Below are 46815 nucleotides of genomic sequence, written 5' to 3' on the forward strand. Positions count from 1 at the left end.
ATTAGCTTTGTACATATCGATTAAATTGCGGCAAGAAGCTTTGTCCAAAACATTAGGAATTACCAACACCGGGGCGTGGCGAGTGGCTGTTCGGGCTTCCTCAATAGGGGGCAAAGTTTTGATAAAATCTAATACTTGCTGGGCGTGTTGGTGCGGTTCGCCCATCGGCAAAATATTAATTACCTGAAGGTTTTCGTTGAGAATAAAAGTTTGTGGTGCATAGTGAACTCCGGCAACTCCATTTTCTTCGACATTTCGGAAAACACCGTACTGCTGACTGACTTTTTTGTCTAAGTCCCAGAAAAATATGAGTGACGGAGCAATTGTTGTCGGTCTGTTTTGTTCTTTGTCTGCGGGGTCAACGCTCACTCCGAACCTCGGTACTTGCAAGATTTGGAATTCTTCTGAAAGCTCTTGAAAGCTTTTGAGGATAACTTGGATTTGTTCAAAAGCTGCGCTGGCCAAGAAAAAGAGTACGACTCGCCTGCCGCCAACTGTCTGGAAATGAAATAAGGGATTATTTGTAGAAGGAATGGAAAACCAGGGAGCCGGGTCTCCTATTTCAAGTAATGGCATCTTGCTGATTTAAGATTTGGGATTTTATATTTAGATTATTATTTTGTCGATTAGTTCCACAGATTGGGTATGTCAAAATAATAAAAAAAATAGCTTTTATTTGTGTATATTTGCGTTTGTCTGGGGTTTCACACTCGCAATTTACAGTTTTTTTAATCACTTTAATATCTGAGAATAAGTAGATGGGCATCAATAAACGCAAATTATTTTTTTTGCCGGCGGGTACGAGAAATGTTTAGTTTCACCCATCTACTTAGTATTTGCCTATTTGTCGAAACTGGGGGAATTATCCGGTTGGTCTTCCGGGTATTCTACAGGTCGATACTCCACGTAGTCTGACGGCGGTGCTTCCACGTCGCGGTTGCTGGGGCGAGACCTCGATGATTCCGTAGGACGGGGTTTTTTGGTTCTCGGCGGCGTATCCGAACTGCGGTTTTCCGAAGCAGGGGGGCGACTGCTGCGGCTGCGGGTCGGTCTTTCTTCGGGGTTGTCTGAAACGTCCCAGTTGTCAGACTCTTGGGCAGGCGGGGCTTCTGGGCGAGAGGGACGTTTGCGCGAGGAGCGATCGGGCGAGTCGGGCCTGGAGGTGTTAACGCTGCCGTTGCGATTCGACGAGGGGCGGCGGCGGGGTTCGTCGTCGTAGGCTTCCCGAGAGGAACGGTAGTCTTGGCTGCCTCTGATCCGGGGACGCGGCGGATAGTCTTCCTCTGGTTCTAGCTGCTCCATTTCGGCATCGTAGCCGTCGTAACCGTAAGCGTTGCTGACCGGTCGCTCTTCATCTACATATTGGGCGCGAGTTTTGGCTTGGGCTGTGGTCGCTCCTCGCAGCTTAATGCTTTCTGCTGCAAAAAATATGGCGGAACCGGTGAGCAGAAATTGACCGAAGGCCAGAATTGGGTCAAGCCGCCACCCTTGAAATAACAAAATACCGCCGCACAGCAAGCCGACTGCTGCAAAAAAAATATCGTGGTCTCGGGCTAGTTTGGGACGCCACGATCGCAGAAAATACAGTCCTGCCCCTGCTACTGCTAGGATAATCCCTAACAGGCTGCTCCAGTTCAATCCTAAATTGACCATTAGCCTATCTCCTATGTCTTTCCTATGTTAGCGAGTTAGATTTTACATCTATCATTAAGTCTGTCAGCCCGACTGTGCTTTCTGGGGCAGCGTCCGGTCAGGGTTTCAGCTTGGGAAGTGAGTATAATAATGAGTTTAACGGGAAAAAACCTCAGCTTGGCAGTCAACTGAAGGTTTTGCCTTGACAGTTGCTGGTAGCCGAGGTTTCTAGGATCGGGGAAATGCCCGACGTGTAGCCGAAAATTGACTTTCACGCCGGACTTAGAGACCTGCAGAGTTTTTAGTAGGTGCGCTTGATTTTGTCTTTTTGGCTGATGAAGATCAGGGCGATCGTTGCTGGAAGCACTACTACCACCACGCCCACCAGCAGGCTGTACAAAAAGTTCGCGAGAGAAGGAGTCATAGATTCCAAGCCTTTGTTACAACAATTTGATTTTTATTAATTTTATACTTTCGATCGCACCTGTGAAACGGTTAAAATTATGAATAGCAGACTTAACAAAACTTAAAATTTCGAGATAAGACCCATGACTGGTATTACCGTTGCAAGTTGGATTCTGGGATCTATCCTAGTCGTGATGACCTTGCTGTTTATTTTTCGGATCGTCCTGACTTGGTATCCCGAGGTGAACCTGAGCAAGTTGCCGTTGAGTCTGATTGCTTGGCCGACGGAACCTTTTTTAGCCGTAACTAGAAAGATTGTACCGCCGATCGGCGGAGTGGACATTACGCCGATTATTTGGGTGGGTATCTGTAGCTTGCTGCGAGAAATGATTCTCGGCCAGCAAGGGCTGCTGACGATGATGATGTAAGAGTCAGTTGGCGGGCATCGGGCATCGGGCATCGGGCATCGGGCATCGGGCATGGATTAGTCGCCACCCACTGCTAACTGCCAACTGACTACTGACTAATGACTGTTTTGGTTCAAGAACTGTTCGACGAAATTCGTGTAAACTTCGCCGTTGAGAAACTCGGGGGAATCGAGAATTTTTTGGTGGAAGCTGAGGGTGGTAGGAACGCCAGTGATAGCGCATTCCCGCAATGCCCGTTTCATCCTGCGGATGGCTGTCGGTCGATCGCGCCCCCATACAATTACTTTACCGATTAAAGAATCGTAGTAAGCGGGTATTTCGTAATCGGTGTAAACGTGAGAGTCCATCCGCACGCCGGGGCCACCGGGAGGCAAATAACCGCTGATTATGCCGGGGTGGGGTCGGAAATTGCGATCGGGGTCTTCGGCATTGATGCGGCACTCAATGGCGTGGCCGTTGAGAATTACTTGGTTTTGCTTGATTTGCAGTTTTTCGCCTTGGGCGATGCGAATTTGTTCGGCTATCAAGTCGAGGCCTGTAATCATCTCGGTGACGGGATGTTCTACTTGGATGCGGGTGTTCATTTCCATGAAGTAGAACTTGCCCGATTTGTCAAGCAGAAATTCGACTGTGCCGGCACCCGTGTAGTTGATGGATTTGGCGGCGGCAATGGCGGCGTGACCCATTTGATCTCGCAGTTTTTGGCTGAGGGCGGGGCTGGGGGCTTCTTCGAGGAGTTTTTGGTGCCGCCGCTGAATCGAACAATCTCTCTCGCCGAGGTGGATGACGTTACCGTAGTTGTCGGCGAGGATTTGGATTTCGATGTGCCGGGGTTTTTCGATGAATTTTTCGAGGTAAAGTCCGGGGTTGCCGAAGGCTGCGTCGGCTTCGCCTTGGGCTGCTGAGAATAGTTTGGGGAGTTCGGATGCTTCTCTCACTAGCCTCATCCCGCGGCCTCCACCGCCGGCAGTGGCTTTGATCATCACAGGATAGCCGATGTCGCGGGCGATCGACAAAGCTTCGCGATCGTCTGCCAGCAATCCGTCGCTACCGGGAACGGTGGGGACTTTCACCCGCTGCATCGTTTCTTTGGCGGTGGATTTGTCGCCCATCGCCCGCATCGCTGCCGGAGATGGCCCGATGAAGGTAATTTGATGGTCGGCGCAGATTTCGGCAAATCGGGCGTTTTCGGCGAGGAAGCCGTAACCGGGGTGAATGGCTGCTGCGTTGCGCGTCAGGGCGGCCGCGATGATATTGGGGATGTTTAAATAGCTTTTGCTGCTGGTGGGGGGGCCGATGCAAACGGCTTCGTCTGCCAACTGGACGTGCAAGGCGTGTTTATCTACGGTGGAGTGTACGGCGACCGTGGCAATCCCCATTTCCTCGCAGGTCCGCAATATGCGGAGAGCTATTTCTCCCCGATTAGCGATTAAAATTTTCGAGAACCCCATCTTCGCTGCTTAATTCACTCAATATTCTGTACAATAATGCCTTTCGGTATGTTCTGGATAATCGTTTTCCAGAAATTGTTCACAAAAATTTATTTTACATTTGGCGGGTAGTGGTGCTATGATTGTAAATCGGCGGTGTCAAAGGGCAAGTTACAAGTTAAATGTCAGGAACCTCAACCTGTAAATCTTTAACTGGTAACGCAAAAATCCCGGAGATTGCCAGAAAGAGCGGATGTGGCGGAATTGGTATACGCGCACGCTTGAGGTGCGTGTGGCAATATGTCCTTGCGAGTTCGAGTCTCGCCATCCGCATTGAATGTATAAAACAACTGTTGACGGTTTTGGCTGTCGGCAGTTGTTTTGTATTGAGTGGTTTTTCTAGAAAGTCGATCGAGTACCGTAGGGTGCAGATTCATCAGATATCTTTAAGTGCGATCGAACTTCAGACAGATCCGCACCCTACAAAATACTGTTTAAGTGTCGATCGACAATTGTGTTTGAATTAAAAACATAGATACTTATCGTTTGTCAAGTAGAATGGGGTTAGTTAGGCTCCGAATCCCAGAGTTGGCTGAGGAAAAAGGATGGACGCTAAAGGATGTTGCCGATCGATTGGAGGTTCCGTACAGCACAGTCAGGCACTATGCTCGATCGGAAGGACTAGCAACGGTTGACATCACATCCATTCAAAAGATAGCTCGCACCCTCGATGTTTTGATTGAGGAGTTGATGGAAGTTGTTAAAGAATGAACCGATGAAATTATATTAGCAAACGGAAGTTAGATCGATGACATCCTACGCCTTAAACTTACCCGTTCAGTTACAGCAAGAAGCTGAAAAATTGGCAACACTCCAAGGCATTTCGTTCGATCAGTTTATCCTCTGGGCTGTAGCCGAAAAAGTCGCTACCCTCAACCAGCGGAATGACGATCCGGCTTTTCCTGAAATCACCTATGTGCGCGGCGCTAGCGGCGAACTCGTTCCCGTTTTGCGCGGCACTCGGTTGCGGGTGCAAACAGTAGTCATCGCAGCGCAGAAATGGGGTTTTTCTCCAAGCCAAATTGCCACTGAGTATGACTTAAGTGAAGATCAAGTGAAGGATGTTCTCGCTTTTTATGCGGCTCACCATCAAGAAATAGACGCATCTATTGCCGCTGAGCAAATTATCGAAGCTGCTAATGTCTAAACCGCTATTGCATCTAGATGCCGATACCTCTATTAAAGCTTTGCAAGCCGCCCTTTTATCTCGCAGTCACGATGTCACTCGGACACCGACTGAGTGGATGGCTTTAGATGCTAGCGATGAGGCTCAATTGCTAGAAGCAACAGCGCGAGGGCGGTGTATTTTTACGTTTAATATCCGGGATTTTCAGGTTTTAGCTCAGCGTTATCCCGAACATGGTGGCATCATTTTGGCTGCTCAAAACAGTTGGACATTATCTAGTCTAATTGCTGCGCTCGATCGCCTGCTTTCAGAAACACAAGCTGCTGACTGGAAAGGGCAAGTCCGCTGGCTTAATCAGTGGCGAACCTAATCAGGACTTACGCCAGCACACTATATACATTTATCAACCCAAACGCGAAATAGTTCGACAATAATGCGCCACTTGCCATCAATTTCCCAAACTACATCGTGACGTATCAAAGAGTTAAGTGCTGGCTGTAAATTTGTCTCGTTCATGCCAGTAATTTCAGCTAGCGTGTTGATATCGAGTCCTTCTGGGTGAGGTGCGATCGCTCTTAATACCTCTTGCTGTCCGGGAGCACCCCGCGCCGCCTGACCCCAAACGCCATCGAAGTAGTAGCTTCCCCGCTGAAAGAATTCAGGGTTATTAATGACTTCCCTCACATCTTCTACTGTAAAGACCGGATCGCGAGAATTTCCCATGTCAAAAACTTGCTCATTGTAGCGGCGAACTAGCTGAAATCCCACTAGCTGAACTAAATAAGGCTGTCCAGTAGTCAACATAGAGATTGCAGATAACGCTTCTGGCGCGTAGTCAAGAAGGAAATCTTCATGGGGATTAGCCAGAATCTGGCGGGTAGCTGCCCTTTCCATGAAGCTAACCTTGATATTAATAAAGCTAGCGAAGAAAGGGTGGGAGTAATCCCCAGTCATCTCGTCTAAAGTATGCAAACCAGCCAAGGCAAAAGCTATTTTAGGACTCATTTGTACCATCCCGCGCAGAACCTCCATAAAGTCACTGTCAATCTTTCCCTTCTCAATCAGTTTTTCAATCTTCTCAAACTCATCTAAAGCAATAATTAAACCCGTTTCACTCAGATTTGCCTCTACTTGTTTCAAATAGCGCTCAAAAGTACGGTAAGGAAGATTCAGCAAATCCTCATCGGCAGGAGGTGGAATTTTGACAACCTCAGAAATTTCATCACTAATTGCCATCAACACCTCTCCAACTCCTTGAGGAGTATTTCCCACTCGCAATAGATTGATATAGGCTACTTTTACCTGTGACCCTAGGGACTCAGCCGCGTTAAGCAGAATAGAAGTTTTGCCCATGCGTCGATGACCGTAGATAACCACAGACTGGAGTTGGTGACTCAATATCCACACTTCTTTGAGCTGTTTGAGTATATCCTCTCGTCCAACAAACAGGTTGCCCTCAACAGGGTCGCCAACCACGTAGGGATTACGCACTCGCTCAGTAATAGAAACGTTGCCAACCTCACTAGCTACATCTAATATCGCTTTCGACCAATTCCAGGCTATTTTTCTAACTATTTCTCGCTCTGGTTGAGGTACAGCATCAGGTTGATCCCGCAAGTTTTTAAGTTCTCCTAAAGCATGGCTCAGAGCGAAGGCTCTGGCAGAACGAGACGAACTATTCTGAATAATTTGAATATCCCTTATAATGTCATACAAACTCTTGAGTGCTCTCCAAGTATTCAAACGCCTCCAAGGTTTTTTAGGCAAATCTATCGATAGCGTAGCAATATCGTTCAACTTTTTAGCCTGGTTATAGTAATACATATTTAGGCTGATATTCCACATTTCGTCTCCATAAGGTAGAGAGCGCAATGTCTCAAATGCTTTCATTGCATGGTATGGCGACCGCTCATACAAACACAAAAAACCACGGGCAAAAGCGCGAGCATGAGGATCAAATTGAATAAAGTCTGTATACATAAAATCTGAAATTAAACGCACCCATTCCCATTGGTAAGGGGGAGCTGTTAAATGTGCTATACGAGAGACAAGTTGCTCTGGTTTCTCAGCAAGAACTTGCTTTAAAGCTTGAATTACAGGAATGAACTGGAGAGTATAAGTATAAATTTGATAAGCATTATGTATTCCTGTCTCCCAATCTTGTCGCAGCCATTCTGTTAATTGCTCGGTGAGATAGGGATTAGGCAGGACAGTTACACGAGGAAAAAGCAAGTCTAAATTATTTCTATAAGGCTTACGCATTTCAAAGACACAATCAGATGGCAATTCTTGAGACAGTGGAAGATGGGGAGATGAAGAAATTAGAAAATCAGGAAATCGAGAACTAAACTCATTACTTAAAACCCTTGGGCTGGTGTTTTCTTTAACTCTTTGCATAAGTCCTGTTTTAAATAATGTTTTGGTTATAGGTAATTTAATAAACCAGTTATCTGGGCGCAGCAATCCTAGAAATGAACCAATTACACAACCAACCAAAAAAACGGCGCGAACTAACAGGCTTTTTAGAACTACAAAAATATCTGTAACTTTGAACTCAATTGGCAGACTCAAGCAAAGCATTAATGACATTAATAAGACTCCACCAGTAACTAATATAATAGCTAAGTCGTCCACCTCTAAAATGGCTAGTGTCGCAATACCTCCTACACCCAACCATATACCTGCTAATATACCTGAAATTAAGATAACTCCCAGGTGAGTATATCCTTCGTTTATAGCACTCACTGTAAAAAATGCCATATTTAAATTCAAGCTCAAAAGAATCATTATAGTTAGAGGTTTTGTTGTTTGTGAAAGGTTAAATTTAGATATATTTGTTTGAATTATTAGTAGTAGATAACCCAAGACCATGACACAGAAAAAATTACTCAAGAAAAAAATGGCTAATATATGTTCAATTTTTACTGAAAAATTCATTAATTTAAGAATTACACTCCAAGTTAATAATGTCATAAATATGACTACCATTACTTGTGTCAGTAACCGAGATAGGGAATTAAGCACTAATCCAAAATATTTTTTAGAATTTTTGTTTTTCTCTAGAAGAGATCCTCTATTTTGGACATACCAACGCAAGGCTTGGGGAAAGAAAAACATCCAGTATAATAACCGCAAGTAATCGATTGGCTTTGATAATGAAAGAGATATCTTGAATTTAGGAGCTAAGTCTAAACGGGGAACGTCGGTATTACGATCGCTCATTTTACATCCTCCACATATCGCGCATAATTTTGATAGCACAACTGCATCAACCGTCGCGGATGACCGCCACTTAATTGTAGTAGCTGGCTGATTTCCTCTTCAGTAAAACGCACGGAAGTCCTAGTAAGACGAGCTTGAATAAAGGCACAGGCAATTGCTTCATCCCAAGGCTTGATATTCTCTTCTTGGCAAATACCCGCCAGCGGAGATGTGTTCCCTTCATCCTGACTGTCATTAAAGAGTTTATCGAGGGGTTGGGTAGCAGCTAAAATCAGTTGTAAAGCTGCATTTTGCCCCTCAGCTAAACCCCGCAAGTGATCTCTCACTTGACGGGTAAAACCTTCCCAAGTCATCTTTCCTACATTATCTATAGCCAACAGCACTCTATGCTTTTTCAACGCACGAGTGAGCATATATCCCTCGCTTTTAGGAATGCCAACTTCTTCGCACAAAGCTGTGTAGAAGTCATCTTCATCTCGGATTCCATTTAGGTCTAAGTAAATTGGCTTGCGTGCCGATAATAGGAGATTTTCAGCCTGTTGACAAATAGCCGATAGCAGAGAAGATTTCCCGATGCCTTCTTCTCCTATTAAAGCTACACTGTCATTGCTGTTAAGAACCTCGAATACTCGCCTAATTTCCCGTTCTCTGCCGAAAAACAGTTGCGGGTCGTCAACTTTACCAGTCTGAGGAATAAAAGGGTTAGAGGAAATAGCAGGGGTACGATCGCCTGTACTGAATGCACTCCTTTGATTTGGCTGCCATTTTTCATACTGTGATTTCAGCCAATCTAGAAATGCAGCATCTTTCTGCTCACTACCCCTGTCGTTATAACCCGAAAAACCTTCCCGCTTTCCTTTTGGACAGAAACGCTCGTTGTATATCGTCCACATTTGCCGCCGAACATTCTCAGGGTCGATCAGAATGTCAGAATTTTCTTCTGTGATTCCTCCATCTGCAACCTCTCTGTTACTCTTGAACGTATTTTCATCGGGAAACTTAGCCAGAAAAATAGCTGTCTCTGTCGGAGTCAAGCCATAAACAGTAACTATCTCTAATCTTAAAAAGCTTTGCCATAAGTTCACAGTCCCAGTCACCTCAACCCCTCTCAGAACTTGGTGTCTCTCTTGTTGACTTTATCATAACTAGCGCGCAACTTGAAAATTTTTCCGCTTTTTTGAACAAGCGGAAAAATTTTTCCGGTTATTTTTATGATACCGGAAAGAATTTTCTGGGACTTTTTTGAAACTAGCTTATAAGCTGTTATTTAGTGGTAAGCCTTCCACCGCAAACTTTGAAAAAGTCAGGAGATAAACATGACACAACTAATTGACTACATCCAGACAGCTAAAGAATTTGCTGATACTTATGGCATAGCACATCTAGATCGCCTGCTGGCATTAGCTGAAACTGTCCCCGATTCTCTCAAAACTCAATCATCGACTTTTAAAGTTATGTCTAATACAATTTTGGAGGAAGTGGAAATGGCTGGATTTCATCTTAACCCTTGGCTAAAGACTTTGATCCTAAGTAGCAATGTAGAAGTAGTTAGAGATGCGATCGCTGTAGTTGAGGAAAATCGCCGCCGGGGAATAGTGCGGAACGGCGAAGGGCTGTTAGTACAAGCTATCCGCAACCAATGGAAACCCCATATTTCAGCTTAAATAGTTGAATATTAGTCTCAATTACTGCTCAAGGGAAGAAGCAAGCTTGAAACTTGGGGGCGATCGCTATAAAGATTTGTGCGAAAAAACAACGGCTATTGATTTTGAACCGCAGATGTCGGCGGATGTACGCGGATGCACGCGGATGAAAATCCGGTTTCTTCTAATTTTTCGCTAATTCCGGCGGCCGGCCCATTAAACCGGTCATCAAGCGCAAGGCTAAAAACCTCACTGGGGGAATTGTCCGCAAACACCACAATCCAAAGCGGCGAAATGCTACAATTGGCAGCCAAGTATTGGAAAACAATCTGTCTAGAAAATCGGTAAATCCTAACACGATTAAATTCTCTTTTTTGCGCCAGTTGTGATACCGTTTCAATACTCGCAAGTCGCCGATGTCTTCGCCTTTTTGGTGCGCTTGCTGCAAGATTTGGGCGATCGCCCCTGCGTCTCGAATGCCCATATTTAATCCCTGGCCGCCGACGGGATGGCAGCAGTGGGCGGCGTCGCCAATTAGTGCTAATCTGGGCAAAACGTAGCGATCGCTCTGCATTAACTGCACCGGAAACAAAAAGCGATCGCTCTCCAATTCCAAACGCCCCAAAAGCCCGCCCGTGCGCTGTTCCAACAAAGTCAAAAACTCTGTTTCATCCATTTGTTGCAAAGCTTTTGCTTCCGCGTGGGGTGCTGTCCAAACTACTTGACAGCGGTTCCCCGGTAATGGTAAAACTCCCATCGGGCCGCTCGGCCAAAAGCGCTCAAAAGCGATATCATTGTGCGGTTTTTCTGCTTTAATAGTGATAGCAACGCAGGATTGCCAATATTTCCAGCCGCGAGTGCTGATGTTGGCTTCGGTGCGGATGCGCGATCGCGAACCGTCGGCGGCGACTAATAATTTGGTGCGAATAGTCCGAGTTTCGCCGTGTTGTTTGACTTCTATTTCCGCGCAATCGGTTAAATATTTTACCTCGACTACTTCCGCCGGACAAACCCAACTAAAATTCGGGTTTTTTGTCAAAGATTCTTGCAAAGCTGACAGCATGACTCCGTGCTCGCCAACGTAACCTAAAGCTGCTTTTGGTACGGGCAATTTGCCAGTATTTCCCAAATCCGGGCGGTGGAATTCGACGACACCGGGATAGTCGCCGTCGCAGAGGCTAATTTGCTCGAAGGTGGTGATTTGCGGCAAGATTTGCTGCCACACGCCGATACCTTCTAAGATCATTCCTGATAGCAGGGTGATTGCATAGGCTTGTTTTTTCGCTGCGGCGGCCGCGGGGAGTTGGGTTTCAATTATAGCGATTTTCAATCCAGAGTCTTTTAAGGCGCTGGCTAAGGTGGCCCCGACTATGCCGCCTCCGACGATGGCTATGTCAAAGTCGAGTGTCGGTGTTTGCGTGGAGGCTGTGGTTAGAAAAAGTTGGTTTACAAGCATTTTCAAGGGATTTTGTCAAAGTTAATTGGATTGTTACTTTTTTATTGTAAAGAATTATTTCGATTTAGGGCGATCGAGAAAGGGAGACGGGAGATGGGGAGACGTTGAGAAATTTATGATTAATGACAATCATCAACGATCAACTTCCCGCTATCAACAGCCAACTGCCAACTGCCAACTGTCTAATGACTGCTGACCATTTCCTTTGTGTTTTCTGCAGCCAGCCCTGATACTTTCTGCGAAATGGGAATTTCTATGACAAATTCTGCACCTTCGCCAGGGGCAGAAATACACTGCAATTTGCCTCGGTGCTTTTCAACTATAATCTGATAGCTGATTGAGAGTCCCAAGCCTGTGCCTTTGCCAACGGGTTTAGTAGTAAAAAATGGGTCGAACAACTTGCCAATAACTTCTTGATTGATTCCCATCCCGTTATCTGCAATGCGAATTGTTACTGTGTCTGAATTCGCACTGGTGCTAATCCGAATTCGGTTGTGACGAGAATATATTTCTTGTGAATAATGAGTGCTGTTGTAGTCTTCGAGGGCGTCGATCGCATTTCCTAAAAGATTCATAAATACTTGATTGAGCTGACCTACATAGCACTCGACTTTTGGAAAATTGCCGTATTCTTTGATAATCTCAATAGCGGGACGAAGTACATTAGCTTTGATGCGGTGCTGCAAAATCAGCAAAGTGCTTTCGATTCCTTCGTGAATATCTACTCGCTTCATCTGCGATTCGTCGAGTCTGGAAAAGTTGCGTAAGGATACAACTAAGTCGCGGATGCGATCGGCTCCAACTTTCATTGATTCCAAAATCTTCGTAAAGTCTTCCATTAAGTAATCAACTTCAATATCTTCGGCTGCTTCTACAATTTCTGGGACGGGATTTGGGTATTTTTCCTGGTAAAGATGGAGCAAACCGAGCAAGTCTGTGGCGTATTGGCTGGCGTGGGTGATGTTGCCGTAAATGAAGTTAATGGGATTGTTAATTTCGTGGGCGACGCCAGCGACTAGCTGCCCGAGAGAAGAGATTTTTTCGGTTTGAATTAGTTGAGTTTGCGCTTGGTGCAACTCGCGGACAGCTTTTTCGAGCTCGGCTGCTTGCGATCGATACTGTCCCTCTGACTGTTTGAGTGCTTCCAAAACTTGTACTCGATCGCTAATGTCGGTGTGAGTTCCCACCCACTCGCGAACGCTGCCGTCTGCTGCCAAAAGAGGGACACCCCGCACCCAGAAGTGTCTGTAGCTGCCGTCTGCGGCTCGCAAGCGGTGCTCGACTTCGTAGAGACTTTTTGTTTCTATTGCCCGCATCCAAGCTTGTATTGTGCGATCGCGGTCTTCTGGGTGCACTGCTTCTATCCAGTTGTCCTTCTCTTTCCAACTCATGCCCGTATAAGCTATCCAATCAGGCTGAGGCCTGTCGAAGATTCCGTTAGCGTCTGTCATCCAAACCATCTGTGCGGTGGCCATTGCCAGCGATCGGTATCTTTCCTCGCTCAGACGTACAAATTCTTCGGCTTGCCGGCTGGCTGTCACGTCGCGCAAAATAGCTGTGAATATGATTTCGCCTGCAACTTCGAGTTTGGAAATAGAAGCTTCGGCGGGAAATTCCGTACCGTCTCGGCGGCGGGCGAAAATTTCTTTGCGGTTGCCCATGTTTCGGGCTTGTTTAACGCCACCGCCGAAATTGCTGACGAGGAGACTGTGAAGGGTGGCAAAAGCTTCGGGCAACAGCAGGCTCAGGGATTGCCCGATCGCCTCAGCAGCCGTCCACCCAAAAATCCTTTCTGCACCTTGGTTGAACAAGATAATTTTTTGCTCAGCATCCACGGAAATAATCGCGTCGTCTGCAATTTCTACAATGCCGGCGAAACGAGCTTGAGACAGTTGCAGGGCTTTTTCAGCGTGTTTGCGATCGCTAATGTCGCGGGCGATCGTCGAAATGTATGTGAGTTTGTCGTCCGGTGCGGAGTGGGAGATGAGGACTTGGCTGACGGGAATTTCGAGTCCCGATGCTGACACAAAGGCCGTTTCTCCGCTCCAAAAGCCCTCGGAAACAGCGGTGGCGATCGCTTGTTTCAAAGTGCTGTAGTCTGACGCTGCGGTGAATTCTAGAACTTGTCGCTTGGATATATCTTCGTTTTCGCCTATACCCACCATTTTTCTGCCGGCTTTGTTAATGTAAATGGCGCGTCCTTCGAGGTTGTAAGTACCTACAAAATCGGGGGTTGCTTCCAGAATTGCTGCCAGACTTCTGTTGGCGATTTCGGCTTTTTTGCTTTCAGTAATATCCCGCGCGATGGTAACTATACCGCTAATATTTCCTAGTCCGTCCCGGTAAGCACTTTTTGTAGAAAGAAATGTCCGCAAATTTCCTTTGACTGGCAGCTCTTCTTCGATTGCTTGTGTTGTTCCCGTTGTCATAATTTGGCGATCGGTTTTTCTGATTTTACCAGCAATTTCTGGGTGAAATAACTCGCTGTCATCTCTGCCGATAATGTGGTCTACAGACTTGCCAATTATACTGGATCCTGCAGCATTCAGCATCAGATAACGGCCCTGAATATCTTTGACAAATAGGGCTGCTGGCGTACTATTGATGACGGCAAGCAACAGGTTGTAGTTTTTTTGAAGTGCCTGTTTAGTTGTTTTAGTGTCGAAAATTTGCTCCTGCAATTGCTCGTTGGCGAGTTGCAGTTGGATAGTCCGTTTCTCAACTTGATTTTCTAAGTCTGATTTCGCTTTCCTAAGTCCCAGTTCCGCTCGATAGCGCTTGCGGTCGGCGCTGCAAAGAGTTTTGGCATTCTGCCAAATCAAAACTGTAAAAATAATCACGTTCAATACGCTTAACAGCGATATGCCTACCTCCGATGTGTAGGCTTGTAACCGTTCTCCCGATATGATGAAATAACCGACTAAAGGCGGGATAATGATTGCCCGTGGTAACAAGCGCCGCGCCATGATGCCGCCGGCTCGATCGCTCGTCATTACTGCTATCAATCCTCGCTCTGGACTGGCAAATAAAATGCCGAAGCTCAGCAACATAAATCCTGCGGAAGTGTGCAAAGCCATTCCTGTATTATTGCCAATTTGGTAAAATAAAGCTTTGTCGTAGAGGTAGCCTATCAAACCCATATATGCAATTAAAAATACAGAACAGCTTAAGATTTGAATCCGCAGGTATTTAGGCCGACGTTCTGACCGCAGCAGCAGCGCTGTTCCCAGCAATAAAAAAGCACCAGCAGTATTCGGTGCCATTCGTCCTGGTGTTCCGGTGATTGTCAATGTGTAACTTTCTTTAAAGAATAGTTGGTCGATGCCTAAATCTAAATTAAAGCTATATTGAACTAGGGTTACTATGCTAATTAATATAATTAAAAATGAGGAAATAAAAATTAATTTTTTGTATTTATTTTGATACTTTCTTGCTGTTAATTTGGGGCGCCGGATCTGTTGGATGAATAGACAAAAGCCCCCCAAAATAAAGCAGACAGCAGTATTGGCTTTCATGGTAACGAGTCCGGGCAGAATGCTTTTTAACATTTGCAGATCGAATATCCAACCCAAAAGGACTGTACAGCCGATCGCCATTACTCCAATACTCGCTTTTTTGGAAAAAGACTGGACAGCAGCCATTCGGGTTGAGGGCGTTTGCAGTTGTTGTGCTCGTTCAAAAACTTCCAATTTCTCGCTCCCTCAAATTATTTGGGTTTCTACGTATCTAAGGTAACAATAAACACTCTAGTGAGATTGTTGCCCGCTATACAAAGCTGCTTAAGATTTTCTCAAAGCTGCTTAACCATAAAATATGAATTATTTTATCTAACTTTAGAGAGATAGTCAAATGAACGTTGAAGGCTCTTATGTAGAAGGCATACGGCAGAATTCAATAATTTTTATTTGTGGAAAATTTTAAAAAAAAGTCCTTGTTCCTTGTTCCCTGTCCCTTGGATCTCGGAAATTGACCCCCGATTCACCGGCAAGACAGAGTGTTTTTACTCAGTACATCGAGGAATAATGGTAGCGGATGAATCACTCTGCAACAAGATCGCTCACATTGTAAACCGGCTGTTGTGGCTGTGGGGACATTGGTAACAAGTTAAGCTAAGAAAGCATTTGTCAGTCAGCAATTATGCTCAACATTTACTCGGATTTTGGGCCCAAAACTGAGATTTGGGCGATCGTGCGATCGTGCCGAGGGTGATATTTATACCTACTCCCTCTTAAATCGTGAATTTTCCACTCCTAAAAAAGCAGTTTTTTTGAGTAATATTACTGATTGACAAATGCAATTAAGTCTTAACTTGTCACCAATGCTGTGGGGAATGCGGCAGAACATATAAGACTCGGCGGTTGAAACCGCTACTACAAAAACAAAGTCCCAGCAGAGAGGGACTAAAGAGGGGATATTAAAGTCAGATTTGGTAACTGTCAACTGTTAACAGTCAAGAGTCAACTGACTCCCAACTTTTGAAGTGCTTCCAAAGCTTCGGTTGCTGACGGGTAACGCTGGGGGAAAGCGTACAACACCATCTGGTCTAAAACGCGAGCCAACTCCGGGGTGACAGTTGCATTTTTGTGCCAGATGAGATTGCCTAAATTATCGACTCTGAGTTGTTTCGGCTGCATCCCGGTCAAGGCTTGAATCCCGATGATGCCGACAGCATAAATGTCGCTGCACTGTTTCGGTGAACCGATGGCTTGTTCGGGGGGAATATAGTCTTGCTGAGTACCGCCGCGCGATTTAGTTTGACCGATGTTATTTTGTGAAGTGTTGATTTCTTTAACTGCCCCAAAGTCAATTAATACAATCTTGCCATCTGATGTCCGCCTGATTAAGTTTTGAGGATGAACGTCGCGGTGAATTACATCTTGTTTGTGAACAAATACCAGCACTTCCAAGATGTCTTGCAATAAAGCAATAACTTGAGGTTCTTTCCAAGGTTGACCTTCAATTAGTTCTTGATACAAGGGTTGCCCTTCGATGAATTGATAGACTAAATAAAAATATCCCTCTTCTTCAAAGCGAGCTAACAATTCTGGTATCCGATCGTGTTGGCCCAATCGATATAAAACGCGCGTTTCTCGATCGAATAGCTGGCTGCTTCTCTCAGACTGGCTTTTCAGGCGCTTGACGAGGCACAAAGGTCGATCGGGCAAATTTTCATCTTCAGCCAGATAGGTATCGCTGTACTCCGTATTCACCAAATGTTCTCTAATTCGGTAACGCATCCGCAGCAGCTTTTGCAACATGGGATCGACAGAATTAGCTGGTTGTGTGCCTTTTTGTACAGATCTCATGATGCAGTCCCAAAGATTTGCTCCGACGACTCTTTCTTCTTGTCCAATAATTTCTGCTTGCTTCAGTACCTTGGTGAGGTCTTTCCACAAGTTGTAACCGACATACCGCCCCAGGTAGCCCACTGTATACCCGCGGGCGATCTGATCGTTTTGCTGAATTTCTTGATAGGTCAAACCCCCTACAACGCCTCGAATTATCGACTGTTGCAACCGACTTAGGTGTTTTTCTGTTTGTTCGTATACCAAATTGTCCAAAAACAATATTGCTTCTTCTACTGTCATAGTTTCATGTGTTAAGTTACTTGTACACGATCTGCACATCTTTTTTATAAAATAGCAACTTCCCAGGGATCGGCTACAGCTTTCCATTCACCAATTACCCAGTACCCATTGCATTGCGATCGGGCAACAGAAAACTGCTGTATTTAGCTTATACATGATTTAACTTTACTTTAATAGCTTGTCTACTTATTGAAATATAATTTTACAACTATGATTTTTATGACTTGAAGTTCTGAATTTTATGAATTGACATTATAAGGAGTTTGGAGTATTATCCTAATTAAGGTTTTAAGTGAAGTAAATCTATGATGCTGTTAAAAATATAACAGTTATAATCGCTCCGCTTAAGGGGTGACAATACATTACAAAGCGTTACTTGGTCGATCGCCAATCTAACGCCAGGAATTCCAACGCTATCTGAGGCTTGGTGGAAGATATAACGCCGGCTCAACTTCCAAATCGCAGGATATCAGTTCTGGAATTTTCATCATTTTTCATAGGTTTGTAGTGACGGCGCAGAGTCTTCTTCAATGTAGATTAAGGACTAAATTCATTACTACAAACAACGTCACATTTCGGAAAAATGACAATTTTTTTAACTTATGTTAGGCATCTACACGAATCCTACCGATCGCCCTTTTGTCATTCAACAGCCCAAGGATATCGCCACATCAGCATTTCCGGTTAACAACGACTTGCTCAACCGAGCAAGCGATCCATTTAATGTTTCTAGTTATAGTGCTGAATCTAGCTTGACTCATCTCCCAGCATTCAGCACCGACCAACAGACACAAACTGCGGATTTTATTGTACCTAATGCCAGCCCTGGCTTCACTTACTCTGTGAGCGATGCTCAACTCAAACCGCAGTCACAGTCAGCGAGCGCAAACACAGATCCGCTAACAGGAACGATATCTGCTTCTGGGTTGAATTTCGCCGATCCAGGTAACTCTCTTTTGACAGCTCGTAATGTTGTTGGCGTTCAGAACGGTAGCATCAGCTTAACTGATTTTGTCGGCATAGGCGATCGCGACGATTTCTACCGATTCGATATCAACACTAATAGCAATTTTAGCCTGCATCTCGACGGTTTGGCGGCGGATGCTGACGTAGATCTAATTCAAGATAGAAACAGCAACGGTGTAGTGGAAGATGGTGAATTAATTGGCTACTCTCAAGAGAGTGGCACCGCCCCCGATGGGATTAATTTATCCAATCTGGATCGAGGGACATACTATGTCCGAGTCTTTAGCTACTCAGGCGACTCTACCAATTACAACCTGACTATTTCTGCAACACCTGTTCCTGTATTGCCCGATATTCCTACACCTAACGGTGTTTTTAATGGCAATTACGGCTACGGTTTAGTGAATGCAAATGCAGCAGTTACCCGCACGCTGAACCGCTCAACTCTCTTCCCTGATGTTCCTAATTTGATCGAAAATAATTGGGGGGTAGACGCTATAAATGCGCCCGATGTTTGGGAGCAGAACATTACAGGAAACAGGATTGTTGTAGCGGTCGTGGATAGTGGTGTTGACTACTACCATAGCGACTTGGATAGTAATATTTGGGAGAACGCTGGTGAAATTGCGGAAAATGGCATCGATGACGATCTCAACGGATTTATTGATGATATTCGGGGTTGGGATTTTGTGTCTAATGACAACAACCCAATGGATCAAAATTTCAACGGTCACGGCACTCACGTAGCAGGTTTGATCGCGGCGGAACGAAATGATTTTGGCATCACAGGAGTTGCCTACAGTGCAAAGATTATGCCTGTCAGAGTGTCCGCCTTTGGTGAGGGCGACTGGAATAATCTTGCTGCTGGAATCCGCTATGCTGCTGATAATGGAGCAAATGTAATTAACCTCAGCCGGGGAAGTGAGTTTTCCTCCTCTACCCAGGTGAATGACGCAATTCAGTATGCAAATAACAAAGGCTCTGTTGTGGTTATGGCAGCCGGAAATTCGGGTGACATCCAACCAGCTTATCCAGCTCGTAATGCCGATCGCTTGGGAATTGCAGTGGGCAGCATTGATGTAAGAGGCCGCATGGCTGATAGCTCTAACCGGGCGGGTCCCAGACCTTTAGATTACTTAGTGGCTCCGGGAGTAGAGATAGTTTCTACCACTCCTGATGACGATTATGAAATCGAAACTGGCACGTCTTTTGCAACGCCACACGTAGCGGGTGTAGCGGCTTTAGTTTTGAATGCCAATCCGACTTTAACTCCGGCTCAAGTTGAGTACATTTTGACGACAACAGCTAATCGGAATGGGGTGGCAGTATAGCATCGATCGGGTAAATGAAGTACACCTGGGTATCGATGCACCTATGCACCGATGCACTTGCGGTTCCTTCCCCTTCCCTGAATTGGGAATTGGTAAGCGCGTACCTCACGAGTCTTGAGAACCGCTATAGTGGAGGCAATTTACCTGTGGCATCGGTGTCAACCAAAACGAATCATTTGCTAAATCGCTTTTACTCAGAGGAGCATCATGTTTAAACTTGGAAAAACAACCCTCGCATTAATCACCGTATCGGTTGCAGTTTTGCAGCCAGCTTTTCGGGTTCGCGCACAAGAAACCAGCAGCGAATTCAGGCAACTGCAAACCTTATTAGAAGCTAAGAAATGGGACGACGCCGATCGCGAAACCGTCTCTTTACTCCGCAACAACCCCACGTCTTGTCCGAACCTCCGCGCGATCGACCAATTGTGGATGCAACATAGCAATAATAAATACGGCTTCACTCCGCAGTTAGAGATTTGGCAACAGACGGGGAAGGGTTTAAATTGTCAAACTTGCGAAGAAGAAATTAAAGAATTTAGCAAAAAGGTAGGATGGAAACTTGACTCGCGAGAAACTCCTCTGCTAGGGGATTTTCCCGCTCAGTACCCAACTGTTGCTGCATTAGGTTGGCAAAGCTACGTTGGTAGAGATACAAGTTTTTTTGGCGATCGGCGTAATACATGGCAAGCGTCGAAAGTTCAAGGTTATAACTTGTTCTCTACTTTTGCTAATTGCGGCAAGTAAGTAGACAAACCTAAAAAAACAGAATACTCAGATACGCGACTTCTTTAAGAAGTCGCGTATCTAAAGCGCGAGGTCGTTTTACGTTCTTTTGCTTTCATACTTCTGCTTCTTTTAAAAATCTGGTTTTGCTGAATACAGGTATGAATTAAAATTTTCCCAATTGCTATGGGCCAAGTATGGTGAGTTTTGTAACGTTGGAGAAAAGTTTATTCATACCGTAAATCAGCAACGCCATTTATAGAACACAGGCAAGATGTCTGTTCCACAAATATAGAATAAGAAATAACAATCAACAGTCAACTACTTAATCTTATTTACATAGCCCCACAAACTATAATCGCGACTCAACCAACCCCGGAAAAAAGCCATCTGAGTTGGATCTTCTTGCACCCGTTTGTAGCGGTAAATAATTCGTTCGTTAATCATTTGCAGGGCGGTATTTCTATTATTTGCCCCTTTCAGCGCTTCCTTGGTGCGCGAGTCAAAAACTCCCGTTTGTGGCAATCCTAATGCTTGCTGAAGAAAGGTAATTGAGTTATTAATACCGAAATTAACGGCGGTGTCAAACATGACGATCGCCAAAGCCGGCTGCATCGTGCCGGAGAGGCTCGAATCCCAGTAATATTTATAAATTTCTAGGAGCTCTGCTTCCGACATCTGCGTCACGTCGAGTGGCGGAAGCCCACGACTGTAGCGGTAGGCGTTGTATTCCGTTTGCAAGACGCCTCGATAAGTTCTGCCGCCCTTATCGGCTGGGTGATTGCTGAATCCACCCTCAAAATATAGGGTGAAATAAAGAGCCGTTTGAAATAATTTCTGCCGAAAGCTGGCTGTCTGCTGCTGCTGTGCGAAAGTCTTTTGGGCAAAGGGTAAGGGGATTGCTAAGGTTAACAAGAGTATCCCCAGCAGGAGGTTTGGTTTCCACTTGATGTTATGTTGGCGCTGTGTCGCTTGCTTGTCGCTCATAAATTCTGTGTGACGATCGCCCGTAATTCCGTTAAAACTGCTACTCTTCAAAATAATATAGATTCAACCTTTAACTTGATAGCACAGATAGGCCGCCAAATGAATTCCGATTTTCCCAACCAATCCGAAACACCCCAATTTGAAGATGCTGCATCGCTGACAGTCGTTGCAGAAACCTATTACTCTCAAGGCAATTTAGCAGCAGCAGTCGCTGCTTGCCGCCGAGCTCTGGAATTGCAACCGGATTGGGCGGCGGCTTACGTGACAATGGGCAATGTGCAGCAAGCAAGCGGCCAAATTGAGGAAGCGATGCGGTTTTATTCGGAGGCGATCGCTCTGAATCCCGATTTTGCTGAGGCTTATGCTAATTTGGGCAGTATGCTCTACAAACAAGGGCATTTGGTGGAGGCTGTTGTCAATTACGAAAAGGCGATCGAACTTAAACCGAATTTGGCTGCTGCTTACTGGAATTTGGCAGGGGCACTGAAGCAGCAGGGGCAGCAGGATGCAGCGGTAGCATACGAGCAAAAAGCTCTCGAACTCAATCCCCATCTTGCTCAGGTAGATTTTCACTTAAATTTAGGAGATAAATTAGCGCGGCAAGGGAAATTAGATGAGGCGGTGGCTGCATGGCAGCAGGCGATCGCATTCAAACCCGATTTAGCCGAAGCATACTGTCAAATTGGCCGAGTTTTGCGCCACCAGGGTCAATTTAAAGACGCAATACCCAACCTTCAAAAAGCCCTAGAAATTAAACCAGATTTTATTTCTGCCCACCAACATTTGTGCGGCATCCTCAGAGATACTAGCAATTTAGCTGCCGCGCGGCAAGCCGTGCACCAATACAGCCAAATGTGTGCCGAAACCGATCCAATTATGACCGCGATTTACTTCATCAGCACCTATCAAGTGTCGGGATTGAATCAAATTGCGGGCGATAGATTTTTAGAGCTAGAGTCGTACTTGCAGCAAAACTTAGAAACTGCTAGCCCGGTGGAAATTAAATCGCTTTATGCAAATTTGTTATTCAGCACGCCCTATTTGCGAGATGACTTGGCGGCTAACTCAAAACTTTACAGATTAATTTCCCAAAAGTATATCGAGCAATGTATTAAACCTAATTTTTCTCAACCCGCAAATTACAGTTTCAAACCAAATGTTCCATCCAGCAAGTTAAAAATCGGCTTTTTGTCCAATCACTTTAGCCGCCATTCTGTAGGTTGGTGCAGCGCTGACATCATTCGCGAATTGTCCGACATCACACCCCATGTGTATTTGTACGCTTCCGAAAGAATTGTTCCTGACGATCGCACTCAGCAATTTGAAACTTGGGGCAAACTAACTTTTCCGACAACCTACCCGAACGGACTTGCCAATTCCGCAGAAATAATCGACAAAATTCAGCAAGATGAATTGGACGTTTTAGTTGATTTAGATTCTCTCAGCGTACCAGTTCACGCTGACATTCTCTACCAAAAACCCGCACCAGTTTGTGTTTCTTGGCTGGGATTTGACGCCCCTTACCTATCGCCGGAAAATTACTTTCTTACAGACTGGCACTCGCACCCGGCCGGGCGGGAAAAATATTATGACGAACAGCTAATTAGGATGCCAGATTCCTTTGTAGCGGTGTCCGGTTTTCAGAGATATGGAGTCGATCCAGTTGCATTGAGAAGGTCAAATCGGATCGGTTTGGATCAGATAGTTTACCTGTGCGTCGCACCCGGCAGAAAATTCAATCACGAGTTGGTACAAGCCCAAGTTGCGATTCTCAAACAAGTGCCCAACAGTATTTTAATTCACAAAGCTTTAGGCGATGCTGCGGTGTTTGAGGCTGCATATCACCAAGCTTGCGAAGCTGAGAAAGTGAGCAAGCACCGCATTAAGTTTTTGCCAAGGTTTGCTACTGAAGAAGAACACAGAACTATCTATTTGCTAGCCGATGTTTTGTTAGATTCTTATCCTTACAACGGAGGAACTCACACTTTAGAGGCTTTGTGGTTTAATTTGCCAGTGGTGACTCGCACGGGAGAGCAATTTTTGTCGAGAATGGGTTATTCGTTCTTGCAGGCTTTGGGAATTGAAACTGGTGTGGCTTTGTCTTGGTCGGAATATGTGGAAGTTGGTGTAAAATTGGGTAAAGAACGTGAATTGAGAAATGCAATTAAAGCACAGTTGGTGAAATCTAAACTTCCAGCCAATTTGTCCCCGCTGTGGAATCCGAAAAAGTTTGCTGGTGATATGTATGCGGTGTTTGAAAAATTAGGTAAAATAGGATAAATCCTGACTAATGACTGATGACTTCAACACTGCCAACTATTAAGTTTTTAAAACAGCCGACTTCGGAAGCTTGGGTAGAACAGGCGATCGCCCATTTGGATACAATCTTATTAGACCATTCTCACTGCGAGCGGAAAGCGGCGGGAGTAGCGTTAAATTTAATGTTTCGCTACCCAGCCAGGGAAAAATTGGTGAGGATGCTAACGGCGATCGCCCGCGAAGAATTAGAGCATTTCGAGCAAGTCAACCAGCGGTTAGAAAAGCGCAGCATTGCTTTAGGCCCTTTGGCTGCACCTCCCTACGGTGCCGGCTTGTCCGCCCAAATTCGCAAGCAGGAACCCGAAAGACTTTTGGATTCTTTGTTGGTTTCTGGTTTAATAGAAGCGCGGAGTCACGAACGGTTGGGGCTGCTGGGCGATCGCTGTCCAGACGCAGAATTAGCTAAATTTTACCGCAGTTTGATGGCTTCGGAAGCGCGTCATTACGGTGTATATTGGATTTTGGCAACAACTTATTTCGAGCGGGATATTGTGATGCAGAGGTTGGAGGAATTATCATTAGTAGAGAGCGAGCTGCTGGCAAGTCTTCATCCCGAACCGAGAATTCACAGTTAAAATTTAGGTGCATTTAAAGACGGTAAAATACAAAAAATAACTAATTTTACATTGGCTCAGCTCAAAAAATAAATATACGTTGCAACCACCCATGAAAACCCAACATTTGGATTTTTTAATTCGTTCCTGGGAAACGCGCGATCGCGCTGAGGCGTTCTATTTAATTAGGGATGTTTTAGCAGAGTACGGTTTAAGATGCGAACCTCACGGGGCCGATCGAGATGTCTATGATGTAGAACTACATTATCACAATCAAGGCGGCGAATTTTGGGTAGTTGAACGCCAGGGTCAAATAGTGGGTACGGCAGCTTATTATCCGATTGAGCGCGGTAAGAATGCTGTGGAAATTCGCAAAATGTATATTTTGCCAGCAGCAAGGGGACAGGGTTTGGGGAAATTTTTACTGCAAGAATTGGAAAGTAAAATTATCGCTCGCGGTTTTGATGAAATCTGGATTGAAACTGCTAGCATTCTCAAAGAAGCTGTGAAAATGTACGAAAGTAGCGGATATCTACCGACAACAGGTGTGGAGACGCCAAGGTGCGATCGGGTTTACGTAAAATCTGTCGGTATAAAAAAACTATAATCACTAAAAATTACACCCTAAGTTTAATTTTTTTTCTGCCAGAGAGGAATCTCAATGACAAATTCCGAACCTTCTCCTAATACAGAATGGCAAGAAAGCTTGCCGCCGTGTTTTTCTACTATAATAGAGTGCGAAATCGCCAATCCTAAGCCAGTTCCTTTGCCAATGGGTTTAGTAGTGAAAAACGGGTCAAACAAGCGCTTTTGCACATCTTCGCTCATCCCGGAGCCACTGTCAGCTATCCATATGGCAACGCTGTTATTGTCGGTTACTTGGGTGCGAATCGTAATTGCGAGATTTTTGGCGGTTCTATTGGATGTCTTCATCTCCATTTCCAATGCGTCTAGCGCATTGCTCAACAAATTCATAAATACTTGATTTAACTGACCGGGATAACATTCAACTAAAGGCAAATTACCGTATTCTTTAATCACATTAATTGTCGGATGATCGGCTTTATGTTTCAGGCGGTTTTGCAAAATCAGCAGCGTGCTTTCGATGCCTTCGTGAATGTCAACTTGTTTCTTTTCGGCTTCGTCAAGTCTTGAGAAAGTCCGCAGGCTCAAAACTATGTCGCGGATGCGATCGGCTCCGACTTTCATAGATGCTAAAATTTTCGGTAAATCTTCAATAAGATAATCAATTTCAAAGTCTTCCCTTGCATCTACAATTCTTGCGCTAGGCTGCGGGTATTCCTTCTGGTAAAGTTTCAGCATTTTTAGCAAGTTTTGAGTGTATTCGCTGGTGTAGCTGAGATTGCCATAAATAAAATTAACCGGGTTGTTAATTTCGTGGGCGACACCTGCTACTAACTGGCCCAAACTAGACATTTTTTCACTTTGAATTAATTGAGTTTGGGTGCGCTGGAGTTCGTGTAAAGTTTGTTCTAGCTGTTGAGTTTGAGCTTGAGCTAATCGTGCCGCTGTGCGGGTTTGGGTGTAGAGTTCGGCGTGGTCGATCGCGATCGCAATTTGAGCGACCACCGCTTGCATCAGTTCGACTTCCGATTCGCTCCAATTTCGCACGGACATAGCCTGATAGCAGGTAATCACCCCAATATCGCCGGAAGCTGTATGAATTGGCAGCGACAGCACTGAGTTAAAATTTGAAGCCTGCAAAACTTCGCACAATTCTACATCTTCAAAAGTGCTAACATCATCAATTCGCAGAATTTCTCGCCGCAAAATCTGTCGCACTGCGAGACGAGATTTGTCGTCTACAGGATAAGTGCCGAGACTACTCGGCAAATCTGCATTCTTCGCTTCGCAAGTTACGTCCCAAACCGGAGGATTGCTGTTGGGGCGATACCAAGTGAAGATGCACAAATCTAGGTGCATCAGATTGCGAATTTCTTGAACGGCGGTTTCTAAAATAGTGTCTAAATCCAAAGAAGTGCGGATTTGGTTGGCAATTTGATTGAGCAGCAGTTCTCGCTGAGCTTGCTGTATGAGCGCTTGTTCCGATCGCACTAGCGTTTCTTCTGCAAGTTTGCGATCGGTTAAATCTTGGATCACTGCTTGGATAATTTTTTCATTTCCCACCTCAATGATTGTCAGCACAACTTCTGCGGGAAAATCAGTACCGTCTAAGCGCCGGTGAACCAAATCAAAACGGTGGTTTCCCCGCTCAAAGGCGATATCCATCATTTCGTTAATAAAGCTCAAAGAATCTCTGCCGTTGGGTTGAAAAGGAGGCGAGAGTTGGCCGGGGTTTTGGCCGTACAACTGTTGCGGAGTAGTACAGCCAAATAGTTTTAGGGTGGCTGTGTTGGCATCGGTGATGCGATTGTCATATAACATCAAAACAGGCAAACTGGTTAATTCGTAGAGCGATCGAAATTTAGCTTCGGACTGCTGCAATGCGGCTTCTGTTTGCTTGCGATCGGTAATGTCGGCAACCATTGCCAAAGCGCCCACATAGCGTCCCTGTTTGTCAGCCAAGGAATTAGTAGAAACCATCGCCCACAAGTCCCTGCCGTCTCGGCGACGGAACTTAAAATCGAGCTGTTCGCGCATTCCTTCACGGCGGCGTTTGAGACTGATTTGTGCGATCGCGATGCCTTCTGCATCCATGAAAGCAAATAGCGACTGTCCGATCATTTCCTCTGGAGTGCAGCCGAGCATATCGGCCATCTTTTGGTTGACAAAAGTAGTTTTACTCTCCGTATCTATGATCCAAATCCCTTCGTCTGCTGTCTCGACAATGCACCTATATTTTTCCTCGCTTTCCCTGAGCGCTTCTTCTGCTAATTGGCGAGCAGTAATGTTTTGAGTCATTAGCAATCCGCCGATGATTTCTTGCCGTTCGTTTCTCACTGGCAAAGCATAACCGAGGTAAACGCGAGCGCTGTAAAAAAATTCTGTAACAACTGTTTCTCCTGCCAGTGCCGCCCGGTAAGTTGGCTCGATATCAGCGCACACATCTGGCTCGAATACTTCCCAGATTGTCTTGCCTTCCATCAACTCTTTGGAAAGCCCCACTGCTGCTAATTCTGTACCTTCTACCAGCGTGTAACGCATTTCTGGATCGAACAACATCACCGCACCGTTAGGAAAGTTGCTTGCCATAGTGCGGTAAAGCTGTTCGCTTTTTTGCAGCGCAGCTTCTGCTTGTTTGCGATCGCTAATGTCAATGATGACTGCACCGATGCCGAGAGCCTCGCCATCTTTGTCTAGCAAGGGAAAATAAGAGCCTGTCAGGTGCCGGACAAACCCCGGCTTTCTGGGATTGTCACCACTCATCTCGATATTAATTAAGGGTTGTTTCGCCCTCAAAATTTGTTCGTACAAAGGCTCTACAATAGGAGCGATGTTCGGCAATATTTCCCGTACAGTCTTGCCTATGTGTTCTTCAGGACTCAGGCAGTTTATTTGTGCTAGAAATTGATTGATTTGCACGTACCGCAGTTGGGAGTCCAAAATGCAAAGTCCTGCAGGTGCCTCCTTCAAAAAGGCATCAAATAGTGCTTGTCTCTGGGCTAACTCTTGTTCTAAAGCTTTGCAAATACTGAGATCTGTTAAAGAGCAAATCATCCCCACAACTTCTCCCGTTTGGTCTTTCAATAGCGAAAGCATCAGGTGCGAGGAAAATATTTCTCCTGATTTTCGGCGTGTTATAACTTCTATTTCATGCTCGCCTTTTTTTTGTAGCGGTTTGATGACTTCCTCTAATAAAAATTCGTGCTTTTCAGGCGGGTAAATTAGAGAAATGTGCTGTCCGATAGCCTCAGTTTTTTCATAGCCGTATAACTTTTGGCAGGCTTGATTCCACATGGTGATCCAGCCGTCCATATCTGTAGAAATCACCGCTTCGTGAATTTGGTCGATAATTTGACTTTGGAGACGCAATTTTTCTTGAGCCTGTTCCAGTTCGGAAAATTTTTCTTCGAGTAGTTTCTGAGTTTTTTCCAGTTCTGCAGTCTGCTTGGTCAGCAATTTTTCTAGATGTGAATTGCTCTGCAGCGGCGCTGATTCCAGCGGTTCGCTATTTTCCTGCTGAGAACTAAAATTTTCTTCAGCGCTTAGCCAAATCGCGCACTCTCCCCCTATTTCAATTGCCCGCTCGGAAACTCGCACGGGTACGAGATGGTTATTTTTATGTTTGTATGCTGCTTCGCACAGGTGCGTATGGCTATTTTTTACTTGACATTCTAAATATTTTTCTGGGGGCGCGCACTGTGTTTGCTGAATTTCCCAGTAGTTGAGGTGGAGAGTTTCTGCAACTGTGCGGCCGATAATACTTGCAAAAGCTGGATTTACGTCGAGAAAAGTCCCGTCTGTCCGGCACAAGGCTAGCCCGATCGGGCTGAGTTGTAACAATTTGCGGTGGGAGCGATCGCGCTTGGCTTTTCCTAACTGGCTTTGCATCTGACCTAGCTGGACTTGATTTATTTAATTATATCTTTTTATGTTGTTTATTGCTGTGACTTTTATCCTTCATTAAGCAAGAGAGAAGAAGGAAGAAGGAGGTCTTCCTTCTTCCTTCTATTAATCGCGGGCAAGACCTTCGGATCTGGCGGCTAACTGCACTGCACCGGCGACAGCAATGGCAACTCTTTCATCAAAAACAGACGGTATAATGTGCTCTTTGTCAAGCTGGGAAGGACTGACTAAAGAGGCGATCGCATAAGCTGCTTCCAAATACATAGTGGGCGTAATCGTGGTTGCTTTGCAGTCCAAAGCACCTCGAAATATCCCCGGAAATGCCAAAACATTATTAATTTGATTTGGGTAATCGCTGCGTCCGGTTGCGATAATCGCCGCATCTTCCATAATTAATTCTGGCTGGATTTCGGGAATGGGATTTGCCATGGCAAAAACAATGGGATTCTCGGCCATCGAACGCACCATGGAGCGGGTGACTACGCCTGGGGCGCTGACGCCTAAAAATACATCGGCACCGGCGATCGCATCTTCCAAAGTACCGCTCGAAGCGACGGCAAATTCTAGTTTTTCTGGGTTCATATCCGTGCGGTCTTCGGAGAGAACGCCTTTGGAGTCGCACATGATGATGTTTTGGGCACCTGCTTTACGCAGCAAGCGGGCGATCGCGACTCCGGCCGCACCGGCTCCGTTAATCACGATACACACTTCTGCGATTGTTTTTTTGACGAGTTTCAAGGCATTAATTAATGCTGCCAAACTGACAATTGCAGTGCCGTGCTGGTCGTCGTGAAAAATTGGAATATCTAAGGTTTCCCGCAATCTTGCTTCGATTTCAAAGCAGCGGGGAGAAGAAATATCTTCGAGGTTAACGCCACCAAAAACCGGGGCGATATTCTGCACTGTGCGAATAATTTCCTCCGTATCTTGGGTATTCAAACAGATAGGAAAGGCGTCAATACCTGCAAATTCTTTAAATAGCATGGCTTTACCTTCCATGACTGGCAGTGCGGCGGCAGCGCCGAGGTTTCCCAGTCCCAAAACTGCGCTACCGTCGGTAACAATGGCAACAGTATTTTGTTTGATTGTGAGGTTATAAACTTGTTGCGGGTCATTGGCGATCGCCGTGCAGATGCGGCCGACTCCAGGGGTGTATGCCATTGCCAAATCTGACTGGCGTTTGAGGGAAATTTTGCTAACTACGCTGATTTTTCCGCCGCGGTGCAAGTTGAAAGTGCGATCGTACACGTCGATCACTTTGATATCTGGGAGTCCTTTCACTGCTTGCACTATTTCTTCATTGTGCTCGAGGCTGGAGGCATCAACGGTGATATCACGAATTGTAGTGGCGCGGGTTTGCTCGATCAAGTCGATTTGGCCGAAGTTGCCGCCGACAGATGCGATCGCGCTGGTGACTCTTGCCAGCATTCCCGGCTGGTTCGGCAGAGCAACCCGAATTGTTAAACTAAAGCTGGGGTTTGGTGTCAGTTTTACCATGATGCCTGGATTTCAGATTTGAGAATTTCAATCTTAGATTTTATCGCCAATGTTAGGCATAAAATTTAATAATTCAAATTTTCAACTGAAATTTTTCACAAATTCTATGAGGCTGTGATACGATCGCTGTGCACTGCCAGGGGTTTCGCTGGAAAACTGCTCTTTTTTTGAGTAAAGCTTTGCTGTGTTTCTAGCTAGTGACTCTCCCACAAACAGTCTATTTTCTGTCAATTTCCTAGCGAACTACGAATATGAAGCGCGGGGGTAAAAACCGTGTTTCTGAGGTCAACCTGCGGAACTATTATCTATTTTTGAGAATATTTCTGCTTATTCTGAACATCAGCAGATATTTCGCAAAAATCTATTTGCCAGCGATACCGCCTCATTCCTGCTGCTGTCTTTTGAAGCGAGACACCCAGGAACGTTGATGCGGATTTTTGATTTCCTTTATTGGGAATGTAAAAAGTAGATGCACGGCTGTTTGAGCCGGCAGGTAAAAATCTGAGCGACTGACAAGCGGGCCTTTGATATATATTTTGTCTGCTTGTTTAATACTTGCCAAGGATTGCGAGTGCAACCTTGCCAACGATCTAAATTACCTGCACGCTTTGCCCGATAATTCCACGGACTGTAACTAACAGACAATCTACCCCGCGCCACAGCCACAGGTTCAGCCGAACCTTGTTGAGTTGCTGGTTGCTAACTGTCAATTTTACCGATCGGCCGCAGCATCGGCCCATATAATTGTAAAGAATTTGCAAGCCAGACAATCTGGGGGAACTTTTTCTAAATCTTGCATATCTACTGGTTGCTCTGCTTCGCTGCCGGGGGGAACTATGCACAGAGCAACTTGTCCGACTCCAGCCATGAGTTCGGCAACTCGCTCCAAAATGCTGTCCATTTTTTCCATTAGTTGCTCTGCTGCATCCAGACTCGGCGCGATGATGAAAAAGGTTTTGACTCCATCGGGACAAGGGGCAAAGCCGAGGGTACACTCTCGTAATAGTGCTTGGGTGGACAGACTGAAACCGTCGTAGAAGCGATCGATTACTGCTTGATAAAAGGCTTGGGTCAGAGAGCGATCGCCAAAAATAGGTTGAGATAACATAACTACTTCCTTTCGTAGGATTTTTGGGAGCATTGAAAAAATTTTAACATACCTTAATGTAAGCGATTTAACAAAATGATCTAGCGATCGAGATCATTGACTAGATGTGATAATTTTTAATTTGTGTAGCGATCGCAACTGTGATAAAATGTACTCTGTGCTATTACCGTCAGTGCTTTTGATCGCATCAGCAGCTCAAAGCGAAGTACAAAATTTCCTAGTAGGTGAGGAGAGGAGGAGAGGACGAGAGGAAGAGAACCAGAGGGAAATTACCTAAGTAGTAAGAGTATTATTGGCAAAAAGTCATTAATCTAGAGTTAAAAATAAACATCCAATCAAAATATTAAACATGAACTCGATCGCCCAACAGTTAAAAGCAAAATTTGAAAAAGCATTCACCGCTGCATTCGGCGAAAATTATTCAGGTGCAGATCCGATGCTAGCCGCCGCCAGCAATCCCAACTTTGGGGACTTTCAGTGCAACGCGGCGATGAGTTTGGGGAAAAAGTTAGGAAAGCCCCCACGGGCGATCGCCTCAACAATCATCGAAAACCTAGATATTACTGACATCTGCGAAACCCCAGAAATCGCCGGGCCCGGTTTTATCAATTTGAAGCTGAAACCGGCTTATTTGGAAGCGCAAATTAGTGCGTTAGCGAAGCCCTCGAAGAGGATCGCCGGCGACTCGCGTTTGGGGATTGAACCGGCGAAAACGCCTCAGACAATCGCGATCGACTTTTCGAGTCCGAATATAGCCAAAGAAATGCACGTCGGACACTTGCGATCGACAATCATCGGAGATGCGATCGCCCGTACCCTCGAATTTCAAGGCCACGACGTACTCAGAATCAACCACATCGGCGACTGGGGCACCCAATTCGGAATGCTGATCGCATACTTGCGCGAAGTTCACCCCGAAGCCCTCACAACCGCTGACGCCCTAGACTTAGGAGATTTAGTCGCATTTTACCGCCAAGCAAAACAGCGCTTTGACACAGACGAAACCTTTAAAGAAACCGCCCGCCAAGAAGTAGTAAAACTGCAAGCAGGCGCCGAAGACACCCGCCGCGCTTGGAAATTGTTGTGCGATCAATCTCGCCGCGAATTTCAAGTAATATACGACTTGCTCGACATCAAATTAACCGAACGCGGCGAATCGTTTTACAATCCATTATTGCCTGCGGTAGTCGAAGATTTAACCAACTTAGGTTTGCTAGTAGAAAGTGACGGCGCGAAATGCGTTTTTGTAGACGGTTTCACCAACAAAGAAGGCGAACCCCTGCCGCTAATAGTCCAAAAAACCGACGGCGGCTACAACTACGCGACAACAGATTTAGCCGCCGTGCGCTACCGCATCCAAAAAGACAATGCAAAGCGCTTAATTTATGTCACCGATTCGGGACAAGCAAACCACTTTGCCCAAGTATTTGCAGTAGCGAGAAAAGCTGGTTGGATTCCTGAAGATGTCGAAATTGTGCACATTCCCTTCGGTTTGGTATTGGGAGAAGACGGCAAAAAACTCAAAACTCGTTCTGGCGAAACAGTGCGGTTGCAGGATTTGTTAGATGAGGCGATCGTCCGCACGCGCCAAGATTTAGAAGAGAGATTAAAAGCCGAAGAAAGACAAGAAACTGAGGAATTCATTGCTAACGTATCTCGAACAGTTGGTTTGAGTGCCGTTAAGTATGCCGATTTAAGTCAAAATCGCGCCAGCAACTACATTTTCAGTTACGACAAAATGCTCGCCTTGCAAGGAAATACCGCTCCTTATATGCTGTATGCTTATGTGCGCGTGCAGGGAATTCGCCGCAAAGGTGAGATTAATTTTGATAACTTAGATGCTGGTGCGAAAGTGATTTTGCAATCAGATGCCGAATTGGTATTGGCAAAGCATTTATTGCAGTTGAATGAAGTTGTGAATGCTGTAGGCGGCGATTTGTTGCCGAATCGAATTTGTCAGTATTTGTTTGAATTGAGCCAAAAGTTTAATCAATTTTTTGAGCAATGTCCAGTTTTGAAAGCTGAGGAACCGTTGCGGACTTCGCGGTTGATTTTGTGCGATTTGACGGCGAGGACTTTGAAGTTAGGTTTGGAGTTGTTGGGGATTAAGGTGTTGGAGAGGATGTAATATAAAGTTTGTAGCTGTAGGGTGCGTGAGAGCAATCAATAGTTGAATCTAGATGATGAGACTGTTTACACTCACGCACCTCCGCAAGCTTTTCCTCTACTTCTAACAGTTGTGTTGTAATTTTTTTCAGGGAATTGTGACTAAGTTTATTTTAGCGTGTGAAGATGTGCACTCTAGTACAATAACAGTAGCTTAAGGAATTATGGAGAAGAATTTAGAATTATTTTAATACCTTTTTCTACTTTCTGAATTTCTGTCCATTGCGAATCAATCCAGTTTCTTTCAGCCTGACGTTGTGCAGGTGTTTCTTGCTGATATCTATCTTGCTTTTCCAGAAATTTATTGTAAAATCTCAGGGCTTTAAATAAGGCTCGACTTCCTAGTTTTAATCTGTCATCAAAAATTGAGTCAATGAAATTATTTATGGCGCTTGAAACCTGCTTTTTAAATTTTACAACCTCTTCCCAAAAAAGATCGCCTAAACGGTATTTCGATAAATCATCCAGAGCCGAAATAAGTTCAGATCTCAGTGATTTGGTATTTTCAGGCAAGTAAACTGTCGGCTGCTCAAATTTATTTGATATCTCGCTAAAAATTAAATTCATGTGATGATTCCACACATTTTTTGTCGGCTTATCTAAAATTTGGAAATACTGGTTAAGCACTTTTAAGTTAATCGTGCTAAGGTCTTGATAAACCAGATCCAGGCTGCGCTTAATGATTTTATCGATTTCCATACAAACAAGATTCATAACTATGGGAATATCTTTAATAAAATCATCCTTTTCTTTCCAGCCAATTCCTTTTTTGTGTTTTTGGGCTGCATCAATAAACCACTTCTGTTTCACGCGAACATCAAATATTTTATCCCAATAATCTTGAGATTCAGCGAGCGCCGAACTTTGACATTGACGACCTAGTTCATTAATTCTGACATGACAGCCGCTCAGTTCCCCAAGCTGTTGCCATATTTCCTGTTTTGAAGCTTGGATAATCCCAAGTTTACAAGTCCAAACGTCTTCAGCGTGATCGATATCGTTTCGGCATTTTTGCACAACTTTCTCAAGTCTGGTGGCTGATTCCCTCAATTCATCAAACCCAGGCTGGACAGACTTAATTACGGTTGTAGCAGATTCCTTAATTTCTAAGGATTTATCATCATCCGCCGCGACGAGAGCCGAATATTGGGCGATGTTCTGAAATGCTTGCATGAATTCGTTCATTTAAGTAATTCCACTGTAGACTGACAGAGTTAACCATAATCAGATAATATATTATAATGTGTAATATTAATCGCTATTCAGGTAAAAAAATATGGTTTTTGTGTTTCCTCCTCACATACAGGCGGGTATTATCTCCGGCACTTATGAAGTCGTGAAGAATAGTGCAGGAGTATTATTGGGAATAGCTAGAGACAGGGCAACCGGTCACTTTGTAGGTACGGCAATTGGTATGGTTGCCGAGCCGTTGTTAGCTATTCCAGATTTTGTATTAGGTGTAGGGCAAATGGTTCAAACAGATATGGGTTTTAAAGAAACTTACAAAAGACTAGATGTGATTGAGTATGGCTTAAAATCTCTTTCGGCTAATGTGGGCATTCTGTCAGCATCTACTGCCGTCATTGGTGTCGGCGTGGTGGCCATAGCTGCACTGTCAGCCGTTAACCTTCATCAGACTTTGAAAATGAGGGAAGATATTAAGGAATTGAAGCTAACAGTTACACAAGGATTTATTAGTATAGACGCACTGCTGAAAGACCAGAAAGCAGAAGTTATTGCTGAAATTAAACTGTTAGCTGAAAGCATTAATTTTGAGCAACATCGTTTAATCTTAAGTCGAGCTTATCAGAAATTCGATCAAGCACAGAGACTAATTCAAAATGCTTTATTAATGGAAGATAAACATACCAGAAATTCTACCTTAACAAGTGCACAACACATTTTAGCTAATGCTTTAGCTGACTATAATAATCCTGAATTATTCAAAGCCACTTGTGCCGTGGGCTATCTTCGTAGAGTTGAATGTGCTTGGGCAATTGAGCAGACAATTTCATTAACTTATCAATTGCTGAACGAGCCTGCGTCTGTAAGTAATTCCCTTTCCCACCTCCAAGAAAGAATACGCCAAGACATTCTCACCGTTATTGAGCGCTGCACAAAAGATGAAATGGATTTTATATTTCCAGAAATTACACGGATTTACAATCAGGATTTAGCAGTTTTGAACTCTTGGCAAAACCAGGTAGATTGGATGCTAAGTTTATCGGCTGATGAGCGTAAACAATTGGCTAGTTTAAATATGGAAACGACACCAGTTTCAAATATTAATCAAGAAGTTGCTATAGTGGCAGAACCCGAAGAAATTGCGCTCTACGAAAACTTGCAGCAAAAATCCCACTTTAAATCACTACGCGATCAATTGCGATTTTTGATCAAACCTAGCTTGCGTCAACAACATGAATCTTATATCAGTCAGAAAGCAACTACCTCTGGCTATAAAGCTTTAGCCCCCTCAAGTTGGCAAGAAGTCAATGATTTAACTGTTGCTAACCTCTACTGGTATTTTCAAGGAATGGAGTGAATTTCAAAATATGTAGGTTGGGTTAAGGTTCTCGTTACTCAACTCTTCATTTCAAATAAGGCGTTTTGTTAACAACCAAGCTATCCACAATGCCTTTAAACATTGTTACGACAATTTGGCGATCGTTATCTCTCACAAAAATATCGTAATTGGGACTTGAGTTAATTTCAATTAACCAATATGCTCCGTTTTTATCGAGTGCTATGTCAAGCCCCGCATAGTTAATCGCAATTTCAGCAAAAACAGGTTTAACAAAATCTTCAATCTCAGACATGAGAGTGGGGTTAATTATATATTTGGCTTTTGCACCTTCCCAGTGCAGCGGGCTTAAATTACCCGCAAATTTAGCCTGAGATTTGTCTTTATCGTACAGCAAAACTAGCCTTTCTTTGCAGAATACAGCCCGATATTCGTGGACAATTTCGATATATTCTTGAGCTAGCGCCACATAGTCATAATCTTTGCTGTTGACGTTAAATATAATTTCTAGGGCTGCTTTAATTTGCTCTCTACTTTCACACAAAAAAACATTGTTGCCACCAGCACCGCGATTTCTTTTGAGAATCACCGGAAAAGCGAAATTTTTGTTTACTTCTAAAACTATTGATTCAATATCTGGGAAAGTCAAATACTTTTTATACTTATCCTCGCAGTGAGGCGAGACAAAACCGAGAGTTCTGGGAGTATTTATTTTGCCGTTTAATAGTTGATAAGTATATTCTTTGTCTTTAAAAATCTCTGCTACTGACGCGCTGTTAAATGGCGTCATGTAATTGACAAAATAATATTCTTCGCCGCCCTGTTTGAGTCTAATCAAGTTTTGGGAAGGATGCAGGATTTCGTAAGGGATATTTAATTCCTCACAAGCTGCCAGCAGGATTTCAATATTGGTTAGCATAAAATGCAATTTCAAGTGTAAATTTTAACTTTAGTATCCAGCATTACTCAATATCCCGCCACTCGCGACCATCCACAAATCTCGACAAATGCCCCACATTTGTTGTAGCAATAACAACCTCTTCTCCACCGCCACGAAGCAGCAAAGCTTGAGCTGCTAAAATCACATCTCCATCAAGTTCTTTGGGATCTACTGTCGGCATTCCTGCTTGACGCGATGCCGCCCACAACTCGGCCACTTTGAGAATTACTGGCGTTGTTATCGGCAAGTATTCCAGCCAGCGAGATTTGCATTCGTTAAGGCGTTTGATACCTGCCAACTTATTTGCCCGCAATAACTCGCGCCGCACTTCATAATCTGCTATTTCAGGTAAAATCATCCTGTAGCCTTTAAATAGCAAAGATTCTACCCAAAGTTGGCACTCTACAGTCACAGGCGACCCCTTGGGATTTGTTAATATTCCCAGAGGCCCCGAATCCAATAAAACTATCATTTTTGTTGCACAAATAACGGTCGGTTCGACGAAAGCCTGTCTTCGTCTAATACTTTTTGCAAATATTCAAATGTCTCTGTTTGTTCCTCGGCGTCTCCTTCTTCTCGCCACTTTTGTAACCACTCTATTGCTGCTAAATTCCTCTGCATTTGTTCTTCCTTCGTCCTTTGCGGAACTAGGGGCAAGGTATTGCTATTGAAAGGATTTATCCATTGGCTTAACCGCATATCGATCGCTTCCGCAATTACCGCTTTCAATTCTCCAACGGTCAATTCTGATACTCGTTTGGTTTCGAGAATTATCGCTTGCAGTTCTTCAACTGTCAGGTCTGCTACTCGTTTTGTTTCCATTTTGCAACCTCATTTTTTCAAAGTTATCTGAAAAAATTGAGATTCGAGAATCTCTCTCAAACCTCAAATTCAATCAAATTCTATCCAAACAACCGCTGCTGCCCGTTTGCCGCATCTTTCCCGGCATAAATCTCGCGCGTTCCCTTGGGAATGTAAATCCAATCGAATTCTTGCAAGCGGTTTGTCAAATTGGAAATGCTCACTCCCAATTCATCTCTCATTTTGTATAAATGCGACCACTTTGTTAAATCGCGTCCCTGTCTTTTTTCCTCCAAAATACACCGAGGCATCAACAAACAGCTTGCAAAATATTGCGCTTGCCATTCGATCGACAAAACCTTATTATCAGCACTCGCACCCCGACAAACAAACGGTTCCTCGACATCCTGGGCCGTTTTTCCTTCATTCCCTAAGTTTAATTCCAACTGTTCGACAGTGCCGTCTGCTTCGTCTTGATTGACGTGTAGCACCCAGTGGCCGATTTCGTGGGCGATCGTCGATTCGATGAAGCCTGGGGGTTTTTCGAGAATCTGTTCGTTGATTTCGATTAACCGCTGCTGCGGCAAAATCCTCGCCGCGATCGCACCTTCTTCATCCGGCTCAATGCACTCCCAAACTACACCCAAATCCAGAAAATCAGCAACCGTTGTCGCATCAAAAGGCCATCTCGGAGCAAAATTTTGCGTTTTCTGCATCTGCATCAAGATGTCATTTGCCAAACGCTCGATCGTTTCTTTGGGATAGAAGCAATACGGCTTAAAAATACTCACTATGAGGGGCCTCTCTTACGCTTCAAAAGACTGTTTGAGCCAATCTGGATTTTCTTGCATCCGGCGGAAAAGAGCCTGCATTTCCTTCGGATTCTGCTTCAGCAGCGCTTCGTACTGCTGTGGCAGCCTCCCCGCCAAGAAAATCAATTCCTCTTCGTTTATGTCTAGATTTCGCGCTAATGCTCGGATTACCTCCTCTTTTGGCGCATAATCCGCTCGATCGTTCTCCAACTTCGACAAATAAGTAAAGTCCACACTTAGCATAGCTGCTAGCTCACGTTGTGAGTAAGCTTTGTCCTTGCGAGCTTGACGGATCAGTCTTCCAAATGTTTGTTCCACGGTTTTTTGCCTCCTGACAAGCATTCTAGCCTGTTTTGATGAAAAGTTCAACAAAATACTTGACGGGAAAATCAACCCGCGCTACCATGAGATTAGTTGACGGTTTAATCAACGATTTAACCCTGACTGGTAGGGTTAAGGGTGCCAATTAGCCTAGCTCACACGCTACATATAGCGTCGTCAACTTCAGAGGAGTGAGAAGCGCTGGGCGTCAAAACGCTTGTACGCAGCAAATAAGGAGGAGCAGATCGCAAATGCTGAGAACCTGGACAGACACGCATTACAAGCTCGAAGACGATGACTGGCTATACATCGCCACCCACGAAGAACAAAGCTCAGCCTCACTTGTTTGTCCCGGCTACGCGCGGGATGGCGAAGGCTTCAGCATCCACTTCACCCCAGCGCACTTAGAAACGTTAGAGCATTTGCTCGCCGCGCTGCGGATTATCAAAGCTCAACAAGAGGCGATGCTTGAGTATACCTATCCCGAACCAAAAGCGACAACACATCTCATTAGGTAATCGAAGTTCGGCCACGAGCAATGTACGAGATTTAACGGATTACCAATTACCAATTCCCCGTAAAGCAATAAATAACTAAGGAAAAACGAACAATGACTACTAAAACACAAGAAAGACCTACATTTTCAGTATTTGGTGCCAAACCGAGCAATGCTTTGCTAGTACCAGAAATCCCAATTGCAGTGCGTAACAATTGCCAAAGTGGCCAGTGGGCGATCGGCGATACAGACTACGGTTCCAAGTGTTCCATGACAATCCTCAAATTCTCCAAATTCTTCGGTTCCCTCGGTCAAACTTCCCACACATTGTGGGGTCAACTGTGGTTTGTCGCAGAAAGTGGCGAATTGCCGCAAGGAGTTGTCATGGTGACATACATCAAAAACCGCAGCTTGAACGATTTTAACCGTTTGGTAGCATCAGTTCAATCTCGCGGCGTAGAACCTGCAACCGGGATTTTTATTCCCGAATTCGTCAAGCATTCCGGTCAGAAACCCGACGACAGCGGAGTAGTAAAACCGATCAACTACTACAGCTTGAAATGGTCTTGGATGGAGCGTAAAGACTGGGGAGTAATCGACCAAGCCGCAGCAGTTTTGTCAGATTCTAGCAATCAATCGCGGATGATTGACTTAGAAGGAACAAAAGCTATGGTGTGTTTAGATAACCTGCCGGCGCAGCAAGTTGCCTGCTTGATGGCTGCTCACGCTAGCGGTGAAAGCGATGCTATGGCTTTGAATTCCAACGGCAGTATGTCGCTACCGCCAGCCGAAGAGCAATTAACTGCTGACTTGTTCTAATTTTGTTGTAAAGGCGCGATTTAATCGCGCCTTTACCATAACTGTTACAACAGAGTGAAATGAAGAAATTAACCAAGCTGAAAACCAAACCAAACCTGCAAGAAAGCCGTTTGAAAGAGAATATTGAGATCCTAGACCAAATTCGGGCAGACGCAGTTAACGACATCGAAAGTCTCACCGAAGACTTCCAACACATGACTTTAGTTGCCGAATCTGTCCAGCGGAATTACCGAGCTTTGTTAGCGGAAAATCAATTGCTAAAAGGCACACTTTTAAGTATAATTGATGAGTGCGGCTGCGGGCCAGGAAATCGGTGCGATCGCTGCTGGAAAATTCTCAAAACTCTAGGTATTGCCAATCCAGAAGAAAAACCCGACGCAGCCAGAAAGTACCGTTCCATTCTCAGCCAACTCCGCAACTTAGAATAACTGAAAACGTTTCAGTCACAAGTGTCAAAAAGTTATAATCAGGAGGAGCAAAAATTATGACAATAGCAACTGTCAAGGATAGCAAAGCCCAAATTTTGCAAAACTTTCAGCAGATTTTAGCAGACAAAAAAAAGATCGAATCTAAAGTAGAAACCAAAGAACAGTCAGCCGAAAAAGCCAAAAACAAACAAGTCCTAGAACTCGCCTCCACCTACACAATTGACAGCATCGTCAAAGGCTTGGCAGACTTGCAATTAGATTTCGGCAGCATCACCAGCGGACTTTCCGAAAAACTGAAGGCGGAATCTTCAAAATTAGACGAATTAAAACGCGCGATCGAAATTGAAGCCGCACAATTGCAAGAGTTGCAGCAAATCAGAGTTGTAGCAGACGCCCTCCACATTTTAACTCAAGAACACCGAGAAAAATTGACCCTGCTCGAACAAAACAGCGCCAACCAGCGCGAAATAATCGAAAAAGACACCACCCAAAAACGCAAGGTTTGGGAAAAAGAACAGCAAGAATTTGATGCAGCAGTTCAAGAAAAGGCTGCACTCATAACTAAAGAACGTCAGGAAGAAACCGCCGATTACCAATACGAATTACAGCGCAGCCGCCAAATCGAAACCGACGAATACGAAGAAAAGAAGCGCAAACTAGAACGAGATTTGCAGCAATCTACTCGCGAAAAAGAGAAAAATTGGACACAGCGCGAAAAAGTCCTCAGCGACAATCAAGCGGAGTTTGAAGAGAATCAAAGAAAAGCCGCCGGATTTGAAGAAGAACTCAAAGAGGCTTATGTCAAAGCCAAAGAAGAAGCAATCCAAGAAGTTTCCCGCGAAGCTAAAGTTAAGGCAGATTTAGTGGAGAAAGAATGGGAAGGAAGCAAGCTGGGATATGAATTGAAAGTCCAATCTCTACAGCAGACTATTGAGCGACAAACCGAACAAATAGCCGAAATTTCCGCGCAACTGCAAGCCACAATGAAGCAAGCGCAAGATTTGGCAATGAAAGCTTTTGCCAGCAAAGCTTAAAACCCAGTAAGGTGTGCAATCCGCACCTTACGGAAAAATGACAGAAATTTTCGCAAGTATTAAGGAATGAAAAGTCATGAACAAAAAAGTTAGCGACAAAAGCACCAAGGCTGAAATTTTAGAAGCCTACAAGGAAGCAGCGCAAGAAAAAGCGCAGTTAGAATCGCAAATCCAACAGCTAAACGCTTCCCAAAAGCAAACACCAGCCCCAGAAAAACCTATTGTGGAGGCCCAAAAACCAATGGCTTTAACTCAAAATCCACAAAAAATGCAGTCTACAATCGACAATTTGATTTTGCTGCAATTTGGCTTTGGTGGCGCTGTCAGTGAGTTGTCGGAGAAATTAACTTCGGAAGCTGCTAAACTCGAAGAATTGCGCCGCACTGTGGGCGATGAAATTCAACAACTGCAAGAGTTACACAGTTTAGAAGATGTTGCAGAAGATACGCTGGACAATTTAATTCAACAGTACGAAGAAAGCGCCAAAACTTTTGCTGGCGAACTTAGCGAACAGCGCGAAACGGTTGAACAGGAATTGTTGGAACGTCGGCAAGCTTGGGAAAAAGAGCAGGAACTCCAAAAGTTGGCCGTTAAAGAACGTAATGAGAATCACCAAAAAGCTCGCGACCGAGATGAAGAGTTGTATGATTATGATTTGAATCTTCAGCGAAATCTGGACATCGAAGAATACGAACAGCGCCAGAAAACGCTGTATCAAGAAATCGAAGAGTTTCAGCAAGAACAGGAGAAACAGTGGGCGGAACGCGAAAAATCTATTTCGGAACGAGAAAAGCTGTATGCTGAGCTAAAAGCGAAGGTAGAAGCTTTCCCGAAAGAACTGGAAGCTAATATCAAGAACGGGAAAGATAACGGTCGCAATATTGGCAATTATCAAGCTAAAGTTAAGGCTGATTTGTCTGCTAAAGATATCGAAGGGCAGAAGCAAAATTATGAACTGCAAATTCAAGGGATGTTGCAGACCATTCAAAATCAAGATGCGCGCCTTGCTAGCTTGTCGAAACAACTGGATTCTGCTTTGAAACAGGTTCAAGATTTGGCGGTGAAGGCGATTGAGGGAGCATCGAATTTGAGTTCTTTGCAAGCAGTCAGGGAAATTGCGATCGAACAAGCGAAGACTCAACAGAAAAATAAGTAGATCGGACTCGGCGGTTGAAAGAGACTGTGGGCGAATTTAAAAATGGTTTTACCCTTCACCCGTAAAAATAGTGGCTCTGGACTGAAAATTTAATTAACCATATAGCTATTAAGTAGTCAGAGCGAAACCCAATGCTGTATTCCAGATGTGAGGGGTAACACGCTTGGCGAATTCGCCCACAGTCTCTTTCAATCGCCGAATCCCTCGCCCGCCGTTAATCAAGGTTAATATAGGATTTGAGGGCGATCGATACTACAATGCCATTAAACGCCGCATCGCTTCTGTCTGAAATGCTACACGAGTTGGAAATAATGACAGATCCGTGGCAAGATTAAGGGAATGTTAAGTTATGCGACGCTTTCGCAAACAAGATTTCCCGCTGAAACTGTCCCCCTAACCCACCTTCCCCATTAGGAACCCACCCATCTATGATTCCCAACCATTCCTTCGCGGCTGACGAGCATTCTAGCAAACCCGACAAGCCCGAGGAAGCTTGTGGCGTTTTCGGTATCTACGCACCGGGTGAAGATGTCGCCAAGTTGACCTACTTCGGTTTGTATGCCTTGCAGCACCGGGGTCAGGAATCAGCAGGAATTGCTACCTTTGACGGTGAAAAAGTCCACCTGCACAAAGATATGGGACTGGTTTCCCAAGTCTTCAACGAATCGAGTTTAGGTCACTTGCCCGGTAACTTAGCTGTAGGGCACACTCGCTACTCTACTACCGGCTCGTCGCGCGTGGTCAACGCTCAGCCTGTGGTTGTCGAAACTCGTTTGGGAAGTCTTGCCCTAGCACACAACGGTAATCTTGTCAATACCAAAGAATTGCGGGAAGAATTGTTGTCTCGCAAGTGCGAATTTGTCAGCACGACGGATTCAGAGGCGATCGCAGTGGCGATCGGTTCCGAGGTAGACAAAGGTAAAGACTGGCTGGAAGCAGCGATCAGCGCCTTTGCTATGTGCCAAGGAGCCTTTAGTTTGACCATCGCCACCCCCAAAGGCGTGATGGGAGTCCGCGACCCCCACGGTGTCCGCCCGTTGGTAATTGGCATCCTTCCCACAACTCCGGTACGGTACGTTTTAGCATCGGAAACTTGTGGCTTGGATATTATCGGTGCTGAATTTTTGCGGGACGTAGAACCGGGAGAATTAGTTTGGATTACAGAGGAAGGTATGGCTTCCTTCCACTGGAGTCAGCAACAAAAGCGCAAACTTTGCATCTTTGAAATGATCTATTTTGCTCGACCGGACAGCCAGATGGAAGGTGAAAGTTTGTACAGCTACCGCCTGCGGATCGGGCGTTTGTTAGCAGCAGAATCTCCGGCTGATGCGGATATAGTCATCGGCGTTCCCGATTCTGGAATCCCGGCGGCGATCGGCTTTTCTCAAGCTTCCGGCATTCCTTACGCCGAAGGATTGATTAAAAACCGTTACGTCGGGCGCACTTTTATTCAACCGACTCAGACAATGCGGGAGTCAGGAATCCGCATGAAACTCAACCCTCTTAAAGATGTGTTGGAAGGAAAGCGGGTAATCATTATCGATGATTCGATCGTGCGCGGCACAACCAGCCGCAAAATCGTCAAAGCATTGCGGGATGCGGGTGCAACCGCCGTTCACATGAGAATTTCCTCACCGCCAGTGACTCATCCTTGTTTCTACGGGATAGACACCGACAATCAAGATCAGTTGATTGCTGCTACTAAATCAGTTGCAGAAATCGGTGCCCAAATTGGGGTTGATTCTTTGGCTTTCTTGAGTTGGGATGGAATGCTGAGGGCGACTAACGAAGACCCGATGAGTTTTTGTTCGGCGTGTTTCACCGGTGATTATCCGATCGACGTTCCAGAAGTGGTAAAACGGTCTAAGCTCATATTAGAAAAAGCTGGAACCTAGAAAATCAAAAATTGGGAAAGCGATCGCCCGTAACTTTCGGCAATTTATGGATTTTCCAGTTTTTCTGGTAAGTCATTGCCAGAATGTGTGTAGAAATGTTACATTAACTTAGTTTTAGCAATTCTTGCAGAATTTGTGAACTGTAGTGAACAGTCGGTTGGGTAGAAGTTGCGTGAAACCCAAAACTATGATTGGAGATTGGAGATTGGAGATTGGAGATTTGTCCTTAAATCTAAAATCGCCAATCTAAAATCGATGGGCTTTTCCCTACACACTCGTTCACAATTTTTGCTCGAAACGCTGTATGCTACCTGCAGCCTGGAGGTAGTTCCTCCAGATGTCCACTCTCAGATTGAAGTCGCATTTCGCACCTACAACGGGCACATGAGATTTTTTCAGATAACAGGGTCGATCGCACTAATTTTTCCCATACAACTATTCCACAAGCCAACTTGCTTGAGAATCGCGGACGGGCTATTCATGCGAACTAAAGAACTTTAGAAACCCTTGCAGATTAAAAATATGGCTCCTTGCAGGTTGAATGTTACCTCACCTGCACAGGGATACAAGCCCCCGACTCATGTCGGGTAGAGCCAAAAAATTTAGATCTTAGTTAAGTTCCCCAATTAATCTGTGGAGTGAATCTAAAATCTAAAATCTAAAATCTAAAATCGATTGACTGTTAAAAGAAGGCGGAATGCGGTTTCTCAAGTCAGCTTAAATCAGAAACTTCGTGCAATCAAATACTGTTCTCAATCCAGCGAGCAATCAAGGCTCATCCTCTCGTACAACAGAGTTACCTTTTACTCTTCAAGATATCAAGGCAGCCATTCCAGCCCACTGTTTTGAGCCCTCGGCATGGAAATCTCTGGCTTATTTCTTTTTAGATATTGGCATCATCGCAGGTTTGTATGCGATCGCCTACACCGTCGATTCCTGGCTCTTTTACCCAATCTTTTGGTTGATGCAAGGAACCATGTTTTGGGCATTGTTTGTAGTGGGCCACGACTGCGGACACGGTTCATTTTCTAAGAGCAAATGGCTCAACAACCTGATCGGACACCTTTCGCACGCTCCAATTCTCGTGCCCTTCCACGGTTGGCGGATTAGTCACAGAACCCACCACGCAAATACAGGCAGCTTAGATAACGATGAAAGCTGGTATCCGGTATCGGAGAGCAAATACAATCAAATGCCTTGGTACGAAAAGCTGGGACGCTTTTATTTGATGTTATTTGCCTACCCAATTTATTTATTTCGCCGATCGCCCGATCGAACTGGTTCTCACTTCATGCCCGGTAGCCCGCTTTTCCGTCCGTCGGAAAAATGGGATGTGTTGACGAGTTCCGCATCCTTGGTACTGATGGTAGGCTTTTTAGGCGCGCTAACTTATCAGTTTGGTTGGCTGTTTTTACTTAAGTTCTACTTGGTTCCCTATGTAGTGTTCGTGATCTGGCTGGATTTGGTAACATTCCTCCACCACACAGAAGCCGATATTCCTTGGTATCGCGGTAATGATTGGTATTTCTTGAAAGGTGCATTGTCTACGATCGATCGCGACTACGGAATCATCAATTCCATCCATCACGATATCGGCACCCACGTAGCCCACCACATTTTCTCGACAATGCCGCATTATCACTTGAAGGAAGCAACAGAAGCAATTAAACCAGTGTTGGGCGATTATTATCGCAAGTCAACCGAGCCAATTTGGAAGAGTTTTATTCGCTCTTACTGGGATTGTCATTTTGTCTCGGACACAGGTTCTGGAGTTTACTACGAATCACCTAACAGTCGGAGATCGGCTGAAGTTAAGTAGTTTAAATAAACAATAGAATGCGTAAAAACTCGGCTTTTTAAAGAAACCGAGTTTTTCATTTTTGGGCGTGTTTGATAAAATGATCCACATTTAACCTGCATATTTTGAGCAGGCTTTCTGACCACCTCACAAGAACTTTAAGAACTTCAAAATGCCAACTAAATATTTTTTAGCTGATGCTGGAGACTGACATAAACACAATAGATTTGCATTGCTTTTCCAAGATCTCAATTCCTTCAATTATCTGCGTTTCTCTGTGTTAATCTGCCTTACATCTGCGGTTTCTCGCCCGAAGACTTATAGTCATTTCAAATAAGTATGAGACTTTTAAAAAATGAGGTAAAATGAAAAAAAATCGTTAACCAGTTAGGGAAAATGTCTTACAGCATAGATTTGAGAAAAAGAGTAGTGGACTATGTAGAAAATGGCGGTCGTATCGCCCAAGCTGCTGTCCTATTTAAGGTAGGAAGAGCAACGATATATCGGTGGCTCGGTCGGTCAGACCTTCAAGCTACAAAGGTAAAAAGACGTAAGAGAAAACTAGATTGGCAGGCATTGGAAAAGGATGTTAAAGAGAATCCAGATGCCAGATTAATCGACAGAGCCAATAAGTTTGGAACCAGACCCAGTGCCATATCTTATGC

General features: G+C 44.7%; 39 protein-coding genes and 1 tRNA gene (1 of these 40 cut by a window edge). 21 read left to right on the forward strand and 19 right to left on the reverse strand.

What is annotated here, in order from left to right; translation table 11 throughout:
- The 3 genes from QUA53_RS13860 to psbX all read right to left on the reverse strand — a co-directional run.
- A protein-coding gene (locus QUA53_RS13860; protein ID WP_333097773.1) for a redoxin domain-containing protein crosses the window boundary here: on the reverse strand, nt 1-576 show its 5' portion. The gene continues 549 nt to the left of window position 1, outside the view; only the first 576 of its 1125 coding nucleotides appear in the window; the start codon lies at nt 574-576; the stop codon falls past the left edge of the window.
- A gap of 264 nt (nt 577-840) precedes the next feature.
- The gene (locus tag QUA53_RS13865) at nt 841-1653 is read right to left on the reverse strand and encodes a Ycf66 family protein (RefSeq protein ID WP_333097775.1); all 813 of its coding nucleotides are present in this window, start codon (nt 1651-1653) and stop codon (nt 841-843) included.
- Between the two features lie 280 nt (nt 1654-1933).
- Entirely contained in the window at nt 1934-2056 is a 123-nt protein-coding gene (gene psbX / locus QUA53_RS13870; protein ID WP_015176975.1) for a photosystem II reaction center X protein, read from the reverse strand.
- 124 nt (nt 2057-2180) lie between these two features.
- On the opposite strand from psbX, the gene QUA53_RS13875 reads away from it, so the two are divergent.
- A complete protein-coding gene (locus QUA53_RS13875) occupies nt 2181-2465 on the forward strand; it encodes a YggT family protein (protein WP_333097778.1) in 285 nt (94 codons plus the stop codon).
- Nucleotides 2466-2560: 95 nt separating this feature from the next.
- On the opposite strand, the gene accC is transcribed toward QUA53_RS13875, so the two are convergent.
- Entirely contained in the window at nt 2561-3916 is a 1356-nt protein-coding gene (gene accC / locus QUA53_RS13880; RefSeq protein WP_333097781.1) for an acetyl-CoA carboxylase biotin carboxylase subunit, read from the reverse strand.
- A 228-nt stretch (nt 3917-4144) separates the two neighbouring features.
- Here accC and QUA53_RS13885 point away from each other — a divergent pair.
- The 4 genes from QUA53_RS13885 to QUA53_RS13900 all read left to right on the forward strand — a co-directional run bounded on the left by QUA53_RS13885 (nt 4145) and on the right by QUA53_RS13900 (nt 5451).
- Nucleotides 4145-4228, forward strand: a tRNA-Leu gene (locus QUA53_RS13885).
- A gap of 225 nt (nt 4229-4453) precedes the next feature.
- Nucleotides 4454-4666 carry a helix-turn-helix transcriptional regulator gene (locus QUA53_RS13890; RefSeq protein ID WP_333097783.1) on the forward strand — a complete coding sequence of 71 codons (213 nt, stop codon included), beginning with the start codon at nt 4454-4456 and terminating at the stop codon, nt 4664-4666.
- 37 nt (nt 4667-4703) lie between these two features.
- The gene (locus tag QUA53_RS13895; protein ID WP_333097785.1) at nt 4704-5102 is read left to right on the forward strand and encodes a DUF433 domain-containing protein; all 399 of its coding nucleotides are present in this window, start codon (nt 4704-4706) and stop codon (nt 5100-5102) included.
- On the forward strand, nt 5095-5451 hold the full coding sequence (locus QUA53_RS13900; RefSeq protein WP_333097787.1) for a DUF5615 family PIN-like protein: 357 nt from the start codon (nt 5095-5097) through the stop codon (nt 5449-5451). The genes QUA53_RS13895 and QUA53_RS13900 overlap by 8 nt, the downstream gene beginning before the upstream one ends.
- A 20-nt stretch (nt 5452-5471) precedes the next feature.
- Here QUA53_RS13900 and QUA53_RS13905 read toward each other — a convergent pair whose 3' ends face one another.
- Both QUA53_RS13905 and QUA53_RS13910 read right to left on the reverse strand, forming a co-directional pair.
- Nucleotides 5472-8303, reverse strand: coding sequence for an ATP-binding protein (locus QUA53_RS13905; protein ID WP_333097788.1), 2832 nt, complete (start codon nt 8301-8303; stop codon nt 5472-5474).
- Nucleotides 8300-9388: an ATP-binding protein gene (locus QUA53_RS13910; protein WP_333097790.1), complete on the reverse strand. Its 1089-nt coding sequence runs from the start codon at nt 9386-9388 to the stop codon at nt 8300-8302. Before QUA53_RS13910 ends, QUA53_RS13905 begins: the two co-directional genes overlap by 4 nt.
- Before the next feature lie 231 nt (nt 9389-9619).
- Here QUA53_RS13910 and QUA53_RS13915 point away from each other — a divergent pair, with 231 nt between their 5' ends.
- Nucleotides 9620-9967 (forward strand): hypothetical protein, encoded by a 348-nt coding sequence (locus QUA53_RS13915; RefSeq protein ID WP_333097791.1) that lies wholly within the window; start codon nt 9620-9622, stop codon nt 9965-9967.
- Nucleotides 9968-10130: 163 nt separating this feature from the next.
- Here the strand turns inward: QUA53_RS13915 and QUA53_RS13920 are convergent, their stop codons facing one another.
- The 3 genes from QUA53_RS13920 to QUA53_RS13930 form a co-directional block, all read right to left on the reverse strand.
- On the reverse strand, nt 10131-11402 hold the full coding sequence (locus tag QUA53_RS13920; RefSeq protein WP_333097826.1) for an FAD-dependent hydroxylase: 1272 nt from the start codon (nt 11400-11402) through the stop codon (nt 10131-10133).
- Nucleotides 11403-11584: 182 nt separating this feature from the next.
- Nucleotides 11585-15091: a PAS domain S-box protein gene (locus tag QUA53_RS13925; RefSeq protein WP_333097792.1), complete on the reverse strand. Its 3507-nt coding sequence runs from the start codon at nt 15089-15091 to the stop codon at nt 11585-11587.
- Nucleotides 15092-15859: 768 nt separating this feature from the next.
- Nucleotides 15860-16990, reverse strand: a complete 1131-nt coding sequence (locus QUA53_RS13930) for a serine/threonine-protein kinase (RefSeq protein ID WP_333097793.1) — start codon at nt 16988-16990, stop codon at nt 15860-15862.
- Nucleotides 16991-17592: 602 nt separating this feature from the next.
- Between QUA53_RS13930 and QUA53_RS13935 the strand changes: the two genes are divergently transcribed.
- Nucleotides 17593-19287 (forward strand): S8 family serine peptidase, encoded by a 1695-nt coding sequence (locus tag QUA53_RS13935; RefSeq protein WP_333097794.1) that lies wholly within the window; start codon nt 17593-17595, stop codon nt 19285-19287.
- A 207-nt stretch (nt 19288-19494) separates the two neighbouring features.
- The gene (locus tag QUA53_RS13940) at nt 19495-20031 is read left to right on the forward strand and encodes a GUN4 domain-containing protein (protein ID WP_333097795.1); all 537 of its coding nucleotides are present in this window, start codon (nt 19495-19497) and stop codon (nt 20029-20031) included.
- Between the two features lie 300 nt (nt 20032-20331).
- Here QUA53_RS13940 and QUA53_RS13945 read toward each other — a convergent pair whose 3' ends face one another.
- Nucleotides 20332-20997 (reverse strand): glycosyl hydrolase 108 family protein, encoded by a 666-nt coding sequence (locus QUA53_RS13945; RefSeq protein WP_333097828.1) that lies wholly within the window; start codon nt 20995-20997, stop codon nt 20332-20334.
- 99 nt (nt 20998-21096) lie between these two features.
- Between QUA53_RS13945 and QUA53_RS13950 the strand changes: the two genes are divergently transcribed.
- The 3 genes from QUA53_RS13950 (at nt 21097) to QUA53_RS13960 (ending at nt 24477) form a co-directional block, all read left to right on the forward strand.
- Complete coding sequence (locus QUA53_RS13950; RefSeq protein WP_333097796.1) at nt 21097-23277, forward strand: tetratricopeptide repeat protein; 2181 nt, start codon at nt 21097-21099, stop codon at nt 23275-23277.
- A gap of 17 nt (nt 23278-23294) precedes the next feature.
- Nucleotides 23295-23891 (forward strand): tRNA isopentenyl-2-thiomethyl-A-37 hydroxylase MiaE, encoded by a 597-nt coding sequence (locus QUA53_RS13955; protein ID WP_333097798.1) that lies wholly within the window; start codon nt 23295-23297, stop codon nt 23889-23891.
- A 91-nt stretch (nt 23892-23982) separates the two neighbouring features.
- Entirely contained in the window at nt 23983-24477 is a 495-nt protein-coding gene (locus QUA53_RS13960; protein ID WP_333097799.1) for a GNAT family N-acetyltransferase, read from the forward strand.
- Between the two features lie 23 nt (nt 24478-24500).
- On the opposite strand, the gene QUA53_RS13965 is transcribed toward QUA53_RS13960, so the two are convergent.
- The 3 genes from QUA53_RS13965 to QUA53_RS13975 form a co-directional block, all read right to left on the reverse strand.
- A complete protein-coding gene (locus QUA53_RS13965) occupies nt 24501-28343 on the reverse strand; it encodes a PAS domain S-box protein (RefSeq protein ID WP_333097801.1) in 3843 nt (1280 codons plus the stop codon).
- Between the two features lie 120 nt (nt 28344-28463).
- Complete coding sequence (locus QUA53_RS13970) at nt 28464-29855, reverse strand: malic enzyme-like NAD(P)-binding protein (protein WP_333097802.1); 1392 nt, start codon at nt 29853-29855, stop codon at nt 28464-28466.
- Between the two features lie 712 nt (nt 29856-30567).
- Nucleotides 30568-30963, reverse strand: coding sequence for a hypothetical protein (locus QUA53_RS13975; RefSeq protein WP_333097804.1), 396 nt, complete (start codon nt 30961-30963; stop codon nt 30568-30570).
- Nucleotides 30964-31312: 349 nt separating this feature from the next.
- Between QUA53_RS13975 and argS the strand changes: the two genes are divergently transcribed.
- A complete protein-coding gene (argS, locus tag QUA53_RS13980) occupies nt 31313-33091 on the forward strand; it encodes an arginine--tRNA ligase (RefSeq protein ID WP_333097805.1) in 1779 nt (592 codons plus the stop codon).
- Between the two features lie 200 nt (nt 33092-33291).
- On the opposite strand, the gene QUA53_RS13985 is transcribed toward argS, so the two are convergent.
- Nucleotides 33292-34314 carry a hypothetical protein gene (locus QUA53_RS13985; protein WP_333097807.1) on the reverse strand — a complete coding sequence of 341 codons (1023 nt, stop codon included), beginning with the start codon at nt 34312-34314 and terminating at the stop codon, nt 33292-33294.
- 91 nt (nt 34315-34405) lie between these two features.
- Here QUA53_RS13985 and QUA53_RS13990 point away from each other — a divergent pair, with 91 nt between their 5' ends.
- Entirely contained in the window at nt 34406-35671 is a 1266-nt protein-coding gene (locus QUA53_RS13990) for a hypothetical protein (RefSeq protein WP_333097809.1), read from the forward strand.
- A gap of 46 nt (nt 35672-35717) precedes the next feature.
- Here QUA53_RS13990 and QUA53_RS13995 read toward each other — a convergent pair whose 3' ends face one another.
- From QUA53_RS13995 to QUA53_RS14015, 5 genes are all read right to left on the reverse strand, one after another.
- Complete coding sequence (locus QUA53_RS13995) at nt 35718-36569, reverse strand: YheC/YheD family protein (protein ID WP_333097811.1); 852 nt, start codon at nt 36567-36569, stop codon at nt 35718-35720.
- Nucleotides 36570-36612: 43 nt separating this feature from the next.
- A complete protein-coding gene (locus QUA53_RS14000; RefSeq protein ID WP_333097813.1) occupies nt 36613-37062 on the reverse strand; it encodes a nucleic acid-binding protein in 450 nt (149 codons plus the stop codon).
- Nucleotides 37059-37412 carry a hypothetical protein gene (locus QUA53_RS14005; protein WP_333097815.1) on the reverse strand — a complete coding sequence of 118 codons (354 nt, stop codon included), beginning with the start codon at nt 37410-37412 and terminating at the stop codon, nt 37059-37061. Before QUA53_RS14005 ends, QUA53_RS14000 begins: the two co-directional genes overlap by 4 nt.
- A gap of 80 nt (nt 37413-37492) precedes the next feature.
- Nucleotides 37493-38182 carry an ImmA/IrrE family metallo-endopeptidase gene (locus QUA53_RS14010; RefSeq protein ID WP_333036198.1) on the reverse strand — a complete coding sequence of 230 codons (690 nt, stop codon included), beginning with the start codon at nt 38180-38182 and terminating at the stop codon, nt 37493-37495.
- Nucleotides 38183-38197: 15 nt separating this feature from the next.
- On the reverse strand, nt 38198-38521 hold the full coding sequence (locus QUA53_RS14015) for a helix-turn-helix domain-containing protein (RefSeq protein WP_006634885.1): 324 nt from the start codon (nt 38519-38521) through the stop codon (nt 38198-38200).
- A 254-nt stretch (nt 38522-38775) separates the two neighbouring features.
- Here QUA53_RS14015 and QUA53_RS14020 point away from each other — a divergent pair, with 254 nt between their 5' ends.
- The 8 genes from QUA53_RS14020 to QUA53_RS14055 form a co-directional block, all read left to right on the forward strand.
- A complete protein-coding gene (locus QUA53_RS14020) occupies nt 38776-39042 on the forward strand; it encodes a hypothetical protein (RefSeq protein WP_006634886.1) in 267 nt (88 codons plus the stop codon).
- Nucleotides 39043-39134: 92 nt separating this feature from the next.
- The gene (locus QUA53_RS14025) at nt 39135-39839 is read left to right on the forward strand and encodes a hypothetical protein (RefSeq protein ID WP_333097817.1); all 705 of its coding nucleotides are present in this window, start codon (nt 39135-39137) and stop codon (nt 39837-39839) included.
- A 59-nt stretch (nt 39840-39898) separates the two neighbouring features.
- Entirely contained in the window at nt 39899-40267 is a 369-nt protein-coding gene (locus tag QUA53_RS14030) for a hypothetical protein (protein WP_333097819.1), read from the forward strand.
- Between the two features lie 56 nt (nt 40268-40323).
- Nucleotides 40324-41301, forward strand: coding sequence for a hypothetical protein (locus QUA53_RS14035; protein ID WP_333097821.1), 978 nt, complete (start codon nt 40324-40326; stop codon nt 41299-41301).
- 76 nt (nt 41302-41377) lie between these two features.
- Nucleotides 41378-42457: a hypothetical protein gene (locus tag QUA53_RS14040; RefSeq protein WP_333097822.1), complete on the forward strand. Its 1080-nt coding sequence runs from the start codon at nt 41378-41380 to the stop codon at nt 42455-42457.
- A 428-nt stretch (nt 42458-42885) separates the two neighbouring features.
- Nucleotides 42886-44352: an amidophosphoribosyltransferase gene (gene purF, locus QUA53_RS14045; RefSeq protein WP_333097823.1), complete on the forward strand. Its 1467-nt coding sequence runs from the start codon at nt 42886-42888 to the stop codon at nt 44350-44352.
- A gap of 733 nt (nt 44353-45085) precedes the next feature.
- Complete coding sequence (locus tag QUA53_RS14050; protein ID WP_333097824.1) at nt 45086-46171, forward strand: DUF3474 domain-containing protein; 1086 nt, start codon at nt 45086-45088, stop codon at nt 46169-46171.
- Nucleotides 46172-46546: 375 nt separating this feature from the next.
- The coding region (locus tag QUA53_RS14055; protein WP_333221929.1) for an IS630 transposase-related protein at nt 46547-46815 on the forward strand (269 nt) is incomplete at its 3' end.

Source organism: Microcoleus sp. Pol12B3 (assembly GCF_036701355.1).
Lineage (GTDB): Bacteria > Cyanobacteriota > Cyanobacteriia > Cyanobacteriales > Microcoleaceae > Microcoleus.

Bases quoted from the DNA above. Each gene is read 5' to 3' on its own strand.
- QUA53_RS13865 (WP_333097775.1), bottom strand. From the start codon at position 1,653: ATGGTCAATTTAGGATTGAACTGGAGCAGCCTGTTAGGGATTATCCTA.
- psbX (WP_015176975.1), bottom strand. From the start codon at position 2,056: ATGACTCCTTCTCTCGCGAACTTTTTGTACAGCCTGCTGGTGGGCGTG.
- QUA53_RS13875 (WP_333097778.1), top strand. From the start codon at position 2,181: ATGACTGGTATTACCGTTGCAAGTTGGATTCTGGGATCTATCCTAGTC.
- accC (WP_333097781.1), bottom strand. From the start codon at position 3,916: ATGGGGTTCTCGAAAATTTTAATCGCTAATCGGGGAGAAATAGCTCTC.
- QUA53_RS13890 (WP_333097783.1), top strand. From the start codon at position 4,454: ATGGGGTTAGTTAGGCTCCGAATCCCAGAGTTGGCTGAGGAAAAAGGA.
- QUA53_RS13895 (WP_333097785.1), top strand. From the start codon at position 4,704: ATGACATCCTACGCCTTAAACTTACCCGTTCAGTTACAGCAAGAAGCT.
- QUA53_RS13900 (WP_333097787.1), top strand. From the start codon at position 5,095: ATGTCTAAACCGCTATTGCATCTAGATGCCGATACCTCTATTAAAGCT.
- QUA53_RS13905 (WP_333097788.1), bottom strand. From the start codon at position 8,303: ATGAGCGATCGTAATACCGACGTTCCCCGTTTAGACTTAGCTCCTAAA.
- QUA53_RS13915 (WP_333097791.1), top strand. From the start codon at position 9,620: ATGACACAACTAATTGACTACATCCAGACAGCTAAAGAATTTGCTGAT.
- QUA53_RS13920 (WP_333097826.1), bottom strand. From the start codon at position 11,402: ATGCTTGTAAACCAACTTTTTCTAACCACAGCCTCCACGCAAACACCG.
- QUA53_RS13930 (WP_333097793.1), bottom strand. From the start codon at position 16,990: ATGACAGTAGAAGAAGCAATATTGTTTTTGGACAATTTGGTATACGAA.
- QUA53_RS13935 (WP_333097794.1), top strand. From the start codon at position 17,593: ATGTTAGGCATCTACACGAATCCTACCGATCGCCCTTTTGTCATTCAA.
- QUA53_RS13940 (WP_333097795.1), top strand. From the start codon at position 19,495: ATGTTTAAACTTGGAAAAACAACCCTCGCATTAATCACCGTATCGGTT.
- QUA53_RS13945 (WP_333097828.1), bottom strand. From the start codon at position 20,997: ATGAGCGACAAGCAAGCGACACAGCGCCAACATAACATCAAGTGGAAA.
- QUA53_RS13950 (WP_333097796.1), top strand. From the start codon at position 21,097: ATGAATTCCGATTTTCCCAACCAATCCGAAACACCCCAATTTGAAGAT.
- QUA53_RS13955 (WP_333097798.1), top strand. From the start codon at position 23,295: ATGACTTCAACACTGCCAACTATTAAGTTTTTAAAACAGCCGACTTCG.
- QUA53_RS13960 (WP_333097799.1), top strand. From the start codon at position 23,983: ATGAAAACCCAACATTTGGATTTTTTAATTCGTTCCTGGGAAACGCGC.
- QUA53_RS13965 (WP_333097801.1), bottom strand. From the start codon at position 28,343: ATGCAAAGCCAGTTAGGAAAAGCCAAGCGCGATCGCTCCCACCGCAAA.
- QUA53_RS13970 (WP_333097802.1), bottom strand. From the start codon at position 29,855: ATGGTAAAACTGACACCAAACCCCAGCTTTAGTTTAACAATTCGGGTT.
- QUA53_RS13975 (WP_333097804.1), bottom strand. From the start codon at position 30,963: ATGTTATCTCAACCTATTTTTGGCGATCGCTCTCTGACCCAAGCCTTT.
- argS (WP_333097805.1), top strand. From the start codon at position 31,313: ATGAACTCGATCGCCCAACAGTTAAAAGCAAAATTTGAAAAAGCATTC.
- QUA53_RS13985 (WP_333097807.1), bottom strand. From the start codon at position 34,314: ATGAACGAATTCATGCAAGCATTTCAGAACATCGCCCAATATTCGGCT.
- QUA53_RS13990 (WP_333097809.1), top strand. From the start codon at position 34,406: ATGGTTTTTGTGTTTCCTCCTCACATACAGGCGGGTATTATCTCCGGC.
- QUA53_RS13995 (WP_333097811.1), bottom strand. From the start codon at position 36,569: ATGCTAACCAATATTGAAATCCTGCTGGCAGCTTGTGAGGAATTAAAT.
- QUA53_RS14000 (WP_333097813.1), bottom strand. From the start codon at position 37,062: ATGATAGTTTTATTGGATTCGGGGCCTCTGGGAATATTAACAAATCCC.
- QUA53_RS14005 (WP_333097815.1), bottom strand. From the start codon at position 37,412: ATGGAAACAAAACGAGTAGCAGACCTGACAGTTGAAGAACTGCAAGCG.
- QUA53_RS14020 (WP_006634886.1), top strand. From the start codon at position 38,776: ATGCTGAGAACCTGGACAGACACGCATTACAAGCTCGAAGACGATGAC.
- QUA53_RS14025 (WP_333097817.1), top strand. From the start codon at position 39,135: ATGACTACTAAAACACAAGAAAGACCTACATTTTCAGTATTTGGTGCC.
- QUA53_RS14030 (WP_333097819.1), top strand. From the start codon at position 39,899: ATGAAGAAATTAACCAAGCTGAAAACCAAACCAAACCTGCAAGAAAGC.
- QUA53_RS14035 (WP_333097821.1), top strand. From the start codon at position 40,324: ATGACAATAGCAACTGTCAAGGATAGCAAAGCCCAAATTTTGCAAAAC.
- QUA53_RS14040 (WP_333097822.1), top strand. From the start codon at position 41,378: ATGAACAAAAAAGTTAGCGACAAAAGCACCAAGGCTGAAATTTTAGAA.
- purF (WP_333097823.1), top strand. From the start codon at position 42,886: ATGATTCCCAACCATTCCTTCGCGGCTGACGAGCATTCTAGCAAACCC.